Source organism: Streptomyces sp. NBC_01506, from assembly GCF_045040295.1.
Lineage (GTDB): Bacteria > Actinomycetota > Actinomycetes > Streptomycetales > Streptomycetaceae > Streptomyces.
The window spans coordinates 7,100,964-7,158,634 of the sequence record NZ_CP109422.1 but is presented as its reverse complement, the minus strand read 5'-3'; the positions used below and the strand labels follow the sequence as shown (position 1 = coordinate 7,158,634).

Below are 57,671 nucleotides of genomic sequence, written 5' to 3'. Positions count from 1 at the left end.
ATCGTGAACGCCTGGTTGAACTGCTCGTTCGACATGACCTGCGTACCGGGACGCGCCAGCTCGGCGCGCATGAAGAGCGCGAGCAGACCACCGATGCAGAAGAAGACGAACGACGTGACCAGGTAGAGCGTGCCGATCGTCTTGTGGTCGGTGGTGGTGAGCCACTTGATGACCACAGCGCCGGGCTGCTTGCGCCGTACCGGCAGCTCGTTCTCGTACGAGTCGTCTGCTGCTGCGGCGGCACCCTTGGGTTCGTTGAGGATGCTCACAGTTGTTTCTTCTCCGCATTCCTGGCCGGGTCCGTCAGCTCGATGCCCGACGGGATGTAGCCGTCCTGCCCCTTGTCGGCCAGCTCCTTCAAGTGCTGCTGGTAGCGCTCCGGGGAGACGACCTTGACGTTGAAGAGCATCCGGGAGTGATCCACACCGCACAGTTCGGCGCACTTGCCCATGAAGGTGCCCTCCTTGTTCGGAGTCACCTCGAAGGCGTTGGTGTGACCCGGGATGACGTCCTGCTTCATCAGGAACGGCACGACCCAGAAGGAGTGGATGACATCACGGGAGGTCAGGATGAACCGGACCTTCTCCCCCTTCGGCAGCCACAGGGTCGGACCCGGGTTGCCGTTCTGGGGATTGCGCGTGCCCGGGATTCCGGCGTCGTAGACGCCTTCGGAACCGGCCGGGAAGTCTTCCTTGAACTTGTTGGGGATGTCGGTGAGTTCCTTGGGAATCTCAGCGCCGGTGGACGAGTCGCCGTCCACGTTCTCCACGTAGTTGAAGCCCCAGCTCCACTGGTAGCCGACCACGTTCACGGTGTGGGTGGGCTTGTCCTCAAGGGACAGGAGCTTCGACTCGTCACGTGCGGTGAAGTAGAACAGCACCGAGACGATGATGAGCGGAACGACCGTGTACAGGGCCTCGATGGGCATGTTGTAACGGGTCTGTGGAGGTACCTCCACCTTGGTGCGGCTGCGCCGGTGGAAGATGACGCTCCACACGATCAGCCCCCACACCAGGATGCCCGTGATGAGCGCTGCCGCCCACGAGCCCTGCCAGAGGGAGAGGATTCTGGGCGCCTCTTCCGTCACCGGTGTGGGCATTCCGAGGCGGGGGAAATCCTTGTATGTGCAACCGGAGGCGGTCGCGAGGATCAGGCCCGCAGTCAGCACCTGCGGCAGCTTCCGCCGCATCGGGCGCCGCGACGAGCGGTCGGAGCCGTTGGGACTCACGTAGCGCCTTCCCGAGAGTCTCGCCCGCACAGCCGGCTGCGGCCGTCACGGTCGGTCGCCGGCCCGGCGCGGGCAGGGGTTTGGATGTTTATGCGGACCAAACCCTACTGGACGCAATTTGGGGTCGCGCATGGAGGGTGCCCAACGCGCCGTCCGGCACCCCGAAGGGGTGGAATGCCTGGATCCGGGGTGCTTCTGACGCCCCGGCGGACCGGGGCCCGATCCCGTTCGAGCGGGCACGGCTTAGCGTGGTGGCGTGGCCTACTTCGACTCCGCGTCCTCCGCCCCGCTGCACCCTGTCGCACACCAGGCCCTGCAAGCCGCCCTGGACGAGGGCTGGGCCGACCCGGCCAGGCTGTACCGGGAGGGGCGGCGGGCCAGGCTGCTGCTGGACGCCGCGCGGGAGGCCGCCGCGGAGGCCGTGGGCTGCCGGCCCGACGAACTGGTCTTCACTCCTTCGGGGACGTACGCGGTGCATTCCGCGGTGGCCGGATCACTCGCGGGCCGTCGGCGTGTCGGCGCCCATGTGGTCGTCTCGGCGGTCGAGCACTCGTCGGTGCTTCATGCCGCCCGCACTCGGGTCACCGACGGGGCCGACGCGGCCGTGACGGAGGTCGAGGTGGACCGTACGGGGGCGGTGGACCCGGCGACGTACGCGGCGGCCCTGCGCGCCGACACGGCGCTCGCCTGCCTCCAGTCGGCCAACCACGAGGTCGGCACCGTGCAGCCGGTCGCGGCCGTCGCCGAGGCGTGCCGGGCGGCCGGGGTGCCGCTACTGGTGGACGCCGCGCAGTCGTTGGGCTGGGGGCCGGTGGACGGGGCGTGGTCGCTGCTGACCGCGAGCGCGCACAAATGGGGCGGACCCGCCGGGGTGGGGCTGCTCGCCGTACGCAAGGGGGTGCGTTTCGCTCCTCAAGGGCCGCTGGACGAGCGGGAGTCGGGGCGCGTACCCGGCTACGAGAATCTGCCGGCGATCGTCGCCGCCGCCGCGTCACTGCGGGCGGTGCGGGCGCGGGCCGAGGAGGAGGCGGCCAGGCTGCGCGTGCTGGTGGACCGGATCCGGGCGCGGGTGCCCGAACTGGTGCCTGATGTCGAGGTGGTGGGCGATCCGGTGCGCAGGCTCCCGCATCTCGTCACCTTCTCCTGTCTCTATGTCGACGGGGAGACTCTGCTGCACGAGCTGGACCGGGCGGAGTTCTCCGTGTCGTCGGGTTCGTCGTGCACGAGCAGCACGCTGACCCCCAGCCATGTGCTGCGGGCGATGGGGGTGCTCTCGGAGGGCAACGTCCGCATCTCGCTGCCCTCCGGTACGGCCGAGGCGGAGGTGGAGCGGTTCCTTCAGGTGCTGCCGGGGGTGGTCGCGGGCGTACGGGAACGGCTCGGCGCGCCGGCGGGTGCCGGTGCGGGTGCCGGTGACGAGGCACCGCAGGAGGCGGCGGCGTCGCTCGTCGTGGACACGCTCGGCAAGCTGTGCCCGATCCCGGTGATCGAGCTGGCGAAGGTGATCGGGGACGTGCCGGTGGGCGGCACGGTGACCGTGCTGTCCGACGACGAGGCCGCCCGCCTGGACATCCCGGCCTGGTGCGAGATGCGCGGACAGGAGTACGGCGGCCGGCGCGGCGACGCGTTTTTGGTGCGCCGCCTCGCCTGACCGCCCGCCGTCTCCCGCGCGCGCCTGGCGTGCCTACTCCAGGTGCGTACGGACCTCGGTGGCCGCCTCGTGGCCGTACGCCTTGGTGAAGCGGTCCATGAAGTGGTTGCGGCGCAACGTGTACTCCTGGGTGCCCAGCGTCTCGATGACCAGGGTCGCGACCATGCAGCCGACCTGCGCGGCGCGCTCCAGGCTCACGCCCCACGACAGACCGGACAGGAAGCCGGCCCGGAAGGCGTCACCGACGCCGGTCGGGTCGACCTTGGCCGTCTCCTCCGCGCAGCCGACCTCGATCGGGTCGTCGCCGACGCGCTCGATCCGCACACCGCGCGAGCCGAGGGTGGTGACCCGGTGGCCGACGCGGGCCAGGATCTCGGCGTCGGTCCAGCCGGTCTTGGACTCGATGAGCCCCTTCTCGTATTCGTTGGAGAACAGATACGTGGCGCCGTCGAGCAGCAGTCTGATCTCGTCGCCCTCCATCCGGGCGATCTGCTGCGAGAAGTCGGCGGCGAACGGGATGGACCTGGTGCGGCACTCCTCGGTGTGACGGAGCATCGCCTCGGGGTCGTCGGCGCCGATGAGGACCAGGTCGAGACCGCCGACCCGGTCGGCCACCGCCTTCAGCTCGATCTGCCGCGCCTCGCTCATGGCGCCGGTGTAGAAGGAGCCGATCTGGTTGTGATCGGCGTCCGTCGTACAGACGAACCGCGCGGTGTGCAGGACCTCGGAGACCCGGACGGACGCGGTGTCGACGCCGTGGCGGTCCAGCCAGGCGCGGTACTCGTCGAAGTCGGGGCCGACGGCGCCGACCAGGATGGGCGCGGTGCCGAGCTGGCCCATGCCGAAGCAGATGTTGGCGCCGACACCGCCCCGGCGTACGTCGAGGTTGTCGACGAGGAAGGAAAGCGAGACCGTGTGCAGTTGGTCCCCGACCAACTGGTCGGCGAAGCGACCGGGGAAGGTCATGAGGTGGTCAGTGGCGATGGAGCCGGTGACTGCGATTCTCACGGCGTGACTGCTCCCGTTGAGGAGAACTTGTGGACAGTTCACGCTATCCGGTCGGCGCCGGGCCTCGAAACGGCAGAACTACCCGATAGTAGGGCTTTTCTCTCGGCTCCTTCGTGCTTACGGTGCGTGCATGAGGAACCACACCGTCCACCGCGAGCGCGCCGTACGTGACTCCGACACCAGCCTGGCCGAACTGCGCGGCGACTGCGCGCGGATGGCGCCGAACTGGCTGCGGCCCGCCGCCACGGCTCCGGCCCCCGTCCCTCCGTCGCTGATCTGTGGTGTCACGGTCCCGCCGGCCTCGGCGCGACTGATCGACGGCATGTCCGAATACGGTGACTAGCGGCTGGATCTGACGGCCTGGCGGCCCGGCGGGAACCGTGTGGTCCTGTCGGCCGTCCCACCGGTGTCGCGGCCCCGGCGGGGCGATCCGGTCGAAGGAGCAGACGGTGACCAGTACGGAACGACCTCAGAGCGGCGACGGCGAGCGCGCCGGGCGGCGGCGTTTCCCGTTCGCCGTCGTGTCGGTGGCCGCGGCCGTCCTGCTCGCCGGGGGCGGCGGCGCCTATTTCGCCACCGCCTCGTCGGACGGCGGCGGTGACGGCGGCGGTGACGGCAAGGCCGCCGCACGGGGCGCGAGCGATCTCGATCCACCGCCGCTGACGCTCGGCGCCGAGGCGGACGGGGCGGCGGGGGCGGATCCCGGCCTCGGTGTCGCACCCGGTGAGCCGAGCCCGTACGGGGTCGAGTACCGCGCCTCGGGCCCGCTGCCCGAGGGGCCCGATTCGGCCGCCGTGCACCGCCCCGAGGGAACCGTCGCGAAGGCCGACGTGGCGCGCCTCGCCGAGGCTCTGGGGGTGTCCGGCCCTCCGGAACTCTCCGGTACGGCCTGGAAGGTCGGCGGCGAGAAGGACGGCTCGGGCCCGCTGCTCAGCGTCGACCGACAGGCGCCCGGCAGTTGGACGTTCGCCCGGTTCGGGCCCGCGCCCGGCGGTGACAACTGTCTCAAGGGCAAGGAGTGTCCGAGCGGCGACGGCGGCGAGAGCAACCCCGTCGTGCCGCGGGACGGGGCGGGCCCGGTGAGCGAGCAGGCCGCGAAGAAGGCCGCCGCGCCCGTACTGAAGGCGCTCGGCCAGCAGGACGCCGCCCTCGACGCGGGCCAACTGATGGGCGCCGTACGGGTGGTGAACGCCGCCCCGGTGATCGGCGGGCTGCCTACGTACGGCTGGTCGACCGGTATCCAGATCGGCGCGGACGGCCAAGTGGTCGGCGGCAGCGGGAAGTTGAAGGCGCCCGCGAAGGGCGCGGAGTACCCGGTGGTGGGCGCCGCCGAGGCGTTGAAGCTGCTGAACGAGGCGACGGGCGATCCGGGCACGGGCGGGATCGGTGGCTGCGCGTCGGCGGTGCCGTACGAGGACGGGCGCGAGCCCGCCACCCCGTGCGAGGAGGGGAAGACGGAGCCCGCGCGGGTGGACGTGGGCAAGGCGGTTTTCGGGCTCGCGTCGCGTCAGGTGGAGGGGCGGGCCGCGCTCGTACCGTCGTGGTGGTTCGAGGTGGCGGGCGCCGGGGACGGACCGGCGTCGTTCGCCGTCCGGACGGCGGTGCTTCCCGAGTATCTGACGCGGGGCGCCGGGAGCGGCGACAGCGATGGCGGCGATGACGGCGCGGGCGATCCGCAGACCGGGGACAAGCAGGGGGCGCCGGTCGAGGCGTACAGCGCCGACGGGAGCACGTTGAGCGTGCGCTTCACGGGCGGCGTGTGCGGCGAGTACTCGGTACGGGCCCAGGAGAGCGGGACCGCGGTGACGGTGGAGGTGGTCGACTCCGCCCCGCCGGGCGGTGTGTGCATCGCGATGGCCAAGGCGTTCACCGAGAAGGTGACGCTGGACCGGCCGCTCGGGGACCGGAAGGTCGTGGACGCGGTCACGGGCGATGCCGTGCCGCCGCGGAAGTAGCCGCGCGCACGAAAGGCGGCGGCCCCTGGTGAGGGGCCGCCGCCTTTCACTGTCCCGTTCACGGGGCGGACGACTCGTACCGCCGAATCGCGGTCAACGATCGGCGATCAGTTGAAGGAGTCGCCGCAGGCGCAGGAACCGGAAGCGTTGGGGTTGTCGATCGTGAAGCCCTGCTTCTCGATCGTGTCGACGAAGTCGATGGAGGCGCCACCCAGATACGGGGCACTCATCCGGTCGGTGACGACCTTGACTCCGTCGAAGTCCTTCACGACGTCGCCGTCCAGCGAGCGCTCGTCGAAGAACAACTGGTAACGGAGACCGGAACAGCCGCCGGGCTGGACCGCGACGCGCAGCGCGAGGTCGTCCCTGCCTTCCTGGTCGAGCAGGGCCTTGACCTTGCCCGCGGCGGCGTCGGACAGGAGGATGCCGTCGCTCACGGTGGTGGTCTCGTCCGATACGGACATCTGCTTCTCTCCCGGGGTGGGGCCTCCCCGCCGAGGCAGGGGAAGTACGGACTCATTGCCGACAGCTAGAACCGTCACGGCCGCGGATTCATTCCGCAGCACTCTCTTCATGCTCGCACACCCGGCTCAGGAGCGGCACGGGCCCGCGTTCCTGGGAATGCGTCACATCGACGCTATCGACATCGTCAAAGTGACGTGAAGCGGTTATGATAGATAACGTCATTTAGACGAAAAGGCTACTCCGCAGAGAAGAAAGGGTGCGTGACGTGACCACGGCCCAAGCCCGTCAGGATCTCGCTGTCCAGCCGACGCCCCTCGCACTGCTCCTGCTCGGCCGCGAGGCCGACACCCGCAGCGAGCGCGGCGTGGAGTGCCCCGGTGACCTGCCGTCGCCGTCCGACCCGGATCTGGTCGAACGCGCCCGCGCGGCGAAGGAGAAGCTCGGGGAGAAGGTCTTCATCCTCGGCCACCACTACCAGCGCGACGAGGTCATCCAGTTCGCCGACGTGACCGGGGACTCGTTCAAGCTCGCCAAGGACGCCGCGGCGCGCCCCGAGGCCGAGTACATCGTCTTCTGCGGCGTGCACTTCATGGCCGAGTCGGCGGACATCCTGACGGCCGACGACCAGAAGGTCGTCCTGCCCGACCTGGCCGCGGGCTGTTCGATGGCGGACATGGCGACGGCCGAGCAGGTCGCCGAGTGCTGGGACGTGCTGACCGAGGCCGGTATAGCCGAGCGGGTCGTCCCCGTCTCGTACATGAACTCCTCCGCCGACATCAAGGCGTTCACCGGCAAGCACGGCGGCACCATCTGCACCTCGTCCAACGCCGAGCGGGCCCTCAACTGGGCCTTCGAGCAGGGCGACAAGGTCCTCTTCCTCCCCGACCAGCACCTCGGGCGCAATACGGCCGTACGGGACCTGGGGCTGTCGCTCGAGGACTGCGTCCTCTACAACCCGCACAAGCCGAACGGCGGTCTGACGGCCGAGGAGCTGCGGAACGCGAAGATGATCCTGTGGCGCGGGCACTGCTCGGTGCACGGCCGCTTCTCGCTGGACTCGGTGAACGACGTCCGCGAGCGGGTGCCCGGGGTGAACGTGCTGGTGCACCCGGAGTGCAAGCACGAGGTGGTCTCCGCGGCCGACTACGTGGGCTCGACGGAGTACATCATCAAGATGCTCGAGGAGGCGCCGGCCGGTTCGAAGTGGGCGATCGGCACCGAGCTGAATCTGGTGCAGCGGCTGGCGAATCGATTCGCCGCCGACGACAAGGAGATCGTCTTCCTCGACAAGACGGTCTGCTTCTGCTCGACCATGAACCGTATCGACCTGCCGCACCTGGTCTGGGCACTCGAATCGCTCGCCGAGGGCAAGGACATCAACGTCATCCAGGTCGAGAAGGAGACGGCCGACTTCGCCCAGCTCGCGCTGGAGCGGATGCTGGCGCTGCCGTAGACGTAGACGTAGACGTAGCCGTAGCCGTAGCCGTAGCCGTAGCCAAGTAAGGGGCGCCCGCAATGGCGGGCGCCCCTTACTCATTCACTGCTGCCGGACGCCGATCAGACGTTGACCGGCTGCGGTGCCGGCGCGTCGGAGCGCGGCGGCGTCCGGCCGTCGTCCCCGCCGTCCCCGCCGCCGGACTTCGCCGCCTTCTTCTTGGCACGGCGCTCCTTGCGGAGTTCGACCATCGTGTACAGCGTCGGCACCAGCAGCAGCGTCAGCAGCGTCGACGACAGCAGACCGCCGATCACCACCACGGCCAGCGGCTGTCCGATGAAGCCGCCCTCGCCGGTGATCCCCATCGCCATCGGAAGCAGCGCGAAGATCGTGGCCAGCGCGGTCATCAGGATCGGCCGCAGACGGTGCCTGCCGCCCTCGACGACCGCCTCGACGACGCCCATCCCCTGCGACCTGTACTGGTTGATCAGGTCGATCAGCACGATCGCGTTGGTCACCACGATGCCGATCAGCATCAGCATGCCGATCATCGCCGGCACACCCAGCGGGGTACCCGTGGCGAGCAGCAGACCGATCGCGCCGGTCGCCGCGAACGGGATGGAGACCAGCAGGATCAGCGGCTGGATCAGCGACTTGAACGTGCCGACCAGCAGCATGAAGACGATCGCGACGGCCGCCAGCATGGCGAGCCCCAACTGCATGAACGCCTCGTCCTGGTCCTCGGACACACCGCCGATGGAGGCGGTCGCCCCCTCCGGCAGGTCGAGCCCGCTGACCTTCGACTGGAGCGTGGTGCCGACCGCGCCGGTGTTGTCACCGACCGGCCTCGCCGTGATCGTGGCGGCCCTGGAGCCGTCGATCCGGGTCATCGACAGCGGACCCGGCGCCAGCTTCACGTCGGCGATGTCACCGAGCTTCACACCGCCGAGCGGCAGCGCCTTCAGCTCGGCGAGCGTCTTGGCCGGCTTCTTCGACGTGACGTACACATCGCGCTCGGTGTCCCCGAGGATCGCCTTGCCCGACGGTGTGCCGCGTACGGCCTGGCCGACGGCCACACCGAGCGTGGCGTCGTTGAACCCGGCCTCGGCGGCCTTCTCGTTGGCCCTGACCGAGATACGCGGGATGCTCTGCGCCAGGTCGCTCTGCACGTCGGTGACGTCGTCGATACCGGCGACCTCGTCCCGTACCTGCTCGGCGGCCTTCGCCAGGGTCTGCGCGTCGGACGCCTTGACGACGACGCTCAGGTCCTGGCTGCCGAAGCCGTCGCCGGCCGCGATGGTCGTGTCACCGATGCCGTCGAGCTTGCCCAGCGCCTCGTCGATGGCGTCGCTGGTCTTCTCGTACGTCCCCGAGTCCTTCAGGGTCACCTGGTAGGACGCCTGGTTGGCACCCGTACCGCCGCCGAACGCCGCCATGAAGCCGGAGGAGCCGACGGTGACCTGGTAGTCCTTGATCTCGTCGAAGCCGTCGAGGGTCTTCTCGACCTTCTTCGCCGCCGCGTCGGCCGCCTCCAGGCTGGTGCCCGGCGCCAACTCCTGCTTGACGGTGAGGACTTCCTGCTCGCCCTGGTCGAAGAAGTTGGTCTTGAGCAGCGGCGCCATGGCGAACGTGCCGAGCAGGATGACGAACGCCAGGACGACGCTGGTGACCCGGCGCCTGGTAGCGAAGCCCAGCACCCTGACATACAACCGCTGCATCCGGCTGTTGGACTCCTTCTCCTCCGCGATCCGGCGGGCCTCGGCGGGGTCGATCCCGCGTACGGCCTTCGGGGCGCGCAGGAACCAGTACGAGAGCACCGGCACCACGGTGAGCGAGACGAGCAGCGACGCCAGCAGGGCCGCCGTGATCGTCAGCGAGAACGAGCCGAACAGCTCGCCCACCATGCCGCCCACAAGGCCGATCGGCAGGAACACCGCGACGGTGGTGAGCGTGGATGCGGTGACCGCGCCCGCGACCTCCTTGACCGCGGAGGTGATCGCGTACTCCCGCTCCTCGCCGTAGCCGAGGTGCCGCTTGATGTTCTCCAGGACGACGATCGAGTCGTCCACGACGCGTCCGATCGCGATGGTGAGCGCGCCGAGCGTCAGCATGTTGAGCGACAGGTCGCGGGTCCACAGCACGATCAGCGCGAGGACGACCGACAGCGGGATGGCGACCGCTGTGACCAGGGTCGAGCGGATCGAGGCCAGGAAGACCAGGATCACGAGCACCGCGAAGACCAGACCGAGCGCACCCTCGGTCGTCAGGCCGGAGATCGACTTGGAGACTGCCGGGCCCTGGTCGCTGACCACGGTCAGTTCGGCGCCGTCTCCGAGGTCCTTACGGAGGTCCGGCAGCTTGTCCTTGACGGCGTCGGAGATGGTGACGGCGCTGCCGTCGTTGTCCATGGTGGCCATCACCGCGAGGCTGGGCTCGCCGTTCGTACGGGTCAGGGACGTCGCCTCGGACGGCTCCTGCTCGACGGTGGCGATGTCACCCAGGCGTACGGGCGCACCGCCCTGGTCGCCCGTGCCCGCCTGCGGGCCGCCGACCCGCAGGTCCTCGATCTGCTTCAGATCGGTGAAGCCGCCGCCCACCTGCACGGTGCGGCTCTTGCCGTCCTCGGAGAACGATCCCGCCGGGACGGTCGCGCCGCCGGCCTTCAGCGCCTCCGAGAGCGCCATGGTGTTGAGGCCCGCTTCCGCGAGCTTCTTCTCGTCGGGAGTGACGGAGATCTGGAGGTCCCGGACTCCGTCGATGGAGACCTGGCCGACGCCTTCGATGTCTTCGAGCGCCGGGACGACCGTACGCTCCAGCCGGTCGTTGAGCGCCTGCTGGTCCTCACCCGAGGAGGCGGCGAGGACGACGGTCGGGATGTCGTCCGTCGAGCCGGCGATGACTTGCGGGTCGACGTCCTCGGGGAGCTGCGCGCGGGCGCGGTTCACGGCCTGCTGGATGTCGGCGACGAGCTGCTTGGTGTCAGCACCGCCGAAGTCGAAACTGGCCATGATCACGGCGTTGCCCTCGCTCGCCGTGGAGGTGACGCCCGTGATGCCGTCGACGGCCTCGATGGAGGCCTCGATCGGCTCGACGACCTGCTTCTCGACCACGTCGGGCGAAGCGCCCTGATAGGGGGCGAGAACCGAGACCATCGGAAGTTCGATGGAGGGCAGCAGTTGCTGCTTGAGCTGGGGAATGGCGATCGCCCCGAAGACGATCGCGATGATCGATATCAGCCCTATCAGGGCCCGTTGCGCGAGGCTGAATCTGGACAGCCAGGACATGGGGTCTCTCTTCTGTGGTGTACGCGTGCAGAAGGGCGCAGGGGCCCTTCTATACGATCTGCTATCCATCGGGGCCGGTCGGCCAACCGCAGGTCGATTTCCTTACCCGCCGCATACCGCGCCTGGAGTACGCGACGGTGGGCCCCTAGTCCACCCTTGGCCGTACCAGGCCCGATTCGTAGGCGATTACCACCAATTGAGCCCGGTCCCGGGCGCCCAGCTTCGCCATGGCCCGGTTCACATGGGTCTTGACGGTGAGCGGACTGACCACCAGACGCTCCGCGATCTCGTCGTTGGAGTGGCCGCCGGCGACCAGGACCAGCACCTCGCGCTCGCGCACCGTCAGCGCGGCGAGCCGCTGGGAGTACGCCGCCGAGTCCGGCCGCTCCCCCGCGCTGCCGCCCTGCGCCAGGAAGGTGGCGATGAGCCCCTTCGTCGCGACCGGCGACAGCAGGGCCTCTCCGGCGGCGGCGATCCGGATGGCGTTGAGGAGTTCTTCGGGCTCGGCCCCCTTGCCGAGGAAGCCGGCGGCACCGGCCCGCAGCGACTGCACCACGTACTCGTCGACCTCGAAGGTCGTCAGCATGACCACCCTGACCCCGTCCAGCTCCGGATCGGCGCTGATCATGCGGGTGGCGGCGAGCCCGTCCGTACCGGGCATCCGGATGTCCATCAGGACGACGTCGGCCTTCTCGGAGCGGGCCAGTGCCACGGCCTCGGCCCCGTCGGCGGCCTCCGCCACGACCTGCATGTCCGGCTCCGAGTCGACCAGCACCCGGAACGCGCTGCGCAGCAGTGTCTGGTCGTCGGCGAGCAGCACTCTGATCGTCATGTGGTCTCCCGCGTGGGCCGCGTACGTGCCTTGACCGGCAGTATCGCCTGTGTACGGAAGCCGCCTCCGTAGCGGGGGCCCACGTTGAGGGTGCCGCCGAGGGCGCTCACGCGCTCGCGCATCCCCAGGAGGCCGTGGCCGCTGCCGTCGGAGGGCTCGCCGGTGCCCGTGCCGTCGTCCAGGACGGTGACCTCGATGGTCGGGCCGACCCGTACGACGCTCACCTCGGCCTTCGCGCCGGGGCCCGCGTGCTTGCGCACATTGGTCAGCGCCTCCTGGATGATGCGGTACGCCGCGAGGTCGACGGCGGCGGGCAGTCGCAGCTCCGCGTCGCCGTGGGCCACCGTGACGGGCAGGCCGGCGTGCCGGAAGGTGCCGACGAGTTCGTCGAGGAGCGCGAGGCCGGGGGCCGGTTCGGTGGGGGCCGCCGGGTCACCGGACTGGCGGAGCAGGCCGACCGTGGCGCGCAGTTCGTTCAGGGCGGAGCGGCTGGCCTCGCGTACGTGCGCCAGCGCCTCCTTGGCCTGGTCGGGGCGTCGGTCCATGACGTGCGAGGCGACGCCCGCCTGGACGTTGACCAGCGCGATGTGGTGCGCGACGACGTCGTGCAGATCGCGGGCGATCCGCAGCCGCTCCTCCGCGACCCGGCGGCGCGCTTCCTCCTCACGGGTGCGTTCCGCGCGCTCCGCGCGTTCCCGTATCGCGTCGATGAAGGCGCGGCGGCTGCGTACGGCGTCGCCGACGGCGCTCGCCATCCCGGTCCACGCGAAGATCCCCAGGTTCTCCTGCGAGTACCAGGGGGCGGGTCCGGAGAGCATCGCGGCGAGTGTCAGCGTGGCGGTGGTGAGCAGGCCGACCCGCCAGGTGGTGGGGCGGTCGGTGCGCGAGGCGACGGTGTACAGGGCGACGAAGCAGCTCAGCGTGATCGGCGACGACGCGTCGTCCGTCAGCAGTTCGGCGACGGCCGCCGCTCCGTTGACGACGAGTACCGGGAAGGGGTTACGGCGCCGGAAGACGAGCGCGCCGGCCGCCAGGACCATCAGAACCACACTGCCCAGCCCCGGCGCCTCCTGGCCGAACTCGGGCAGCGCGTCGTGGCGTGCGCGCGGGTCGGCGAACGAACTCGCCACCATGCAGACCAGCACGGCCGCGGCCAGCCCGGCGTCGAAGGCGAGCGGGTGGACCCGCAGCCACCTTCTTACGCGGTCGAAGCCGGTTCCGAGTGAGGTCACAACCGGCAATGTACGCCCGGTGGCCGGCCGGCCAGGAACAGCACGATGCCCCGTGCGCCAGGCACGGGGCATCGGGAGTGCGGGAGCGTGGTGCGGGAGCGTGGTGCTGGGGTGTCCGTCCGGAACGTCAGGGGGACGGGATCAGGCCGTCGTCGCTGAGCAGGGCGCGTACTTCCTCGAGCGTGGCACCCGGGGCGGGCAGGATCAGCCCGGACGGCTCCAAGGAGTCGTCGGGCACCGGCTCGCCCAGCTCGCGCACCTTGTCGAGGAGCGCGTGGAAGGTGCGGCGGAAGCCGTCCCCGTCGTCCGCGTTGATCTCGGCGAGAAGTTCGTCGTCGAGCTTGTCCAGTTCGGCCAGGTGGCTGTCCGCGAGCTCCACCTGGCCCTCCCCCATGATCCGTACGATCATGACGCGCCCTTAGCTCTTGTCGAATTTGTTCGGAGTCCCCGAGGACTGCGAACCGTCCTGCCGGTCGGCCGCACCGCCCTCGATGGCCTGCTGCGACGACGAACCGCCCGCCAGCTCGGCCTTCATCCGCTGAAGCTCCAGCTCTACATCCGTACCACCGGAGATCCGGTCCAGCTCGGCGGCGATGTCGTCCTTCGCCAGCCCCGAGTGGTCGTCCAGGGCACCGGAGGCCAGCAGCTCGTCGATCGCGCCGGCCCGCGCCTGCAACTGCGCGGTCTTGTCCTCGGCACGCTGGATGGCCATGCCGACGTCGCCCATCTCCTCGGAGATGCCCGAGAATGCCTCCCCGATCCGGGTCTGCGCCTGCGCCGCCGTGTAGGTGGCCTTGATGGTCTCCTTCTTCGTACGGAAGGCGTCGACCTTGGCCTGAAGACGCTGGGCCGCGAGAGTGAGCTTCTCCTCCTCGCCCTGCAACGTCGTGTGCTGCGTCTCCAGATCACTGACCTGCTGCTGGAGCGCGGCGCGACGGGACAGCGCCTCACGCGCCAGATCCTCGCGCCCGAGCGCCAGCGCCTTGCGGCCCTGGTCCTCCAGCTTGGTGGACTGGCCCTGGAGCTGATTGAGCTGCAGTTCCAGCCGCTTGCGCGACGTGGCCACATCGGCGACACCGCGCCGTACCTTCTGGAGCAGCTCAAGCTGCTTCTGGTACGAGTAGTCGAGGGTTTCGCGCGGATCCTCAGCCCTGTCAAGGGCCTTGTTGGCCTTCGCGCGGAAGATCATCCCCATACGTTTCATCACACCGCTCATGGGCTTCGCGCGCCCCCTTCTGACGGACTCCGGATCCAGCACTCCTACAGAACCCACAGTACGGGCCCTGCCTCTATTACCGCACTGTTCGGGCACGGATGGGCTCATCCCCAAGGACGACTGGCCCCCGCGTCGGTCCGGCGCAGGGAGTAGGTGATCTTCGGGGGCAGTGGGGGTTTCGTCCCCTCTGTACCAGTACAGACGTCCTCCGTTGCCGGATCGTTCCCCTCGGGGGTAGGGCGCCGAAGACGAACCCCGTACCCTTGGGCTTTGTGTTCCGTAGCCGCTCCAAGGACGAGAAGGCCCCCACCGACAAGGTGACGGCGGACCTCTCCACACAGACCCGTGACCCGCAGGCCCCGAAGGGCCGCCCGACCCCCAAGCGCAGTGAGGCCCAGACGCAGCGTCGGCGTGCCTCGACGACGCCGACCGACCGCAAATCGGCGATGAAGAAGCAGCGTGAGGCGCGCCGTGTCGATCTGGCGAAGCAGCGTCAGGCGCTGGCCAGCGGCGACGAGCGCTATCTGCCGGCCCGTGACAAGGGCCCGGTGCGCCGCTTCGTCCGCGACTACGTGGACGCGCGCTTCTGCATGGCCGAGTTCTTCCTGCCGCTCGCCGTGGTCATCCTCGTACTGAGCATGGTCCAGGTCGGTCAGCTCCAGACCATCGCGCTGCTGCTGTGGCTGGGCATCATCGTGCTGATCGTGATCGACTCCATCGGCATCTCGATCCGGCTGAAGAAGCAGATCGCCGAGCGCTTCCCGAACGAGCCCAGGCGCGGCGCCGTGGCCTACGCCCTGATGCGTACGCTCCAGATGCGCCGACTGCGGCTGCCCAAGCCGCAGGTCAAGCGCGGGGACCGGCCCTGAGCACTGGGGCATCCGGCTCCGCGGGTGGCTCGTCCGGCCGGCCGGCCGGGCTCGGAGGGCTGCGGAACGTCGTCCGTCAGGAGCTTGTGTCGCGGCAGCTCGACGAGCAGTTGACCTCGCGCTATCCGGTCGGACAGCGGCTGCGGGTCCTGGACGTCGGCATGGGCCGGGGCACCCAGACACTGCGGCTGGCGCGCGCCGGACACACCGTGACCGGGCTGGAGTCCGATCCCGCCATGATGGCCTCGGCCCGTGAGGCGCTCGAGGCCGAGCCCGCCGGGATCCGTGAGCGGGTCACGCTGGTCGAGGGCGACGGTCTCGAGACCGGGGTGCATTTCCTGCCCGGCGGATTCGACGTGGTGCTCTGCCACGGCGTGCTGATGTACGCCGAGGAGCCGGACGCCATGCTCGCGGGTCTGGCCAGGATGCTGGCGCCCGGCGGGCTGCTCTCCGTCCTCGTACGCAACGCCGACGCGCTGGCCATGCGGCCCGGTGTCGCCGGGGACTGGGCGGGGGCGCTCGACGCCTTCGACTCCCCCTCGTACACGAACAGCGACGGCCGGACGGTCCGCGCGGACAAGCTCTCCGCGCTGACGGCGACGCTCGCGGGGATCGCCGCGCCGCTGCACGCCTGGTACGGGGTGCGCGTCTTCTCGGACAACATATCCAACGACGTGGAGCCGCCCCCGGCGGCCGAACTGGAGCGGCTGCTGGCCGCGGAGGACCGGGCGGGCCGTACGGAGCCCTACCGAAGCGTCGCGACGCTGCTGCACCTGTGCGGTGTGCGCGGGTGACGGCGACAGCGGGCCGACAGCGGGCGGGGACGTGGACGGGGGCGGTCAGGTGAACGGGTCCGCGGCGCGTCCGTACTGAAGTGAGCACCACGGGGACAACCGAGAAGGTCCGCGACGCGGACGGCCAGGACAGCAGCGGGAACAACAGCGACGGCGCGAGCGGCGACAGGCCGGCGATCGACGGCGTGCGGAAGACTCCGAAGCTGTCCGCGGGGGAGACCTGGCGGGCCCTGTACGGGCATTTCAGGCCGCACCGGTGGATCGTCGCCCTCGGCGCGCTGTTCACCCTCGTCGGCGCCGCCACGGGGCTGGCGCAGCCGCTCGCGGCCAAGGCTCTGGTGGACCGGCTCGGCGAGGACAGTTCGATCACCGGGATCCTGCTGCTCCTCACCGCTCTGGTCGTGCTCGGCACGGCCGTCGAATCGGTCGGCGCCTACATCCTGGAGCGGACGGCCGAATCCGTCGTACTCGCCGCCCGGCGCAGCCTCATAGGAAGGCTGCTGCGGCTACGGCTGCCCGAGGTCGAGCGGACCCAGCCGGGCGATCTGATGTCCCGTGTCACCTCGGACACGACGCTGCTGCGTGCCGTGACCACCCAGTCGATCGTGTCGGCCGCGACCGGCGGCCTCTCCTTCGTCGCGACGATCGTGCTGATGGGCTTCATGGACCCGGTGCTGCTCGGGGTGACACTGGGCGTGATCGTGCTCATCGGCGGCGCCGTCGCGCTCGTCATGCCCAAGATCGCGCAGGCCACGCAGCGTTCGCAGGAGGCGGTCGGACGGATCTCCACCGTCCTGGAACGCGCCTTCGGCGCCTTCCGCACCGTGAAGGCATCGGGCGCCGAGGAGCGCGAGGCGGCGGTCGTGGAGGCCGCCGCGCAGGACGCCTGGCGGCACGGCATCCGATCCGCGAAGTGGCAGTCGCTGGCCTGGTCCTCGGTCGGCCTCGCCATCCAGGTGTCGTTCCTCGCCGTGCTCGGCATCGGCGGGGCGCGGGTCGCGTCGGGCGCGATCTCGATCTCGACGCTGATCGCGTTCCTGCTGTTCCTCTTCTATCTGATCGACCCGGTGTCGCGCCTGGTCGAGGCGGCGTCGCAGTACCAGGTCGGTACGGCGGCGATCGCGCGGATCATCGAGGCGGAGCGGCTGGAGACGGAGCAGATCGATCCTCCTGCCAATCCTCCTGCCGACCCTCCTGAGGAGGCGCCCGCCGAGGGGGTGTCGGCGGGCGGTCCGCCGGCCGCGGCCTCCGTCGTCTTCGACGACGTCACCTTCCGCTACCGCGACGGGCTCCCGCTCGTCCACCACGGCGTCTCCTTCGAGGTGCCGGGCGCCGGGATGACGGCCTTCGTCGGCCCCTCCGGCGCGGGCAAGACGACCGTGTTCGGTCTGATCGAGCGGTTCTACGACGCGACAGGCGGCCGGATCCTGATCGACGGCAGGGACGTACGCGACTGGCCGCTGCGCGAACTGCGCGCGGCCATCGGCTATGTCGAGCAGGACGCTCCCGTACTGGCGGGCACGCTGCGGGAGAATCTGGTCTTCGCCGCGCCCGGCGCCACCGACGAGCGGATCAGGGACGTCCTCGTACGGACGAAGCTGGAACGACTCGTGGAGCAGTTGCCCGACGGGCTGGAGACGGTGGTCGGCCACCGCGGGTCCAAGCTGTCCGGCGGTGAGCGGCAGCGGGTGGCGATCGCCCGCGCGCTGCTACGCGGGCCCCGGCTGCTGCTCCTGGACGAGGCGACGTCGCAGTTGGACGCGGTCAACGAGATGGCGCTGCGGGACGTGGTCGCCGAGGTGGCGAGAGACGTGACGGTGCTGGTGGTGGCCCACCGGCTGTCGACGGTCACACTGGCGGACCGGATCGTGGTGATGGACGCGGGGCGGGTGCGGGCGGTGGGCACCCACGAGGAGCTGGTCAGGGACGATCCGCTGTACGGGGAGCTGGCGGCGACGCAGTTCCTGGCGTCGGCCCGCTGAACCGGCCGCCTCGACGGGCCGGCCGGTTCGACGCGCCGGTCTGCGCGTCCGCGGGCGCCCGGCCGGTGCCCGCGGACGAGGACGGACCCCCTGTCAGGTCTCGTCGGGCTTGTTCTCCGGTTCGGCCTGAAGGCTCATCGGACCGTAGATCTTGGTGCCGTCGTCGAAGAGGATCACCTGGTCGGCGCCGCCCTCCAGCAGGTCCTTCCAGGCCTCACCGATCCAGGACTCGGCGTCCCCCTGCGTGGTGAACTCCTCCGGTTCCACGGCCGGTTGGACTTCCGTCCCGTCGGCCTTCTCGAACCGCCACGTCCACGCCATGTCCGCCTCCAGGGGTCCGCCGAAAATGATCTGTTTGCTGCCCGCAGCGTAGCCGGGCGCGCACCCGGCGCGGTGACACGGGAGGATCGACCGCGTGGAACTGACTCTGCTCGGCACCGGAGCCCCCGACGGACTCCCCCGCCCACACTGCCCCTGCGCCGCGTGCGCCACCGCCCGCGGCCCTCTCGCGCGGGCGGCGACCGCGCTGCTCGTGGACGGTGCGGTGCTGCTCGACCTCACTCCCGGTGCGGCGCTCGCCGCCGCGCGGGCCGGGCACTCGCTGAGCGGCGTACGACAGGTGCTGCTCACGCATCCCCACGACGGTCCGGCCGTGGAGCTGCCCGCCGGACTGCCGACGGCCGGACGGGTCGCGGACGGCCGCGTGCTGACGCTGATCAGCGGGCACCGGGTACGGGCCGTGCCGATGGACTCGCCCGGCACGGGGTACGAGGTGACGGCCCCCGGGGGCGAGCGGCTGCTGTATCTGCCGCCGGGCGGCGCCCCGGCGGGACTCCCGGAGGGCAACGGAAACGGTGACCGGGCCGACGGCGGGAACGGGAGCCGGACGGGCCGGGGCGGCACGCGCTCCGCGCGGGAGGCCGCGCCCGCGCCGTACGACATGCTCCTCGCCGATGTGATCGGCCGCCCCGACGCCCTGGCCAGGCTGCGCGCCGCCGGTTCGGTCGGCCCGACCACCGACATCATCGCCGTGCATATCGGCCACGACGTGCCACCGGGCGCCGAGTTGGACCGCAGGCTGGCGGCGGCGGGCGCGCGGGCGGTGCCGGACGGGACGACGCTGACGGTCGGCGAGTATCACGCCGTACCCGATCTGCCGCGCCGCACGCTGGTGACGGGCGGCGCGCGTTCCGGCAAGTCGTTCGAGGCCGAGCGGCGGCTGGCCGCGTTTCCCGGCGTGCTGTACGTGGCGACGGGCGGGGCCCGCGACGGCGACCCGGAGTGGCGGGCCAGGGTCGCGGCGCACCGTGACCGCCGGCCGGGGTCCTGGCGGACCGCCGAGACCTGCGACCTGGTGCCGGTGCTCACCGGTGCGGGCCCGCCGGTGCTCGTGGACTGTCTGTCCCTGTGGCTGACGGACGCGATGGACCGGGTCGGCGCCTGGGACGACGAGGCGTGGGAGGCGGGATCGCGACCGGCCAGAGCGGCGCTGCGGGAGCGTGCGGCCGAGCTGGTCGGCGCCGTGCGCGCGACGCGCCGCACGGTGGTCCTGGTGACCAACGAGGTCGGTTCGGGTGTGGTGCCCGCGACGGCCTCCGGCAGGCGTTTCAGGGACGAGTTGGGGCGGTTGAACGCGGCCGTGGCCGCCGAGTGCGAGCACGTCCTGCTGGTCGTCGCGGGGCAGGCGCTCACCCTGCGCGGCTGACGGCGGGCGGGGCGGTACCGGGGCCTGTCCGGCGGGCGGGCTGCCGGTACTGTTCGGCGAATGAGCTCGCTGAATCTCGACGACTTCTCCGATCTGATCGAGCGCCCCGACGGCGGTCTGCGGCGTGACGCCGAGGAACGCCGCGAGCGGCTGACCGTCCCGCCCGGCGCGCTGGGCCGGCTCGACGAACTGGCCGAGTGGCTGTCGGCCGCCCAGGCGGCCGTGCCCGTCAAGGCCGTCGAGCAGCCGCGCGTGGTGCTCTTCGCCGGTGACCACGGCATCGCCTCGCTGAATGTCTCGGCACGCCCGGCCGGCAGCGCGCATCTGCTGGTCCGCGCGGTGCTGGACGGCGCGAGCCCCGTGGCCGTGCTGGCGCGCCGCGCGGGGGTGCCGGTACGGATCGTGGACGCCGGTCTCGACTGCGATCCGGAGCTGCTTCCTACAGAGGTCGTACGGCACCGGGTGCGGCGCGGCAGCGGGCGTATCGACGTCGAGGACGCGCTGACGATCGAGGAGGCCGAGGCGGCGGTACGGCTCGGTATGGCGATCGCCGACGAGGAGGCCGACTCCGGTACGGATCTGGTCGTCCTCGGCGATCTGAGTGTCGGCGGTACGACTCCGGCCGCCACCTTGATCGCGGCGCTGTGCGGCACCGACGCCTCCGTGGTCACCGGGCGCGGCGGCGCGGGGATCGACGACCTGGCGTGGATGCGCAAGTGCGCGGCGATCAGGGACGCGCTGCGCCGGGCGCGGCCGGTCCTCGGTGACCAGTTGGAGCTGCTGGCGACGGTGGGCGGCGCGGATCTGGCGGCGACGACCGGCTTCCTGCTCCAGAGCGCGGTGCGGCGGATGCCGGTGATCCTGGACGGCGTCGTCTCCGCGGCGTGCGCGCTGGTCGGCCAGCGGGCGGCGTTCCGGGCGCCGGACTGGTGGCTCGCGGGCCAGGTCAGTGGGGAACCGGCGCAGGGCAAGGCGCTGGACCGGATGGCGATCGATCCGCTGCTCGACCACGGGGTGATCGTGGGCGAGGGGGCGGGAGCGCTGCTGGCGCTGCCGATGGTCCAGGCCGCGGCGGCGCTGGCGGCGGAACTGCCGGAGCGGCCGGAGCGCCCGGGGACGCCGGTGCCCGCCGAGGCGCGGAGCACCGGCATCGAGGACGTCACGTAGGACATGTCGGGGGACGTGTCCGGGGGCGTGTCCCTGAGGGCCTTCCCGGGAGCCCTGGGGGCCTGGCGCACGGGCAGGCGCGGCGGCGCGTGCGCCGACGACGGCGCGGCCCCCGGTGGCGACCGGGCCCGCCCTCGGAGCCGTACATCCTGAAAGTCCTTGACCGGTCCCCGTCCGCACCCGCTCCGCCCGTCCCGGCTAGCCTTCGCGCGATGAGCGCCCCTCGTTCCACACACGCGGCGGCCGACGGCATACGGTTCGCCTTCGGCACGCTCACCGCGCTCCCGGTCCGCGTCACCCGCTGGGACCGCGACGCCGCCCGCGCCGGGATGCTGGCGGCGCCGGCGGCCGGCCTGGTCGTCGGCCTGTGCGCGGGCGCCGTGGGCGGCCTGCTGCTGGCGGCGGGCGCGGGCGCGCCGCTCGCCGCCGTGGCCACCACCGCCGTCCCCGCCGTGCTCACGCGAGGGCTGCATCTCGACGGTCTGGCCGACACCGCGGACGGCCTCGGCAGCGCGAAACCGGCCGAAGACGCGCTGCGGATCATGAAGCGGTCCGACATCGGCCCGTTCGGTGTGATCACCCTGCTGCTGGTCCTGCTGGCGCAGGTGGCCGCGGTGGCGCATCTGTACGAGGAGGGCTGGGCGTACGGCGCCGTCGCCGCCGCCCTCGCGGCCGTCTCCGCGCGGCTCGCGCTCACGCTGGCCGCGCGTACGGGCGTGCCGCCCGCGCGGCCCGAGGGTCTGGGCGCCGCCGTCGCGGGCTCCGTGCCCGCGCGGACGGCGGTGCTCGCCGCGCTGCTGGTGACGGCGGCCGTCGCGGCGGTGTGCGGCGCCCTGTTCGGCTGGTACGGCGCCCTGCACCACGCCCTCGCCCTGGCGGCCGGTCTCGGCGCCGCGCAGGCGCTGCTCGCGCACTGTGTACGCCGCTTCGGCGGCGTCACCGGCGATGTCTTCGGCGGCCTCGCCGAGACGGCGGCCACCGCGTCCCTGGTCGTCCTGACCCTGGGCTGACGCCCTTTCGGCCGACGCCCTCAACTGAGGGCCCGCGTCCGGCCCCCCGCGTCGGTTCCGGCCGAGCACGACCGCCGCCGTGAGGGAGCGCGAGCACCGCGCGTAGGCTCGTTCCAGGTGCTCCGCAGGCCGAATTACGATGCGGTGGGCGCGGCCGGGCCTGCGAAAGACCGGCTTGAAGCCCAAGAACTTCTATGGAAGCGAGATTTCACCACCGTGACTGCTCTCACTCTCAGCACAGCCGGCGCGGCGACGTTGCGCGCCGACGCGATCGTCGTCGGCGTCGCCAAGGGAGCCAAGGGCCCGGCCGTCGCGCCGGGCGCCGAGGCCGTGGACAAGGCGTACGACGGCAAGCTCGCCTCCGTCCTGGAGTCCCTCGGCGCCACCGGTGCCGAGGGCGAGGCCACCAAGCTCCCCGCGCCGTCCGGCCTCAAGGTCCCGATCATCATCGCGGTCGGCCTCGGCACCGCCCCGGGGAAGGAAGAGGCGTACGGCGCCGAGACCCTTCGCCGCGCCGCCGGTGTCGCCGCCCGCACCCTCGCCGGTGCGAAGAAGGCCGCGTTCGCGCTGCCCGTGGAGGCGGCCGAGGACGTCGAGGCCGTCGCGGAGGGCGCGCTCCTCGGCGCGTACGCCTTCACCGCCTACCGCGGCACGGACAAGTCCGCCACGTCCGCCGGCGCGGGCGCCAGGAGCGGCAAGTCCGCCAAGGGCGACAGCGGGGTGAAGCAGCCGCTCGGCGAGGTCACGCTGCTCGGCGCGAAGCCGCGCGACAAGGCGCACAAGGCCGCCGTCGGGCGCGCGATCGCGCTGACCGAGGAGATCAACCGCGCCCGCGACCTGATCAACACCCCGCCGAACGACCTCTACCCGGAGACCTTCGCCGCCATCGCGACGGCCGCCGGCAAGGAGCACGGCGTCAAGGTCCAGATCACCGACGACAAGGCGCTCGCCAAGGGCGGCTACGGCGGTCTCGTCGGCGTCGGCAAGGGAGCGGAGCACGGCCCGCGCCTCGTACGCCTGGAGTACACGCACCCCAAGGCGGCGAAGACGATCGCCCTGGTCGGCAAGGGCATCACCTACGACTCGGGCGGCATCTCGCTCAAGCCGCCGGGCCACAACGAGACGATGAAGTGCGACATGAGCGGCGCCGCCGCCGTCCTCGCCGCCGTCGTGTCGGCCGCCCGGCTGGGCCTGAAGGTCAATGTGACCGGCTGGCTCGCGCTCGCCGAGAACATGCCGTCGGGCACCGCGACGCGCCCCGGCGACGTGCTGCGTATGTACAGCGGCAAGACCGTCGAGGTCCTGAACACCGACGCCGAGGGCCGGCTCGTCCTCGCCGACGCGATCACCCGCGCCGGCGAGGAGAAGCCCGACGCGATCGTGGACGTCGCCACGCTGACCGGCGCCATGGTCATGGCGCTGGGCAACCGGACCTTCGGCATCATGTCGAACGACGAGGCGTTCCGTACCTCCGTGCACGAGATCGCCGAGGAGGTCGGCGAGGCGTCCTGGCCGATGCCGCTCCCGACCGAGCTGCGCAAGGGCATGGACTCCCCCACCGCCGACATCGCGAACATGGGTGAGCGCATGGGCGGCGGTCTGGTCGCCGGACTGTTCCTCCAGGAGTTCGTGGCCGAGGGCATCACATGGGCGCACCTCGACATCGCCGGCCCGGCGTACCACGAAGGCGCGCCGTACGGCTACACGCCCAAGGGCGGCACGGGCTCGTCGGTCCGCACGCTGGTCAAGCTCGCCGAGCGCACCGCCGCGGGCGACCTGGGCTGATCGCGTACGTCGGCACGGCCGAAGGGCCCGCCGGGCGCCGGCCGTCGTCGGGAAACCGACCGAAGGCCGGTGCGAAGCCCATGCGAAGGCCGGTGCGCAGCCGGTCGGGAATGCGTGGCCCGCCCAGTGGGTTCCGGTGAAGTACCGGGGCCCGCGGGGCGGGCCGTTCCGCCTCCGGCGAAATCGGTCCACGCGCGTGGCGTGCGTACGAGGTGTGCGCGCGTACGACGTCTGTACGGCGCACGTGCGGGCATCCGCACGAGCACCCGTACGGCACCGTACGAGTCAATAACCCCTGATCGCGGCCGACCGGCCCGCTCAGACCCCGGCCCCGCGTCCCGCCGCCCTCCGACAAGTGCGAAGATGGGTTCTCGGCAGGACAGGGCCCCCACCACAGGGCCGACGAAACAGCGGCCGAACACCAGCCGCCGCCCGGTCATCGACCGCGCCCGGCGCACATGCATGGAGGACGTGACGTGGCGAACGACGCCAGCACCGTTTTCGACCTAGTGATCCTCGGCGGCGGTAGCGGCGGTTACGCCGCGGCGCTGCGCGGAGCGCAACTGGGCCTGGACGTCGCCCTGATCGAGAAGGACAAGGTCGGCGGCACCTGCCTGCACTACGGCTGCATCCCCACGAAGGCCCTGCTGCACGCCGGCGAGATCGCCGACCAGGCGCGCGAGTCCGAGCAGTTCGGGGTCAAGACCACCTTCGAGGGCATCGACATCGCGGGTGTCCACAAGTACAAGGACGAGGTCGTCTCCGGCCTCTACAAGGGCCTTCAGGGCCTGATCGCCTCCCGCAAGGTGACCTACATCGAGGGTGAGGGGCGGCTCTCCTCCCCGACCTCCGTCGATGTCGACGGCCGCCGCGTCCAGGGCCGCCATGTCCTGCTCGCCACCGGCTCCGTACCGAGGTCGCTGCCCGGCCTGGAGATCGACGGCCAGCGGATCATTTCCTCGGACCACGCGCTCAAGCTGGACCGCGTCCCGAAGACGGCGATCGTCCTGGGCGGCGGCGTCATCGGCGTCGAGTTCGCCTCGGCGTGGAAGTCCTTCGGCACGGACGTCACCGTCATCGAGGGTCTCAAGCACCTCGTACCGGTCGAGGACGAGAACAGCTCCAAGCTCCTGGAGCGGGCCTTCCGCAAGCGCGGTATCAAGTTCAACCTCGGCACCTTCTTCGACAAGGCCGAGTACACGCAGGACGGTGTGCGCGTCACGCTGGCCGACGGCAAGACCTTCGAGGCGGAGGTGCTGCTGGTCGCGATCGGCCGCGGCCCCGTCTCGCAGGGCCTCGGCTACGAGGAGCAGGGCGTCGCGATGGACCGCGGCTATGTGCTCGTGGACGAATACATGCGGACGAACGTGGAGACGATCTCGGCCGTCGGCGACCTCGTCCCGACGCTCCAGCTCGCGCACGTCGGCTTCGCCGAGGGCATCCTCGTGGCGGAGCGGCTGGCGGGCCTCAAGACCGTCCCCGTCGACTACGACGGCGTGCCCCGGGTGACGTACTGCCACCCCGAGGTCGCCTCCGTCGGTATCACCGAGGCCAGGGCCAAGGAGATCTACGGTGCGGACAAGGTCGTCGCTCTGAAGTACAACCTGGCGGGTAACGGCAGGAGCAAGATCCTCAAGACCGCGGGCGAGATCAAGCTCGTCCAGGTCAAGGACGGTGCCGTGGTCGGCGTCCACATGGTCGGTGACCGGATGGGCGAGCAGGTCGGCGAAGCTCAGTTGATCTACAACTGGGAGGCGCTGCCGGCCGAGGTCGCGCAGCTCATCCACGCGCACCCGACGCAGAACGAAGCCCTCGGTGAGGCCCACCTGGCCCTGGCCGGCAAGCCGCTCCACGCCCACGACTGATGTATCGGTCCGAGCGCGACGACCACTACCGCACTTCCCCTCGCTCGGCGCTGCGCGCAAGCTGGGGAAATCCCACCGTTAGGAGCAACTGAAACCATGGCGGTTTCCGTAACCCTGCCGGCGCTCGGTGAGAGCGTCACCGAGGGCACTGTCACCCGCTGGCTGAAGGCCGAGGGCGAGCGCGTCGAGGCCGACGAGCCGTTGCTCGAGGTCTCCACCGACAAGGTCGACACCGAGATCCCGGCGCCCGCCGCCGGGGTCCTGGCATCGATCAAGGTCGCCGAGGACGAGACGGTCGAGGTCGGCGCCGAGCTGGCCGTGATCGACGACGGTTCGGGCGGCGCTCCCGCCGCCGAGGCGCCGCAGCAGGCCGCGGCTCCGGCCGAGGCCGAGGCCGCGCCCGCGCCGGCTCCCGCCCCCGTTCAGGAGGCCCCGGCGGCCCCCGCCGCCGTGGTCACCGAGGCTCCGGCGCCCGCGCCGGCCGCCGAGGCGCCGGCCGGCGGCTCCGACCAGGGCACGGACGTCACACTCCCGGCGCTCGGCGAGAGCGTCACCGAGGGCACCGTCACGCGCTGGCTCAAGGAGGTCGGCGAGTCGGTTGAGGCCGACGAGCCGCTGCTGGAGGTCTCGACGGACAAGGTCGACACCGAGATTCCCGCCCCGGTCGCCGGTGTGCTGCTGGAGATCGTGGTCGCCGAGGACGAGACCGCCGAGGTCGGCGCGAAGCTGGCCGTGATCGGCGCCGCGGGTGCCGCTCCGGCGGCCCCGGCCGCACCGGCTCCCGCCGCGCCGCGGCAGGAGGCTCCCGCCTCGACCCCGGCCCCTGTCGCTCCGGCTCCCGCGCCGGCCCCGCAGGCAGCACCGCCCGCTCCCGCCCCGGCTCCGCAGCAGCAGGCCCCGGCGCCCGCTCCCGTGGCTGCCCCGGCCCCGGCCCCGTCGGCTCCGGTCGCTCCCGCCACCGCCGCCGCCGTCTCCGGTGACGAGGGCGCGTACGTGACTCCGCTCGTACGCAAGCTCGCCGCCGAGAACGGCGTCGACCTGGCCTCGGTCAGGGGCACCGGCGTCGGTGGCCGCATCCGTAAGCAGGATGTCGCCGCCGCCGCGGAGGCCGCCAAGGCCGCCGCACAGGCTCCGGCGTCCGCCGCCCCGGCTCCCGCCGCGTCGAAGGCCCCCAAGCTGGAGGTCTCCCCGCTGCGTGGCCAGACGATCAAGATGCCGCGCATGCGCAAGGTCATCGGCGAGAACCTGATGAAGGCGCTGCACGGCCAGGCTCAGCTCACGTCGGTCATCGAGGTCGACATCACGAAGCTGATGAAGCTGCGCGCGCAGGCCAAGGACGCCTTCGCCGCCCGTGAGGGCGTGAAGCTGTCCCCGATGCCGTTCTTCGTCAAGGCCGCGGCCCAGGCGCTGAAGGCGAACCCCGCCGTCAACGCCCGTATCAACGAGGGCGAAGGCACCATCACGTACTTCGACTCGGAGAACATCGGCATCGCCGTGGACTCCGAGAAGGGTCTGATGACGCCGGTCATCAAGGGCGCGGGCGACCTCAATCTGGCCGGCATCGCCAAGAAGACCGCCGAGCTGGCGGCCAAGGTCCGCGGCAGCAAGATCACACCGGACGAGCTGTCCGGCGCGACCTTCGCCATCAGCAACACCGGCTCACGCGGCGCCCTGTTCGACACGATCATCGTGCCCCCGAACCAGGTCGCCATCCTGGGCATCGGCGCGACGGTCCGCCGCCCGGTGGTCATCAACCACCCGGATCTCGGCGAGACGATCGCGGTGCGCGACATGGTCCACGTCGTGCTCTCCTACGACCACCGCCTGGTGGACGGCGCCGACGCCGCCCGCTACCTGGTGGCGGTCAAGGGAATCCTGGAAGCGGGCGAGTTCGAGGTCGAGCTGGGCCTCTAGCCTTCCGTATCCGTAACGATGACGGCGCCCCCGCCCGGAGAGATCCGGCCGGGGGCGCCGTCACGTACCGGCGGCGCGGTACCGGCAGCGCACCGTCCTCGAAGGAGGACTCGCGTAAAGGTCTCGTCCTGCCTCAGTCATGATCCCCCTGGCGCCCCGGCCGGGAGAGGTAACCTCGGCCACGCCCACCCGAAGGAGCCCCGTCATGATCCCGCCCGTCGTCCACTCGCTGCGCGAGCAGATCCGCGAGCACATCGTGGAGGGCATCGTCAGCGGGCGCTGGAAGCCGGGCGAGCGGATCGTCGAGCGGCGGATCGCGACCGAGCTGGCGGTCAGCCAGACGCCCGTACGCGAGGCGCTGCGCGAGCTGGAGTCGCTGCGGCTGATCGAGTCGGCGCCCAACAAGGGCGTACGCGTACGGAATCTGACCGCCGCCGATCTCGAGGAGAGTTACCCGGTGCGGGCCGGTCTGGAGCAGATCGCCGCCGAGCTGGCCGCCGAGAAGCTGGCCGCCGACACCTCCGCCCTGGAGCCGCACGTGACGGCGCTGTACGAGGCCGACCGGCGGGCGGACGGGACCGCGCAGGTGCGCCACACCGTCGACTTCCACCGCGAGCTGGTGCGCGCCGCCGGGAACGGCGTGCTGCTGCACACCTGGGAAGGTCTGGGCATCGAGGTGTTCACGGCGCTGTCGATCCGGTGGCTGGGCACCGTCCAGAAGTCGTACGCGGAGGAGCACCAGGAGCTGGTGGAGGCTTTCCGGCGGCGGGATCCGCGCATCGGCGCACTGGTGAAGGACCACGTGCTCGGATGTGCGCCGCGCGCCTGATCAGGCGCCCGATTCGTACCGTTTCATCGCGTCACCGCGTGCCCCGCCCACCGGCACTGAATGCCAATTTGTTCAGATCATGAAATTTTGCCGTCAACTCTTTGATCGATCATCGATCAGCGACTTACAGTCGACAGCGGGCTGTACCCCGGCCCATCGCCCTGTCCTGCCAGACAAGGCTCCTCTTCACCGACTCCACCGACTCCACCACCCCCTCCTGTGTGACCCGGAAGGCGGCGACCATGCCCGACCCCGTAGGCAAGCTTCCGAGCGAGCTCGACCAGCTCCCGGACCGCGACGCCGAGGAAACCGCCGAGTGGGCGGCCTCACTCGACGCCGTCACCGAGCACGCGGGCCCGCACCGTGCGGCGTATCTGATGCGGCGCACGCTCCAGCACGCCGAACGGGCCGGGATTCCCGTGCCCGCTCTGCTGGAGACGGACTATGTGAACACCATCCCGACCGCCGCCGAGCCCGCCTTCGGCGGCGACGAGGCGATGGAGACCCGTATCGCGGGCTGGAACCGCTGGAACGCCGCCGCGATGGTCACCCGTGGCTCACGCCTGGGCGTCGGCGGCCATATCGCCACCTTCGCCTCGGCCGCCTGGCTCTACGAGACGGGCTTCAACCACTTCTTCCGGGGGAAAGAGGGCGACGGTTCGGGCGACCAGCTCTACATACAGGGCCACGCCTCCCCCGGCATCTACGCCCGCGCGTTCCTCGACGGCCGGCTCACCGAGGCCCAGCTCGACAACTTCCGTCAGGAGGCCGGCGGCAACGGCCTCCCCTCCTACCCGCACCCGCGGCGGCTGCCCTGGCTGTGGGAGTTCCCCACCGTCTCGATGGGTCTGGGCCCGCTCTCCGCGATCTACCAGGCGCGTTTCAACCGCTACCTGACGAACCGCGGGATCAAGGACACCTCCGCCTCCCACGTATGGGCGTTCCTCGGCGACGGCGAGATGGACGAGCCCGAGTCGACGGCGGCACTGGCCCTCGCGGCCCGCGAAGGGCTCGACAACCTCACCTTCGTCATCAACTGCAACCTCCAGCGGCTCGACGGCCCCGTCCGGGCGAACTTCAAGATCGTGCAGGAGCTGGAGTCCCAGTTCCGCGGCGCGGGCTGGAACGTCGTCAAGTCGCTGTGGGGCTCCGCCTGGGACGAACTGTTCGCGCTCGACACCACGGGCGCCCTCGTACGGAGGCTGCGCGCGGTGCCGGACGCGCAGTTCCAGACGTACGCGACCCGCGACGTGGCCTACATCCGTGAGCACTTCTTCGGCGCCGAGCCCGCGCTCGCCGAGCTGGCGAAGCTGCTGACGGACGCGAAGATCGCCGAGTGCTTCCACACCTCGCGCGGTGGCCACGAGGCCCGCAAGGTGTACGCGGCCTACCGTGCCGCGCTCGCCCACCAAGGCGCACCGACCGTCGTGCTCGCCCAGACGGTGAAGGGCTACACGCTCGGCACCGGCTTCGAGTCGCGCAACGCCAACCACCAGATGAAGAAGCTCTCCGGCGAGCAGTTCCGCACGATGCGGGACCTGCTGGAACTTCCCATCCCCGACTCGGCGTTGAACGAAGACCTGGTGCCCTACGGGCACCCCGGCGCCGACTCCCCCGAAGTCCGCTATCTGCAAGAGCGGCGTGCGGAGCTCGGCGGGCCCGCCCCGGCCCGCCGAGTGCATGCCGTCGCCCCCCTGCCCGAGCCCTCCGAGAAGGCGTTCAGTGCCGTCTACAAGGGCTCGGGCAAGCAGTCGGTCGCCACGACGATGGCGTTCGTCCGGCTGGTCAAGGACCTGATGCGGGACAAGGAGACCGGCCGGCGCTGGGTCCCGATCGTCCCGGACGAGGCGCGTACGTTCGGCATGGAGGCCCTGTTCCCGTCGGCCGGCATCTACTCCCCGCTGGGCCAGACGTACGACCCGGTCGACCGCGACCAGATCATGTACTACCGGGAGGCCAAGGACGGCCAGATCCTCAACGAGGGGATCACCGAGGCCGGTTCGATGGCCGACTTCATCGCCGCCGCGACGTCGTACGCGACACACGGCGAGACGATGATCCCGTTCTACATCTTCTACTCGATGTTCGGCTGGCAGCGCACGGGCGACCAGATGTGGCAGCTCGCCGACCAGCTCGGCAGGGGCTTCGTCGTCGGCGCGACGGCCGGCCGTACGACCCTGACGGGCGAGGGCCTTCAGCACGCGGACGGCCACTCGCACCTGCTCGCCGCGACGAACCCGGCCTCCCTCAACTACGACCCGGCGTTCGCGTACGAGATCGCGGTCATCGTCAAGGACGGTCTGCGGCGGATGTACGGCCAGGCCGCCCCCGGCGAGGACTCGAACGTCTTCTACTACCTCACCGTCTACAACGAGCCGATGCCGCAGCCCGCCATGCCCGAGGGCGTGGAGGAGGGCATCGTCAAGGGGCTGTACCGCTTCAAGGAGGGCGTGCCCGCCAAGGCGGACTCGCCGAGGCTCCAGCTCCTCGCCTCCGGCACGGCCATCCACTGGGTCCTCGAGGCCCAGGAACTGCTCGCCGCCGAGTGGGGAGTGACGGCCGACGTCTGGTCCGCGACGTCCTGGGGCGAGCTGCGCAGGGACGCCCTGGAGGCCGACGAGGCGCTGCTGCGCGGCGAGCAGCGCACCCCGTACGTCACCCGCGCCCTGGAAGGGGCGCCGGGACCGGTGCTGGCCGTCAGCGACTGGATGCGCCAGGTGCCCGACCAGATCAGCCAGTGGGTCGAGCAGGACTACTCCTCGCTCGGTACGGACGGCTTCGGCCTCTCCGACACGCGTGAAGCGGCCCGTCGCCACTTCGGTGTCGACGCCCGCTCGATCACCGTCGCGGCGCTCGCGCAGCTCGCGCGGCGCGGCGAGGTGCCCGCGTCGGCGGTCAAGGAGGCGCGCGAGCGCTACGGGCTCTGAGCGCTACGGGCTCTGAACGACGCGTCCTCGGTAAGGAAGCGGCTTCCGCCGGACCCTCGTGGTCGTCGGTGGAGGCCGCTTCCTCATGAGGTTCCTCATGAGGTTCCTTATGAGGTCACGGCCGCGCCATGCTTGACCCTGACACCGTGTGAAGCCGTGCAGTAGGGGACGTCATGTTCACCATCGGAGATTTCGCCAGACACGGCCGCGTATCGGCCCGCATGCTGCGCCACTACGACGCGATCGGGCTGCTGCGGCCCGACCGTACCGACCCGTTCAGCGGCTACCGCTACTACACGGCGGCTCAGCTCTCCCAGCTCAACCGGGTCATCGCCCTGAAGGATCTCGGCTTCACTCTCCAGCAGGTGCGGGAGATCCTCGCGGACCGCGTGAGCCCGGACCAACTGCGCGGGATGCTCACACTGCGGCGGGCCGAGCTGGAAGCGGCGATGGCGGCGACGGCCGCCACGCTGGGCCAGGTCGAGGCGAGGCTCCGGTCGATCGAGAGCGAGGGGCGTATGCCCACCGAGGACGTCGTCGTCAAGAAGATCCCCGCGGTACGGCTCGCCGAGCTGACCGCCACCGCCGAGAGTTACGCCCCCGAGCACATCGGCCCCGTCATCGTCCCTCTGTACGAGGAGCTGTTCCGGCGCCTGGAGGCGGCGGGCGTGGCTCCCACGGGGCCCGGCGTCGCCCACTACGAGGACGACCCCGAGGGGAACGGCGCGATCACCGTCCACGCGGGGGTGACGGTCACCGTCGAACCCGCCCCCGGCCAGGACTTCGCGATCGTGGACCTGCCCGCCGTCGAGCGGGCCGCGACGATCGTGCACCGGGGCCCGATGGCGGCGATCGTGCCGACGGCCCAGATCCTGGCCCGCTGGATCGACGCGGGCGACCACCGCTCGGCGGGCTACGCGCGCGAGGTCAGCCTCGAATGCCCGGCGGACAAGGACAAATGGGTGACGGAACTCCAGGAGCCCCTGGCGTAGCAGGCCCCGTCCGGCCGGGGCGGCGTGCGTGGACAATGGCTGCATGCGCGCTGCCCGGCTGATCAAGATGGTGCTGCTCCTCCAGGCGCGGCCCGCCATGACCGGGGCCGAGCTGGCCCGGGAGCTGGAGGTGTCCGAGCGCACCGTCACACGCGACGCCCTGGCCCTCTCCGAGGCCGGAGTGCCGGTCTACGCGGACCGGGGGCGCTCGGGCGGCTACCGGCTCGTCGGCGGCTACCGCACCCGCCTCACGGGCCTGGCACGCGGCGAGGCGGAGGCCCTGTTCCTGTCCGGGCTGCCCGACGCGCTGCGTGAGATGGGCCTCGACGACGCCGCGTCCGCCGCCCGGCTGAAGGTGTCGGCGGCGCTGCTGCCCTCCCTGCGGGACGCGTCGGACTCGGCGGCGCAGCGGTTCCACCTGGACGCGCCCGGCTGGTACAAGGAGCCGCAGACGCCGAAGCTACTGCCGGCCGTCGCCGAGGCCGTGTGGGACGACCGCACCGTCGTCGCCCGCTACCGGCGCCAGGACGCCGAGGTGGAGCGGGAGTTGGCACCGTACGGACTCGTGCTCAAGGCGGGCGTCTGGTATCTCTGCGCCCACGTCGACGCGTCCTTCCGGGTCTACCGGATCGACCGCTTCACACAGGTCACGCTCTTGGACGAGCGCTTCGAACGGGACGGATCCTTCGACCTGCCCGCCTTCTGGGACGAGCGCGCGGCACAGTTCGCCCGGTCGATCCTCCGTACGGAGGTGGTGCTCCGGCTCTCCCCCGAGGGTCTGCGCCAACTGCCGTATCTGACCGACCGGGCCTCGGCCCAGGAAGCGGTGGACGCGGCCGGTGCGCCGGACGAGGACAACTGGACAACCCTCACGCTTCCGGTCGAGTCGGCCGACGTGGCGTTCTCCCAGCTCCTCGCCTTCGGCCCGGAGCTGGAGGTGCTGGAGCCGGCGGAGCTGCGCGCCCGCTTCGCCGACTCCGCCGAGCGCACCGCGCGTCTCTACCGGTAGCCGTCCATGGGGATCTGCGTGCCGGGCGCCGCCGCCTCGGCCGCCATGTACGCCCATACGTCCGGCCGGCTGCCGTCCGTGTCCGTGACGCCGTACTCCCGCGCCAACCGCCCGCTGGACAACGCCTGCCCGGCCCAGCGCTCCCGCTGCGGGTCGGCGACGAGCGCCGCGACGCCCCTGCCCAGGTACACCGGCGTCTCCGAGAGCGCGAAGTGCCGGTGGATCTTGATGCCGTCCCGCCAGTTCTCCTCGGTGATGCCGAAGCCGTCAAGCATCTCCTCGGACCGCAGGAAGCCGGGCGTGACGGCGACCGCCGTACCGCCCACCTTCTTCAGCTCCTCGGCCAGCAGATAGGCCATCCGGATAGGGGCGTTCTTGGCGAGGTCGTAGTAGAAGTTCTCGCGCGGCGTCCTGTTCGACTCGGCGGTGCCGTCGGTGACCTCGACGACCAGCCCACCCGGCCGCCGGACCAGCAGCGGCAGCGCGACGGCGCTGGTGATCAGATGGGTCTTCACCCCCAGATCGAGCATCCGCAGCCCGCGCTCGAGATCCAGCTCCCACACCGGGGTGTCGAAGTCGAGGAGCTTGTTCCCGCCCCACACATCGTTGACCAGCACATCCAGTTGGCCCCGCTCCCGGTCGATCCGCTCCACCAGCGCCCGTACCCGCTCGATCTGAAGATGGTCGGTCGGTACGGCGACGCCCTCGCCGCCCGCGCGGGTGACCAGCTCGGCGGTCTCCTCGATGGTCTCCGTGGGCCGCCCCACCTCGCTGACCTTCTCCCGCGTGGTGCGCCCCGTCACGTACACCGTCGCCCCGGCGGCGCCCAGCTCCACGGCGATCGCCCGGCCCGCGCCCCGGGTGGCCCCGGCCACCAGGGCGATCTTTCCCGTCAACGGCTTCAACGGCTTGTCGGTCATCAGCCGGCTCCCTCTCTCTCGGTCCTTCACGGCGACCGTTCCACGGAAAGGAGACATCTTCTGTCCGGCTTGGCGGGTGTCCCGCGGATCTCCCCCGCTTTCCGCGCTCCGCGTGCGCCGGCCCGCACCAAGCACGATGCTGTACCCGTGACCGACGAGACGGAGTTCTGGGAGATCATCGACGCCACGCGTGAGGCGGCCGGCGGTGACCCGGACGAGCACGCCGATCTCCTCGTGGAGCGGCTGCTCCAGTTGGACCCCGACTCGGTCCTGGACTTCGCCCGGCACTTCGAGACCCGCTACAACCGCGCGTACCACTGGGATCTGTGGGCCGCCGCCGCGATCCTGCTCGGCGGCGCGAGCGACGACGCGTTCGACTACTTCCGCTGCTGGCTCATCGGCCAGGGCCGGGAGATGTTCGAGGGCGCCGTGCACGACCCCGACAGCCTCGCCGAACTCATCGGCGAGTTCGACGAGGAGGTCGACGGCGACGGCGAGGAGCTGGGGTACGCGGCCGACGAGGCGTACGAACAGCTCACCGGCTCCGTCGCGCCCGACCTGGGGGTCGCCCCGCAGGCCCCGGAGCCCGAGGGCACCCCCGTCGACTTCGAGGACTCACAGGCGCTCGCCGACCGGCTGCCGCGCCTGTGGGAACGGTTCGGCGTCGACTGACCGCCCACGCGTCTTCAGACGTCCAGCGAACGCCCCATCAGCACGTCGTCCACGTACTGCCGGTCCAGGAAGAACTCCCCCGGCAGTACGCCCTCCACCACGAAGCCCGCCGACTCGTAGAGGGCGCGCGCCGGCTTGTTGTGCCCGAGCACACGCAGCGTCATACGCACCGCACCCTCGGCGCGCGCCCGCTCCATCGCCGCCCGCAGCAGCAGCCTCGCCACGCCCCGGCCGCGCGCCCACTCGTGCACGGCGAGCCCCTGGATCTGCCGGACGTGCGCGTTGCAGGCCAGCGGCGTGGGCGGCACCGTCCGGAGATAGCCCGCGATCCGGCCGTCGACCTCGGCGATCAGATAGTCGTCCGGCCGGTGCCGGGCGTCGAAGAACGGCTCGAACGGCGGCTCCTGCCTGGGTGCCACCGCGTGCAGAAAGGACCAGGTGTCGTGGTCGAGGCGGCTCAGGGCGCCGTCGTCCGAGGGGAGCGCGGCACGTATGTGTGGTTCGGGCATGACATCAACTGTCCCATGTGGGCGGGCAACGGCAGGATGGTCTTTATGAGGATCGCGATCACCGGCTCCAACGGGCTTATCGGCACGGCGCTCACGCGCTCCCTGCGAGCGGACGGGCACGAGGTGGTGCGCCTGGTCCGGCATCCCTCCCGGGCGGGCGACGAGGTCGAGTGGGACCCCTCCCGCCAGTACGTGGACGTGAGCGGGCTGTACGGCTGCGAGGCCGTCGTCCATCTGGCGGGCGCGGGGGTCGCGGACCACCGGTGGACCGACGCGTACAAGAAGGAGATCAGGGACAGCCGCGTCCTCGGTACGGCGGCGATCGCCGAGGCCGTGGCTTCCCTCGACACCCCGCCGAAGGTCCTGGTGTGCGGATCGGCCATCGGCTACTACGGCGACACGGGCGACCGCGCGGTGGACGAGTCGGCGCCGCCGGGCGAGGGGTTCCTGCCCTCCGTGTGCGTCGAATGGGAGGACGCGGCGGCCCCCGCGGCGGACGCGGGCGTACGGACGGTGTTCGCCCGCACGGGGCTCGTCGTGGCCCGCGAGGGCGGCGCGTGGGGGCGGCTGTTCCCCATCTTCCGGGCGGGGGTGGGCGGCCGGCTGGGCAACGGGGAGCAGTACTGGAGCTTCATCTCCCTGCACGACCACGTGGCGGCGCTACGGCATCTGATCGACACGGAGTCCCTGTCGGGCCCGGTGAACCTGACCGCCCCCGAACCGGTGACGAACCGTGAGGTCACGGCGGCGATGGGGCGCGTGCTGCACCGCCCGACGGTCTTCGCGGTGCCGTCCGTGGCACTGAAGGCGGCGCTGGGCGAGTTCTCGGCGGACGTACTGGGCAGCCAACGGGTGCGGCCGAGGCGGCTGCTGGAGTCGGGGTTCACGTTCGCGTTCCCGAAGATCGACGAATCGATTATGTCGGCGTTTCGTTGACCGTTCCGCCCGGTGGTCGGGTTGTCCTCAAGCGCCGGACGGGCTGGGTGGTTGCGGGTTTTGTTTGCCGCCTGCGGGCCGGTGGTCGTTGGCCTCAAGCGCCGGCCGGGCTTGGTGGTTGCGGTCTCGTTGCCACGGTCGGGGTGCGGGCCCTCCGGGTGGGTATGTCCGGACGGCGTGATTTACGCCGCGTGCAGGGCTCATTGGTCTCGACGGGGCCGGCATGTTCACGCGACACAAATCAGCCTGAGTGTCCGAACACCCCCACCCTCCGACCCCGCCCCCCTCCACGCCGCCCCGGCCCGCAGTTCAGGCAAACCCCACCCCCTGCGGGTTGAAGGGGGACGCGCAGGGGTCGTGTCCGGACACTAAAGCGTGATTTGTGGCGCAACCCGGACCAGCACCCTCACCAGGACCGCTGGGCGCCGTAAATCATGCCGTCCGGGCATGACCCCGGAGCGGCCCCCGGCCACCACCGCAACCACCAAGCCCGTCCGGCGCTTGAGGACGAAACGCGCCCGCAGGCGCGACCCGGCAGCACCACCGCCGGACGGCAACCCGTGCGCCCCACACGCACCCATGCCCCCGCCACTGCGCGACTGCGAACGGCCGGTTCCCTTCCTAGTCTCGAGCCGGACTCGGGTATTCCCTGAGTGGGGCCAGGGCACCAGCCCAGGACCGCACAGCCGCGCCGACCTCGGGGAGGGGCACGTGCTCAGCACTGAACATCACGCGGACGTCGTCATCATTGGCGCCGGAATCGCCGGTCTGTCGGCGGCTCACCAGCTAACCCGCGCGGGCGTAACAGTCACTGTCCTGGAGGCCGCCCCTTACATCGGCGGCAGAATGGCCACCGAGAGCCTGGACGGCTTCCGGCTCGACCGCATGGGCCAGTTGCTCAACACCTCGTACCCGGAACTGATCCGCACCCCGGCGCTCCGCGACGTCTCCTTACGGATGTTCTCGCCGGGCGTCCTCGTGCACAGCGAGGGCCGGCGCCACCGCGCGGGCGTCACCGTCACGGCGGGGAGCGCACGGGGCGCACTGACCGCCGCACGCGCCCTGGCAAGCGCCCCGCGCTCGCGGGCCGCACGGACCCGCGTCCCGAGGGCCAGGGCCGCCGGCCGGCCGGGCTCCCGCCCCCCGCTGGGCAACGCGCTCGACCAGGCCCGCCTCCACGCGGCTCTCGGCCGCCTCGCGACCACTCCGGTGAACCGTCTGCTGGCCCGCCCCGAACGCCCCGCCCTCGCCGCGCTGTCCGCGCGCGGGCTGCCCGCGCGGACGGTCGACGGCTTCGTACGCCCGTTGCTGTCCGCGCTGTTGTGCGATCCGGACCTCACCACGTCGAGCCGCTGCGCGGACCTGGCTCTGCGCAGCTTCGCCCGGGGCCGGCTGTGCGTCCCGGAGGGCGGCGCGACCGCGCTGCCGGAGCTGCTGGCGGCCACGCTGCCGCCCGGCACGGTGCGTACGGGCGTGTGCGTGACGGACGCGTCGATCAGCTCCGTCGGTACGAAGGAGCACGGCGAGATCTCCTGCCGCTCCCTGCTCGTGGCGACGGGCGCCCGCGCCGCCGCCGAGCTGCTGCCGGGCCTGCGGGTGCCCGGCTTCCACTCCGTGACGGTCCTTCACCACACGGCCCCCACACCGCCGCTGACCGATCCCGCGCTGCTGCTGGACGGGGACCGGCGCGGCGGCCCCGTCGCGCACACGGCGGTCATGAGCGCGGTGGACCCGTCGCGCGCCCCGGCCGGCCGGACGCTGATCTCCTCGACGGTGCTGGGGCTGCGTACGCCGCCTCCCGAGGCGGAGCTCGACGGCGCGGTCCGCGCGCATCTGGCCACGCTGTACGGCGTGCCGACCGCCGACTGGGAGCTGCTGGCCGTCCAGCACGACCCGGAGGCGGTCCCGGCCATGCCGCCGCCGCACGATCTGCGCCGTCAGGTGCGGCTCCTGTCGGGTCTGTACGTGTGCGGGGACCACCGCGACACCAGCACCGTCCAGGGCGCGCTCTCGTCGGGCCGCAGGGCCGCGTACGCGATCCTGGACGACCTGGGCGTACGACCGGACCACGGGACCGTCCAGCTCCCGACAGCGGCGTAGGAGGGCATACAGGGCCCCGGTCAGCCGAACGCCGCGATCCGGTCCCGGTAGTCGCGTACGGCCGGCGCGTCCCGGTACGGCTCCAGCCGCCGCTCGAAGTCCCGTACGTAGTCCACCGCACGCGCCGAGCGGATCTCCGTGGCCTGCTGCGCCGCCTCCGCTCCCAGCGCGCACGCCTGGTCCAGTTCGCCGAGTCCCAGTCGGGCGGAGGCGAGCACCACCCGGCAGAAGAGACGGCTGCGCGCGAACGCGGGTGACCGTAACTGAAGTGAGCGTTCCGCGTGTTCGACCGCCGCGCGGTACTGCTGGAGGTCGCGGTAGCAGTGCCCGAACTCGTCGGCGAGCTGTCCTTCGTCGAAGGTGCGTGCCCAGTGCGGCACGTCGTCGCCGGGCCGCGCCGACTCCAGGGCGCGCTCGGCCCGCAGGAGCGAGGCGGTGCAGGCCCGTGCCTCGCCGAGCACGCCGTGGCCGCGCGCCTCGACGGAGTGCAGCAGCGACTGCACCACGGGCGGCGCGGCGGAGCCGACGCCCTGTTGGGCGACGCGGGCGAGCTGGACCGCTTCGCGGCCGTGGCCGAGGTAGACGGCCTGGCGGCTCATGGTGATCAGGACGAAGGAGCCGTACGCCCGGTCGCCCGCCGCCTGGGACAGCCGCAGCGCCTGGACGAAGTAGCGCTGCGCGAGCCCGTGCGCCGCGATGTCGTACGAGGTCCAGCCGGCCAGCCTGGTCAGGTCGGCCGCGGCGGCGAACAGCCGCCGTCCGGTGGTCTCGCCGTACACGCCCCGCAGCATCGGCTCGCACTCGTGCTCCAGATACCGCACCAGCGCCTGCCGGGCGTGGCCGCCGCCGTACGCCTGGTCGAGGGTGCGGAACAGCTCGCTGACGGAGCGCAGGGCCGCGACGTCGCCACCGCCGACCCGCTGCCCGGCGACGCGGTCCGTCTGCCGGGCCGGCGGTACACCGGCGGGGACGGCGGCGGACTGCCGGGGCACGGTGGCGCGCCCCTGGGCGGGCACCCGTACGCCCGCGGTGTCCCCCGCGCGGACCGCACCGTCGCCGTCGCTGTCGGCGCCGCCGCCTCCGTAGGAGGGCGTGCCGTACGACGACGTCCCCGGCCCCGTGACGACGGGTCGGGGGCCGGCGGTCCGCGCCGTCGCCCGGCCGGGTCCCTGCCCCGGAAGCCGGGCCGCTCCGGCGGCCACGGACGCGGCCTGCCCGTCGTGCCCGACGCGTTCGTCGGCGCGGCCGATCAGCCAGTCGCGGCTCGGCACGACGAGCCCCGCCGGGGTGAAGGCGATCTTGCGCAGCTCCGCGTGGCTTCCCGAGTCCTTGCGCCAGAGCCCGCCGACGATGTCGACGGCTTCCTCGGGGGTCGCGGCGAATTCCAGCCCCGCGTAGACGGGCGCGCAGGCGTCCAGCCCCAGATCCTGCGCGGATAGCCGCCGGCCGAGCCGGCGTGTGAAGACCTCGGCGATCAGTGCGGGTGTGGTGCCGCGTGGCTGCTGGCCGCGCAGCCAGCGGGTTACGGATGTCTTGTCGTACCGCAGGTCGAGGCCGTGTTCGAGCCCGAGCTGGTCCACCCGGCGGGCGAGACCCGCGTTGGAGAAACCGGCTTCTGCGATGAGCGCGGCGAGCTGGCGGTTGGGGGTGCGCTGCGGAGGTCGTTCCGACATTTGCTGTACGGTCTCCTGCCTTCCGGGCCCCGGGAGCAGCCCTCATGGAACGGCGCGAATTTAGCGGTCGGAGCTGCCCGCACCGTCACGTTCGTCCCACATTCATCCGATCGTGTGAGGATTGCGATCTTCGCTGACGCGCCGCGCAGACGGCTCCGGTACGCCGCCGAGGGCCCTCCGGGCCTGCCGGGCGACCCCGCGGGACGCGGCCGTACAGTGGCTGAGGCGCGATACGTGCACCGTGCCCGGCTGTCGTGGGGACACCCTCCGATCCCGGGCGCAGAGTGAGGGAGGCAATGCCGTGAGTGAGCTGCGGTTCGTCCATCTGGGCTTCGGCGGCGACGCCGTCGAGTACCGGGAGGCGTGGCAGAGGCAGCGTGAGGTCCACGCGGCCCGCTTCGCGGACGAGGTCCCCGACACCTGCCTGCTGCTCGAACATCAGCCCGTCTACACGGCGGGGCGGCGTACGCAGGACAGCGAGCGCCCCCTGGACGGCACCCCTGTCGTGGACGTCGACCGGGGCGGCAAGATCACCTGGCACGGCCTGGGCCAGCTCGTCGGCTATCCCATCCTCAAGCTGCCGCGTCCCGTGGACGTGGTGGCGCACGTACGCCGTCTTGAGGAGGCGCTGATCCGCACGGCGACCGATTTCGGCGTGGCGACGACGCGGGTGGAGGGCCGCAGCGGCGTATGGGTGCTCGGCGATCCGGTGGAGGAGCGTCCCTCCCCGGGCGGTCTGTCGCTGGACTTCGCTCCCCGGACGGATCCCCGGGCGACCGACGGGGAGTTCGACCCCCGGCTGAACGGCCCCGAGTACGCCCCCTCCAACGCGGGCCAGCGCCGCGAGGACCGCAAGCTCGCCCAGATCGGCATCCGCGTCGCCAAGGGCGTGACGATGCACGGCTTCTCGCTGAACGTGAACCCGGACAACACCTGGTTCGACAAGATCGTGCCGTGCGGGATCCGGGACGCGGGCGTGACGTCGCTCGCGTACGAACTGGGTCACGACCTCACCGTCGCAGAGGTGCTTCCCGTGGTGGAGCACCATCTGCGCGAGGTGCTGGAGCACGCGGAGCCGAAACCCCGCGAGGCCGAGACCGGCACCTGGGCCGAGACCGGCACCTGGGCCGAAGCCGGGACCGGGGCTGTCGAGCCGGCGGTCACCTGACCGACCGGCCCGGTGACCGCCGGAGGGGGAATGCCCTTCACCGGCCACCGGTTGGCCCAATGCCATGCGATGCCATGGCCACGCAGTACCGAACAATCAACGGGCGTACTCTGGTGTTCGCCGAAGATTCGAATGCCGCGCCAGCAGAGAGAGGTGCCGGACGTGTCCGCTGTCGCACCCGACGGACGCAAGATGCTGCGCCTGGAGGTCCGGAACAGCCAGACCCCCATCGAGCGCAAGCCCGAGTGGATCAAGACCCGGGCGAAGATGGGGCCCGAGTACACCAAGATGCAGAAGCTCGTGAAAAGCGAGGGTCTGCACACCGTGTGCCAGGAGGCCGGCTGTCCCAACATCTACGAGTGCTGGGAGGACCGCGAGGCGACCTTCCTCATCGGCGGTGACCAGTGCACGAGGCGCTGTGACTTCTGCCAGATCGACACGGGCAAGCCCGAGGCGCTGGACCGCGACGAGCCGCGCCGCGTCGGCGAGTCCGTCGTCACGATGGACCTGAACTACGCCACGATCACCGGCGTCGCCCGCGACGACCTGGCGGACGGCGGCGCGTGGCTGTACGCGGAGACCGTGCGCCAGATCCACGCGCAGACCGCGCAGCGCGCGGCGGGCCGTACGAAGGTCGAACTCCTCATCCCCGACTTCAACGCCGAGCCCGCGGCGCTCGCCGAGGTCTTCTCCTCGCGCCCCGAGGTCCTGGCGCACAACGTCGAGACGGTGCCGAGGATCTTCAAGCGGATCCGTCCCGGCTTCCGTTACGAGCGCTCCCTCGACGTCATCACGCGGGCCCGCGAGGCCGGTCTGATCACGAAGTCCAACCTGATCCTCGGTATGGGCGAGACGCGTGAGGAGGTCAGCGACGCGCTGCGTGATCTGCACGACGCGGGCTGCGAGCTGATCACGATCACGCAGTATCTGCGGCCCTCCGCGCGCCACCACCCCGTCGAACGCTGGGTGAAGCCGCACGAGTTCGTGGAGCTGAAGGACGAGGCCGAGGCGATCGGCTACTCCGGTGTGATGTCGGGGCCGCTGGTCCGGTCCTCGTACCGCGCGGGACGGCTGTTCCAGCAGGCGTCCGAGCGCCGGGGCGCCCGGTCCGTGCGCCAGGCGGTGTGAATCCGGCGGCTCGCGCCCGTACGCTCCGCGCGCCCGCTGTGTGAATCCGAGCACAAGCGGCTACTTAACAGTAACGGCCGTGTCGCCGCGGCCCGTACGCTCCCCGCAGGTCGGGGGCCGCGTACGGGCCGCGGCGCTGTTCCGGGGCCCGGCTTCGGGCATTCACGGCCGTTTGACCGCTTGGTCACGCACTGGTAACACCGGTGGGTAACCCTCGTCAGTAGTCCCCGCGACAGACCCCGCCACCCGCACCAGTTCCTAGGGGGAACAGCCACCATGCAGGCCGCGCCGGTACGACCCCTCACCGAGGTGATGGCGGCAGCCACCCGCCCCACCGCCCTGCCCTCCGTCTCCCACGCCCTGCGCGCCGTGGAGTCGCTCCTCCTCAGCGGCGGCCAGCGCACGGCCCGCCGCAACGCCTGGACGGCCGTCCTGGAGGACCGCCGCCGGGCCAAGGACCGGGTCGAGGCGCAGCACGTACTGGAGGCCGTGTCGGGCCGTACCTCCTGAGCCACGTAAACTTCCGTTCATGGCGAGGAAGGAAAACGCAGACACTGCTGCGGAAACTGGGCGACTGAAGCAGATCGCTCTTACCTACAAGATGACCCGACGGGCCGACAAGAAGGTCGGTCTCGTCGTCGCGGGTGTGGGAATCGTCACCTTCGGTGTCTTCCTCGCGATCGGCTTTCTGGTCGGTCACCCCATTTATCTGGGCATTCTGGGCTTCATTCTGGCCTTCCTCGCGATGGCGATCGTCTTCGGACGCCGCGCCGAGCGTGCTGCCTTCGGGCAGATGGAGGGCCAGCCGGGAGCGGCGGCGGCGGTGCTGGAGAACGTGGGCCGTGGCTGGTCCACCACTCCGGCGATCGCGATGAACCGCAGCCAGGACGTGATTCACCGCGCGGTCGGCAAGGCCGGCATCGTGCTGGTGGCGGAGGGCAATCCGAACCGGCTGAAGAGTCTGCTGGCGGCCGAGAAGAAGAAGATGGCGCGCATCGTCATCGATGTGCCGGTGCACGACATCATCGTCGGCGACGGCGAGGGTCAGGTGCCGCTGAAGAAGGTCCGTACGACGATGCTCAAGCTGCCTCGGGTGCTCTCCGGCCCGCAGGTGACGGCGGCCAACGACCGGCTGCGGGCGATGGGCGACCTGATGAGCAACATGCCGTTGCCCAAGGGGCCGATGCCCAAGGGCATGCGGATGCCGCGCGGAGGCAAGATGCGCTGACCGGGCTTCTCCGGTCTTCGGACACATATGAGGGCGGCGTGGAACGCGAGTTCCCGGCCGCCCTCTCCTATGCCCTGTGCGTGTCAGATCCGCACCTGTACGGCGCGGGCGAGACGGTCGTGCAGCCCGCGCCCGTCGCGGTCCCAGACGAGGGCGGGTACGGCCAGGCACAGCAGCACGCTGCGGACCACGGCCCATCCGAAGCCGAGCCGGTCGTGGCGCTCGGAGATGACCCGCAGTCCGAAGAGACGCTTGCCGACGGTGGAGCCGACCGTCCCGACGGTGAGGATGTTCATGACGAGGAGTACCCCGAGCGCGTAGTTGCTCGCCGACTGCGGGTTGTCGGCGAGGAGTCCGAACGCGATCAGCATGCACAGCGCCCAGTCGACGAAGAGGGCGCCGAAGCGCCGCCCGAGAGGGGCGACGGAACCAGGGCCTTCCTTCGGCAGCCCGAGGCGCTGGCCCCGGTATCCGAAGTCCGCGCCCATCTCCTCGGCCGCCGCGCGCGGTCCGGAGAGCCACGATCCGATTGCTTCCCTGTTGTCCACCCGAACACGGTACTGCGCGTGCGCGTGCGCGCCAGGCCCCGGGGGTACGGAACGGGCCACCCGGCACGCGAGGGTCCCGCGCCGCCTCCTCGTCCCCTCGGCCCCCTTTGGCCCGACCCTCCCGGCCAATCGATTCCGGCCGCCGTGGCCTGTCTGTGGAACGGCACACACCCTGGCCGGTTAACTTCGGCGAAACAAACGGGTCATGCCTGAGAAATCCCGCGTCCCTATGGTCGGGTCCTGCGTGTGCCACCGCACTGGCCACACGACCAGTAGCGATAAACCCCCGCCCCTCCCCGGGACGGGAGGAGGAGGAGCTGGATGTTCCAGAACGCCGACGAGGCCAAGAAGTACATCGCGGACGAGGACGTGAAATTCGTAGACGTCCGATTCTGCGACCTGCCTGGCGTGATGCAGCACTTCACGATCCCGGCGAAGGCGTTCGACCCGGCGGACGAGCTGGCTTTCGACGGCTCGTCGATCCGCGGTTTCCAGGCCATCCACGAGTCGGACATGGCGCTTCGCGCGGACCTGTCGACCGCTCGGGTGGACCCCTTCCGCCGCGACAAGACAGTGAACATCAACTTCTTCATCCACGACCCGATCACGGGCGAGCAGTACAGCCGCGACCCGCGCAACATCGCCAAGAAGGCCGAGGCGTACCTCGCCTCCACCGGCATCGCGGACACCGCGTACTTCGGCCCGGAGGCCGAGTTCTACGTCTTCGACAGCGTCCGCTTCAACACGACGTCGAACGAGAGCTTCTACCACATCGACTCCGAGGCCGGCGCCTGGAACACGGGCTCGGCCGAGGACAACCGCGGCTACAAGGTCCGTTACAAGGGCGGCTACTTCCCCGCCCCGCCGGTCGACCACTTCGCCGACCTGCGCGCCGAGATCTCCCTGGAGCTGGACGCCGTCGGCCTCCAGGTCGAGCGCCAGCACCACGAGGTCGGCACCGCCGGCCAGGCCGAGATCAACTACAAGTTCAACACGCTGCTGGCCGCGGCCGACGACCTGATGCTCTTCAAGTACATCGTGAAGAACGTCGCCTGGCGCAACAACAAGACCGCGACCTTCATGCCCAAGCCGATCTTCGGCGACAACGGCTCGGGCATGCACGTCCACCAGTCCCTGTGGGCCGGTGGCGACCCGCTGTTCTACGACGAGCAGGGTTACGCGGGCCTGTCGGACACCGCCCGCTACTACATCGGCGGCATCCTGCGCCACGCGCCGTCGCTGCTGGCGTTCACGAACCCGACGGTGAACTCGTACCACCGCCTGGTCCCCGGCTTCGAGGCCCCGGTCAACCTGGTCTACTCGCAGCGCAACCGCTCGGCCGCGATGCGTATCCCGATCACGGGCTCCAACCCGAAGGCCAAGCGCGTCGAATTCCGCGCCCCGGACCCGTCGTCCAACCCGTACCTGGCCTTCTCGGCCCTGCTCCTCGCGGGCCTGGACGGCATCAAGAACAAGATCGAGCCGGCGGAGCCGATCGACAAGGACCTCTACGAACTGGCCCCGGAGGAGCACGCGGGCGTGGCCCAGGTCCCGACCTCACTCCCGGCGGTCCTGGAGGCCCTGGAGGCCGACAACGAGTACCTCCAGGCGGGCGGCGTGTTCACGTCGGACCTGATCGAGACGTGGATCGACTACAAGCGCACGAACGAGATCGCCCCGATCCAACTCCGCCCGCACCCGCACGAGTTCGAGCTGTACTTCGACATCTAGACCGCGAGGTCCGGCCACTTGGGCGGAAGGCTCACAGACAGGCGCTGACCTGCGAGGACACTTCTCACCAGTTCTCACGGCGACTGCTTGCTTTCCACCGTCTTGTGCACCGAGTGCGCACCGCCGGAGCGATTCCCTGACGTGACGTCAGAGACACTACGAGGGCCGCTGCCCCCTGCCGGGGCAGTGGCCCTCGTTGGCTCTTCATTCAGCAATGTAAGGAAGCCCCACCCCCTCGTCTCGCAGCGTCCTTTCGTAGAAGGACTTGAGCGAAGAAATCGTCGCCTGAATCTCCGCGAAAGAGAATTTGGCCTCAGCGAGATCTCCTGACCGAAGGTACCCGGAGAGCTCCTCCACAGCTTCGTGGAGAACCTTCAACGAATCGCCCTGAACTGCAACTGCCGGGTACCGTCGCCCCTCCAGGTGAACCACCGAGAAGTTCCCGGATTCAGCCAGCACCGCCGCTTGACCTTTCGACTCGTTCACTTGGTTCCTCTGGGGTAGAAGGTGATATGCGGCAGGTCATCAGCTAGCGGCCCGGTGAAGATGTCCTGTTGTCTCCCAATGCCTACAGTTATATCGGCCTTGGGTAGCGAGCTTGAAGAGGAGATCCCCTTCGTCCGCCAGAGCTGAACCTCTCGCTTGTCACAGGAGGCGGCATGGGTCTCACGCACAACGAATTCCGCGGACAGGATGGACTTGCCGGCGAACGACGAGGTCGGTAGCTGGTAGAACAGCCGTTTCGTGTCGTACGGCTTGCAGTACACCCAGCCGCTGAGGGTCGATGAAAACCGGATACACCGTGTCGGAGCCGTTCAGGAGGGACGGGTCCGGGGTCAGTACCAGTTCGCGACCGTCCTGGGCCACATCGACCTCCACCGGGGCCAACCGCCCCGACTCGCCCGCACCCGGCTCCTCCTCCCCGGGCTCGGCGGCGAGCTTCAGGCGCAGCTCTGTCAGTTCGGGATTCGTGGCCGCTTCCTGCGTCTTGACCACAAGGAGCTGGGTGAATCCGTCCGGCATCGCGCCGAGCCGGAGATCCACGGCCGGAAGGATGTCTCGGTAGGTGGCTGTGTCTCCAGCCAGTTCCGGTGCGGGAACGCCGCGGGGCCACGCCAGTTCGAGTGACCTTCCGGCGCGTTCCATGGTCACCAGCGGACCGTCGCCGCCACCGGAGAACGTGATCTCCACCGAGGCGGCCTTCGGAGCGACGGCGCCGTCCTCCGTCCTCCGTCCTGACGAGAGTGGTGTCGGTCGGCTGCCACGCACCATCGATACGAGTCCGAACCGGACGCAGGTACTCCCTCGCCTCCAACGCGCCTTCAGGTGTCGCGAACACCTCGCTGCTCTCGTCGCGCAAGGACGTGACTTCCACCTTGCCGTCGGTGCTCTTGGCCTCGGCGAGTGCGGCAAACTCCGACGCGTGTGCCGAACTCCGCGGATCGGCCACCCCTCCCCGGCTGGACGCGGTACGCCGCGGTTCTCTGCGGCCCTGAGCCACGACTGAAGCCGTACCCGGTGGGTCCCCCGGCCCGTCAGTGAGGCCGGGTACGCGATCAGTCCCCGTCGGCCGCCTCGTCCAGGGGCTGCTCCGCCCAGATCGTCTTGCCGGTCGAGGATCGGCGGGTGCCCCACTTGTGGGTGATCTGCGAGACGATGAACAGTCCGCGGCCGCCTTCGTCCGTCACTCTGGGGTGCCGGAGGTCGGGGGTCACCGAGCTGGAGTCGGCCACCTCTACCGTCAGGGACTGGTCGAGGATGAGGCGCAGGGTGATGGGTGGTGTGCCGTAGCGCACCGCGTTGGTGACCAGTTCGCTCACCAGCAGGCCGGCGGAGTCGACGCTGTCGTCGGAGGGTGGGTGGGAGAGCCCGGTCAGCCAGCGGCGCGTCCGTCGGCGGGCCTCCGAAGCGGCCCGGTCCTCCGAGGGCAGTTCCCACACCGCGGTGTGCTCGTCCGACAGACGGCGGGTGCGGGCCACCAGCGCGGTGCCGGTGTGGCGGGGACTGGTCGCCAGCCGGTTGAACAGACCGTCCGCGAGGTCCTGCGCCGACTCGCACGTGGGCAGGAGCCGGCTGATGATCTCCGCGTCGAGCGCTTCGTCCAGTTCGTCACCGGCCAGGATGAGGGTGCTCCCGCTGTCCAGGGTCCGGCCCGCCATCGCGAACGGCAAAGTCTCGGGAGCGCCCAGACGGGGACCGACCGGGGCGTCGATCCGCTCCGTACGGCCGTCCGGGCCGATCACGCGCGGCCCGCGCTGGCCCGCGCAGGCGACCAGGCAGAGCTTCCCCACCGGGTCGTAGAGGGCGAAGGTGCAGCTCGCCGTCAGAGTGGTGGTGGGGTCCTTGGTGGCCCGCCCCTCGGACAGCCTGGTCACGGTGTCACCGAGCCGGGCGAGCAGTTCGTCCGGCTGGAGTTCCAGATCGGCCAGGACGCGCAGCGCGGTGCGCAGGTGTCCCATGGCGGCCATCGCGTGGGGTCCGGCGCCGTCGATGTCGCCCACGGCCAGCGCGCACCGGGCCCCGGACAGCGGGATGACATCGAACCAGGTACGGCTCTGCGCACTCGGCGACAGCGCGACGTACGCGGTGTCGATGCCCAGTTGCGGGCTGGGCCGCTCGGGCAGGAACTTGCGGTGCACCGTGGAGGCCAGGGCGCGGTCGTGCGCGGCGCGCTGGGCGTTGTCCAGGCACAGGGCCGCGTGCGTGACGGCGTCCTCCACGGCCGCCCGGTCGAGTCTGGTGAAGTAGTCGGAGTCGCCGCACCGCATCAGCCGCAGAAGCCCCAGCACCCGGCCCCGTACGGTCAGCGGGGCCACGATCATGCTGTGGGCGCGGGCCCGTCGCAGCGCGGCGTTCCGCGACGGGAGGTCGGCGAGTCCGCCGCCGTCCTCGGCGGCGTGTACGAGCACGGCTCGTTGCCCGCGCAGGGCCTCGTTGTACGAGGTCTCGTCGCCGGCGGCGCTCACCTCGCCGGTTCCGTCGTCGGGGTCGGCCGGCCCGCCGGTGGCGAAGGCCGCACGCCGTAGCAGCAGCTTCTCGGTGTCGACGGGGTACAAGGGGGGAGGGTCACCGCCGGCGACCTGTTCGGTGAGGGCGACGAGGGCGATGTCCGCGAAACCGGGGGCCAGCGCGTCGGCCAGGTCCTGGCAGTTGTCCATCACCACCAGGGAGCGGCCCACCCGTTCGCGGACGCGGGAGACGGCGGCGGCCCGCCGGCGGTTGCGTTCCCGGCGGGTCACGTCCCGCAGGGTCATGGCCAGGGCGACCGTCTCCCGGTACGGCGGGGACAGCCGGAAGGCGGAGACGTCGAAGTACTGACGCCGACGCGGAGGCGTCGTGGTGAAGATCGTGACCAGCCGCGAGAACACCGGTGTCCCGGTCTCCAGCACCTCGCGGGCGGCCTCGATCTCGCGCTCGGGGTACTCCAGGTCGTACGCCTCGTCGACGCGCCTGCCGAGGAGTCCGTCCGGCGAGCGGCCGTCCATCGCCGTGGCCGCCGCGCTGACCCGCACCAGCCGCAGGTCATGGTCGACGACGACAAGGCCCATGCGCGATTCGACGAACAGAGCCTCTACCAGCGCGCCCTCCAGCCCGAAAAGCGCGCCGTCGGCGGGGGCGCTGGCCGGGTGGATGTCCCAGCCACCGGCGTCCGCGCGGGGAACGGCACGCAGCGGGACGGGGGATCCGGCGACTGCCTCCACCGCGGCACGGTTCAGCACACGTTCCGCCGGGTGGCCGAACAGACGTACGGCGGCGTCGCTCCACCAGGTGACCCGCCCGGCCACGTCCACGGTGAACAGCGGCTCCCGCTTCAATTCCATCGATGCCTGCCGATCTCACGTCCGACGTCGTTGTCGGGGGATCTACCGCGCCCTTCCATCATCGCCGCGAACCGGCCGTCCGTCCTGTTCGGCGTCCGGTCGCCGCCGCTTTCACCGCGTCGGGTCGGGGTGCTCACGGTCTGTCGTCAGCGCGGCGACCGGGAAGGGGGTGAAGCGGATGGCCTCGTACGGGGTGGTCGTCCCCGTCTCGTACAGGATCCCGATGTGCTCGGCGTCGATCCGTACGAGGTCGCAGTAGCCGGCCTTGGCGTCGGAGAGCCGGTAGCCGGTCGACCATGTCGCGCCGCCGTCCGCGCTCGCGCGTACGGTCATCCACGCCCGGTCGCGAGGGGCGGCGGGGGCGGCCATCAGGAGCGGGGCGTCGGCCGTCCCCTTGTCCGCCCCGGCGACCTGGAGGAGGCTGCCCTGCACGGGCGGCGCGGTGATGTCGGTCGCCGCCTCGAAAGGGGCGTCGAGCGTCGCGCCACCGTCGCGGCTCCAGGCGTGCACCCGGTTGCCGGGCGCGCTGCCCTTCTGGTCGCGGGCGTTGAAGTAGACCGTGCCGTCGGGGAGTTGGGCGACGGCCGTCTCGTTCACATGGTGGGTGCCGTCGCCGGCCGCGTCCACGTACCCGATCCGCCAGGTCTGTCCGCCGTCGTCGCTGAGCAGCGAGTGCCCGGCGTAGTGGCGGGGCTCCGCGCCCGTGTCCGTACCGTCGTCCGCCGGGGCCACGGAGTGGTTCGCGCCGACGACCAGGCGCCCCGCGTCGGGTCCGGTGGTCAGCTCGACGCCGTGGCCGGGGCCGGTGGCGTACCAGCGCCAGTCGGCCCGCTTGACCTGCCCGGTGATCTCGCGCGGCGCGGACCAGGTGGCCCCCGCGTCCGCGCTGGACTGGGCGAACACCCGCCGCCCGTCCTCCGGGGCCGCCTGCCCCGTCATGATCGCGGACTCCGTGGCGTCACCACCGTTGCGCGTGGTCAGCAGCACCACCCGGCCACCGTCCCCCACGGCCACCGGCGCGGGGTTGCCCAGCGTGTCCTGGCCGGAGTCGGCGACCGGCCGCAGCTCGGACCAGGTGCACCCGCCGTCGTACGAAAGGCGCCGCACCACATCCACGTCCCCGTGGTCCGCCTTCCCCAGCCGCCGCCCCTCCGCGAACGCGACCAGCACCTGCCGCCCGGCACCCGGCTCCCGCACCGCCACGACGGCCGGAATCCGGAAGGTGTCGTAGCCGTCCTGCCCGGAGACGAACACATCCACCGCCCCGCACTCCCCGGCCGCCGCATCGGCATCACTCGACCCCGAACCCATCTGGCACCCCACCATCAACACTCCGAGCCCGATGACGCCCAAGCGCCCCGCCCCATTCATGCCAAGCCTTCTCATCCCTCCCAGCCCATCCCGCCGCACCCACACCACCGGGAACTCCCGGCTGCCGGGGCGTGAACAGCACATGCACGGAGTACGGCGCACGCCACACGGCGCACGACACACGGCGTACGGCACGCGGCCCGTAAGATCGCCGGATGCCCGAACAGCCGTCAACACCCACCCGTCAGGTGCTGCGTTGGGCGCGCATCGTGGTCGCCGTGTTCGTCAGCGGGTGTGCGCTGATCGGGGCGGTACGGCTCTCGGCGCCCGCCACCGGGGGCGTGGACGGTGAGCCTCCCGGAGTGCGCGGTCAACTCGCCTTCATACGCACGGCGTTGGACGACGGTGCCGGAGACGAGGCCCAACAGCAGTTCCCCGAGGGGTACTTCTTCCTGCACGCGCTGTACGGGCTGAGCTGGGTCGAGTTGGGGATGCGGGAGCCTGCCGGTGAGTCGCGGGCCGAGGCGCTGCGCGAGGCGCGGTGGGCGCTGGGGCGGTTGGACTCGGCGGCCGGGCGGGCCGCGTTCAGCGCGGAACTGACCCCGTCCTACGGGGTGTTCTACCGCGGCTGGACCAACTGGCTGCGCGGCGGCGTCCTGTCGTTGCAGTCGGCCGGCTCGCGCGACGCGGCGCAGGTGCGGCGGTTCGCGGCGGATTCGGCGGCCATCGGCGCGGCGTTCGACGGCTCCAAGTCGCCCTATCTGATGGCCTATCCGGGGCAGGCGTGGCCCGTCGACTCGACCGTCGCCGTGGCCTCGCTCCGGCTGCACGACACGCTGCTGCCCGCCCGCTTCACCGGCACCGTGGAGCGGTGGCTCGACGGTGTACGGCAGCGTCTCGACCCCCGTACGAGACTGCTGCCGCACCGCGTCGCCCCCGACACCGGCGACCCCCTTGAGGTGGCCAGGGGCACCTCGCAGAGCATCATCCAGCGGTTCCTGGTCGACATAGACCCGGATTTCGCCCGTGAGCAGTACGTGCGTTTCCGCGATCGGTACGTCGTGACTCCGCTCGGTCTCGGGCCGACCACGCGGGAGTATCCCCGGGGCATGGACGGCCCGGCCGACGTCGACTCCGGACCGCTCCCCCTCGGCGTGAGCCTGTCCGCGACGGTCGTCACGCTCGGCGCCGCGCAGGTCCAGGGCGATGCCTCACTGGCCGAAGGCATCGCCAACTACGGGGAGTTGATCGGCGCACCGGTCAGCACCCCATGGACGAAGCGTTACGCGTTCGGGCTGGTCCCGATCGGCGACGCGTTCGTGGCGTGGTCGAAGACGGCCCGGCCGTGGGTCGCGGAGAGCCAGGCCCCGGCCCTGCCCCCGCCCCCGGCGCATCTGTCGTCCTGGTGGCGGGTGCCCCTGCTGTCGATCCTGCTCGTCGTCGGCACCTTGCCGTGGCTGCCCGCACTGCTGCGATGGCGCAGACGCCGGCGGGCACGGCCGAGGGCCCCGGCCCCGGCCCCGGACCCGTCGCGCACGCGCGCGCTCACGCGAGGTCCAGGGCACGGCACGCGCTTGCGTCAGCGCTTGGCGAAGATCGGTTCCCAGCGGCCCGCCGAGTAGTCCTTCGGCGTACGGGCTCCGCTGAGCGAGACCACCTTGTCGCTGCCGATGGTGATCAGCACCAGACGGTTGTCGAACTCACCGCCGCCGGGGGCGATGTCCCAGGCGATCAGGCGCTTGTCGTCGGCCCAGGCGAGGAGTTCCTGGCCCTTCAGCTTGGCCACGCGCTTGCCGGTCTCCGGGTCAAGGACCTGGGTCGCCGTCGTACGCGCTCCGCCGGCGAAGGGGCCCGCGACGAGTTCACCGTTCGGGGAGAGACCCGCCGGAGCCATGATGAGGTCGACGTGCCTCTCCTTGGGCGGCGCGGGCACCTCCTTGCCGCTCAGGTCGCGGAAGATCCGGCTGGGGGCCATGTTGATGAACTCGTACACGAGCGTGCCGTCGTCGTTGAACCGCAAGTACTCGCCGGAGCCGAAGGCCCTGTCGTACTCCGGTTCCGTGAACGCGGGCAGCTCGTGCCAGTTGGACTCGCCCGTCTCGACGTCGACGATCGCGAAGCCGGTGCGGCAGGGCACGGGTTGGGGCTCGTCGGTGTTGTTCACCGGGATCCTTTTCGACCAGTAGGTGCGGTCCGGGTTCTTGTCGTACGTCGTGGCGATCAGCTTCTTGCCGTCCGGCGAGAACTCGACCGCGCCGACACCACCCTCCACTCCCTCGAGCGGGATCCAGCGCGTCACCTTCTTGGTGAGCAGATCCAGAATTCCGATGCGCTTGGCGGGCAGTTGGCGTTCCAGGACCGCCGCCGTGCGCATGCCGGGCGCAACCGCCAGATAGGCCCAGCGCGCGTCCACCTCGTACTTTCCGGTCTTCTGGTCCAGCAGCGAGTAGGTGCGGGTCATGATCTCGTCGCGGTTGGGCTGCTTGTCCATGCGGGACGTGAAGTACGCGGCGAGTGCCTGGTCGCCGACCGCGATCAGGTCACGCGGCGGCGACTGCTCGACATTCGTGAGGGTCTTGCCTCGGGACGCCTCGCTCGCCAGCCGCGTGGCCCCGCTGTCCGAGTCGAACGCGGCGGGTACGGCCACGGCGGCGGCGATCACCAGGGCGGTCGTGGCGGCGGCACCGGCGAGGGCGCGTACTTTACGGCGGCGGCGTCCGGCGAGGACCCGGCCTGCCAGGTCGGCGGGTGCGGACGCGGTGTCGGCGGCCTGCTCACGCAGAGAGGCCCGGACAAGTTCCTCGACGTTCACGGTCGTACCTCCACGGGGGCGAAGTCACGGGACGGCGGCTGCCGCCGTTCGCTGTTCGACGGGTCAGAAGCGTCAGAAGCGTCGAGCAGCGCGAGTTCGGGCGCGAGGGCGCGCAGCCGGGCGAGCGAGCGGTGGGTGGTGGAGCGGACCGTGCCGACCGAACAGCCGAGCAGGCGCGCGACATCGGCCTCGGGCAGATCCTCGAAGTAGCGCAGCACGAGTACGGCGCGCTGTCGCGCGGTGAGCCGCGCCAGCGCGTCACGCATGACGAGGCGCAGTTCCGCGTCACCGGTGGCGTCGGTGGTGGACGCGGTCCTGGTGTCGGCGCCGAGGTCGGGCGGCTCGGCGACGGTGAGTTCCTTGCGGCGGCCCTTGAGCCGCCACCGGCTGATCTGCTGCCGGTAGAGGATCTGCCGTACGTACGCCTCCGGTTCGTCGATACGGTGCCAGCGGCCGGCGGCCTTGGCGAGCGCGTTCTGCAGCAGGTCCTCGCCCGCGTGGCGGTCGCCGCCACTGAGCAGTACGGCGGTTCTGAGCAGGGCGGTCGACCTGTTCCGCACGAATTCCAGGAAGCTCTCCTGGCTTGTGGCGTCCATCGTCACCTTCTTCTCCTGGCGGGCCGGGCGGCCCTGCCTACCCGTGCTGACGCGCGCGAGGGGCCTTCACTATGCCGGGCGGTGCGAAGGTCTCTCCACGATCCGGCCCGCGTCCCGCCCGAATCCGAATCACCCGTAAGCGATCATGATGCGCTACGCAAGAAGTCGACTCCTGACCGCAGTTGAGTCGCAGCCGTACGAAATCTGCTCGCAGGCATCTTGTGGAGCGAGGCACGGCGGTCCTAATGTCCACCTCACCCCCACGGCGTCCGCTCCGCCGAGCGTCAGCCCCACAGACGTTCGTCCTCCCCAAGAGAATCGAGCTTTAGATGTCGTGGACCTCGTTGACCGCCGCCGCAGTCGGGCTCGGTCTGACTGTCGGCCTGCTGAGCGGCGGCGGCACCGCCCTCGCCTCGCCGGACACCGCCCCGTACGCCGCGCCCGCCGCGCCCGTCGTCACCCGTGCCGCCCTCGACCCCACGCTCGTCTCCGGCCGGGGCGCCCGCGTCGGCTTCGCCGAGCAGGAGGCGGAGAACGCCGCGACGAACGGCGCGGTCATCGGGCCGGACCGGACCGCGTACACGCTGCCGTCCGAAGCCTCCGGCCGTACGGCGGTGAAGCTGACGCCCAAGCAGTACGTGGAGTTCACCCTGCCCAGCGCCGCCAACGCGATCACCGTGCGCTACAGCATCCCGGACGCGCCCGGGGGCGGCGGCATCACCGCGCCCCTCGATGTCACGGTCAACGGCAAGGGCCGTAAGACCATGACGCTCACCTCGCAGTACGCCTGGCTCTACAACCAGTACCCCTTCTCCAACGACCCCGGCGCCGACCTGCTGCACCCCGACTGGTGGATCACCGAGTGCGGGTGCGTGCCCGCCGCGACGACACCCGCACCCGTCATCACGAAGCCGTTCCGCCCGAGCCACTTCTACGACGAGCAGCGCCTCAAGCTCGACCGGACCTACCGCGCCGGTGACACGGTACGGCTGACGGTCCCGGCCGGCAGCGCGGCCAACTGGACGGTCGTGGACCTGCTCGACTCGGAGCTGGTCGGCGCGCCCCAGGTGCGGCCCGGCGCCGCGAACGTGCTGCGCTTCGGCGCCGATCCGCTCGGCCGCCGCGACTCCGCCGACGCCTTCGACCGGGCGATCGCCTACGCGAAGCGCAAGCACCTCACGGTCTACATCCCGCCGGGCACCTATCAGGTGAACCGTCACATCCTGGTGGACGACGTCACGATCGAGGGCGCGGGCAACTGGCACACCGTCGTCAAGGGCCGCCAGGTCACCCTCGACCGGCCCGCGCCGGACGGCTCGGTCCACACCGGCGTCGGCTTCTACGGCAAGGACGCGGCGGACGGCGGCAGCCGTAACGTCCATCTGTCCGGTTTCGCCATCGAGGGCGACGTACGGGAGCGGATCGACACCGACCAGGTCAACGGCGTCGGCGGGGCGATGAGCGATTCGACGATCAAGGGTCTGTACATCCGGCACACCAAGGTCGGCCTGTGGTTCGACGGACCGATGTCGAACGTCCGCGTCACCGGCAACATCATCGTGGACCAGATCGCGGACGCCCTGAACTTCCATACGGGTGTGACGAATTCGGTCGTGTCCGACAACTTCGTCCGCAACACCGGCGACGACGGACTCGCGATGTGGTCGGAGAAGACCGCCAACGCGCGGAACACGTTCACGCGCAACACCGTGCAGTCACCGGTCCTGGCCAACGGCATCGCGGTCTACGGCGGCACGGACAACACCGTCTCGGGCAATCTCGTCGCCGACCCGGTCCGGGAGGGCAGCGCCCTGCACGCCGGGTCGCGCTTCGGCGCCGAGCCGTTCGCCGGGCGGCTCGACTTCACCGACAACACGACGGTGCGCGCCGGGACTTACGAGCTGAACTGGAAGATCGGGCTGGGAGCCATCTGGCTCTACGCGCTCGACAAGGACATCGACGCGGACGTCCGGGTGACCGGCGACCACTATCTCGACAGCACGTACAACGCGATCATGCTGGTCAGCGATTACGGGGTGAAGGACCTGTACGCGATCGACGGCGTCCGCTTCAAGGACATCAGGATCGACGGGACGGGTACGTCGGCGGTCAGCGCGCGGGTTAAGGGGTCCGCGTCCTTCGAGAACGTGGACGCGCGCAATGTCGGCGCGGTGGGCGTCAACAACTGCGGCTCCTTCAACTTCCCCGCCACCGGTTCCGAGTTCGCCCTCACCGACCTCGGTGGCAACGACGGCGGCCGGGGTACGCAGTCGTGGCTGGCGCCCTGGCTGCTGCCGAACACCATCACGTGCGACGACCGCCCGCCGGTGGTCGCACCGCCCGCACCGACGACCTGGTAGCGGTCCGGCGGTCCGGCGGTCCGGGTCCCCACCGTGCGTGGCCCCGAACGGAGTTGTTCTCCGTTCGGGGCCACGCTCGTGCCGGCGTCCCGTCCGGCACGCTCGGGTCGGCGGGCTACGGGGTGATACGCAGCGCGTCCACCATCCCCACCGACGTACTGCGGTTCACGATCCTGATCGTGTGCGAACCGCGCGTGAGCCCCTGTTTCTGCCACACGACTTGTTGGACCTGTCTCGCGCCGTCGGCCCGCAGATTGACCGTCGCCTGGAAGACGTTGTCCAGATAGACATCGACCGTCCCCATGTCGCCGTTGCGCTCGGACAGATACTCGATCCCGGTGCCGGTGAACGTGTACGACGCCACCGCGTCCACCGTGTTGCTGTGGTGCGTGTCGTCGTTGTAGTCGCCGTAACCGCGGCTGTTGGTGAGATGCCAGTTGCTGTCGTACGTCAGCGCGGGGTTGTTCACCATCGGGTCGGCGGTCGCGTTCGACCCCAGCGTGGAGCTGGTGCCGGCCAGGGACTTCATGCCCTGGTTCGCGGTCCCGGTGAGCTGCGTCGAGGTGTAGGAGCTGAGCGGCTTGGCGGTCCGCTCGACGACGTAGACCTCGTTCGAACCGGTGTTGAAGGTGATCTCGGCGCTGCTGGAGGTCGTCACGACGGCGTTGTCGGAGGTTCTGCGGACCCGGACCTCCTGCGTACCCCAGGGATTGACGACGCGGGCGGCGTTGCCGAACTGGCTCTTGATTCCCACGTACTTGATCTCTCCGGCCTCCCGCTCCGAACTGACCATGAATCCGCCCTTGGCCAGCAGACTGAATTTGCCGACGAAGGTGGAGTCGGTGGGAACGGCGGGAAAGACCCGGATCTTGTCGTTGTACGACTGGAGCAGCGATTCGTTCGTCGCCGCCAGATGCACACCGAGATATTCGAAGACGCCGTTGGTGTTGCTGGTCATGCCGTTCGGATAGTTCTGGTACTTCTGGAGCATCGTCTTCATGCCC

The 57,671-nt window shown here is 70.9% G+C and carries 48 protein-coding genes (2 of these 48 cut by a window edge); 27 read left to right on the top strand and 21 right to left on the bottom strand.

Annotation, left to right across the window (positions count from 1 at the left end; genetic code table 11):
• Positions 1 to 269: the beginning of a cytochrome c oxidase subunit I gene (ctaD, locus tag OG329_RS32135; RefSeq protein ID WP_405799888.1), read on the bottom strand. The gene continues 1,471 nt to the left of window position 1, outside the view; the window shows 269 of its 1,740 coding nt (coding positions 1-269); its start codon is at positions 267 to 269; its stop codon lies beyond the left edge, outside the window.
• Complete coding sequence (gene coxB, locus OG329_RS32130) at positions 266 to 1,228, bottom strand: cytochrome c oxidase subunit II (RefSeq protein WP_405799887.1); 963 nt, start codon at positions 1,226 to 1,228, stop codon at positions 266 to 268. Before coxB ends, ctaD begins: the two co-directional genes overlap by 4 nt.
• A gap of 256 nt (positions 1,229 to 1,484) precedes the next feature.
• Between coxB and OG329_RS32125 the strand changes: the two genes are divergently transcribed.
• Entirely contained in the window at positions 1,485 to 2,879 is a 1,395-nt protein-coding gene (locus OG329_RS32125; RefSeq protein WP_405799886.1) for a cysteine desulfurase/sulfurtransferase TusA family protein, read from the top strand.
• A gap of 33 nt (positions 2,880 to 2,912) precedes the next feature.
• Here the strand turns inward: OG329_RS32125 and OG329_RS32120 are convergent, their stop codons facing one another.
• Positions 2,913 to 3,887, bottom strand: a complete 975-nt coding sequence (locus OG329_RS32120; protein ID WP_405799885.1) for a carbohydrate kinase family protein — start codon at positions 3,885 to 3,887, stop codon at positions 2,913 to 2,915.
• A gap of 130 nt (positions 3,888 to 4,017) precedes the next feature.
• Here OG329_RS32120 and OG329_RS32115 point away from each other — a divergent pair, with 130 nt between their 5' ends.
• Together OG329_RS32115 and OG329_RS32110 are read left to right on the top strand one after the other, a co-directional pair.
• A complete protein-coding gene (locus OG329_RS32115) occupies positions 4,018 to 4,230 on the top strand; it encodes a hypothetical protein (protein ID WP_405799884.1) in 213 nt (70 codons plus the stop codon).
• 106 nt (positions 4,231 to 4,336) lie between these two features.
• On the top strand, positions 4,337 to 5,842 hold the full coding sequence (locus OG329_RS32110) for a hypothetical protein (RefSeq protein ID WP_405799883.1): 1,506 nt from the start codon (positions 4,337 to 4,339) through the stop codon (positions 5,840 to 5,842).
• Positions 5,843 to 5,949: 107 nt separating this feature from the next.
• Here the strand turns inward: OG329_RS32110 and OG329_RS32105 are convergent, their stop codons facing one another.
• Positions 5,950 to 6,306, bottom strand: coding sequence for an iron-sulfur cluster assembly accessory protein (locus OG329_RS32105; RefSeq protein ID WP_078077727.1), 357 nt, complete (start codon positions 6,304 to 6,306; stop codon positions 5,950 to 5,952).
• Positions 6,307 to 6,572: 266 nt separating this feature from the next.
• On the opposite strand from OG329_RS32105, the gene nadA reads away from it, so the two are divergent.
• Complete coding sequence (gene nadA, locus OG329_RS32100; protein WP_405799882.1) at positions 6,573 to 7,760, top strand: quinolinate synthase NadA; 1,188 nt, start codon at positions 6,573 to 6,575, stop codon at positions 7,758 to 7,760.
• A 104-nt stretch (positions 7,761 to 7,864) separates the two neighbouring features.
• Here nadA and OG329_RS32095 read toward each other — a convergent pair whose 3' ends face one another.
• From OG329_RS32095 to OG329_RS32075, 5 genes are all read right to left on the bottom strand, one after another.
• Positions 7,865 to 11,026, bottom strand: coding sequence for an efflux RND transporter permease subunit (locus OG329_RS32095; protein WP_405799881.1), 3,162 nt, complete (start codon positions 11,024 to 11,026; stop codon positions 7,865 to 7,867).
• Between the two features lie 145 nt (positions 11,027 to 11,171).
• The gene (locus OG329_RS32090; protein ID WP_405799880.1) at positions 11,172 to 11,858 is read right to left on the bottom strand and encodes a response regulator; all 687 of its coding nucleotides are present in this window, start codon (positions 11,856 to 11,858) and stop codon (positions 11,172 to 11,174) included.
• The gene (locus OG329_RS32085; protein ID WP_405799879.1) at positions 11,855 to 13,090 is read right to left on the bottom strand and encodes a sensor histidine kinase; all 1,236 of its coding nucleotides are present in this window, start codon (positions 13,088 to 13,090) and stop codon (positions 11,855 to 11,857) included. The genes OG329_RS32090 and OG329_RS32085 overlap by 4 nt, the downstream gene beginning before the upstream one ends.
• Before the next feature lie 127 nt (positions 13,091 to 13,217).
• Entirely contained in the window at positions 13,218 to 13,499 is a 282-nt protein-coding gene (locus OG329_RS32080; RefSeq protein ID WP_405799878.1) for a hypothetical protein, read from the bottom strand.
• A gap of 9 nt (positions 13,500 to 13,508) precedes the next feature.
• Entirely contained in the window at positions 13,509 to 14,306 is a 798-nt protein-coding gene (locus OG329_RS32075) for a PspA/IM30 family protein (protein WP_405799877.1), read from the bottom strand.
• Positions 14,307 to 14,578: 272 nt separating this feature from the next.
• Here OG329_RS32075 and OG329_RS32070 point away from each other — a divergent pair, with 272 nt between their 5' ends.
• The 3 genes from OG329_RS32070 to OG329_RS32060 all read left to right on the top strand — a co-directional run bounded on the left by OG329_RS32070 (position 14,579) and on the right by OG329_RS32060 (position 17,951).
• Positions 14,579 to 15,175 carry a DUF3043 domain-containing protein gene (locus OG329_RS32070; protein WP_405799876.1) on the top strand — a complete coding sequence of 199 codons (597 nt, stop codon included), beginning with the start codon at positions 14,579 to 14,581 and terminating at the stop codon, positions 15,173 to 15,175.
• 59 nt (positions 15,176 to 15,234) lie between these two features.
• Positions 15,235 to 15,969, top strand: a complete 735-nt coding sequence (locus OG329_RS32065; RefSeq protein WP_405802135.1) for a class I SAM-dependent methyltransferase — start codon at positions 15,235 to 15,237, stop codon at positions 15,967 to 15,969.
• A 185-nt stretch (positions 15,970 to 16,154) separates the two neighbouring features.
• Entirely contained in the window at positions 16,155 to 17,951 is a 1,797-nt protein-coding gene (locus OG329_RS32060) for an ABC transporter ATP-binding protein (protein WP_405802134.1), read from the top strand.
• A 93-nt stretch (positions 17,952 to 18,044) separates the two neighbouring features.
• Here OG329_RS32060 and OG329_RS32055 read toward each other — a convergent pair whose 3' ends face one another.
• Complete coding sequence (locus OG329_RS32055; RefSeq protein ID WP_405799875.1) at positions 18,045 to 18,272, bottom strand: hypothetical protein; 228 nt, start codon at positions 18,270 to 18,272, stop codon at positions 18,045 to 18,047.
• A 94-nt stretch (positions 18,273 to 18,366) separates the two neighbouring features.
• Here OG329_RS32055 and OG329_RS32050 point away from each other — a divergent pair, with 94 nt between their 5' ends.
• The 10 genes from OG329_RS32050 (at position 18,367) to OG329_RS32005 (ending at position 33,154) form a co-directional block, all read left to right on the top strand.
• Complete coding sequence (locus OG329_RS32050; protein WP_405799874.1) at positions 18,367 to 19,656, top strand: bifunctional adenosylcobinamide kinase/adenosylcobinamide-phosphate guanylyltransferase; 1,290 nt, start codon at positions 18,367 to 18,369, stop codon at positions 19,654 to 19,656.
• Between the two features lie 69 nt (positions 19,657 to 19,725).
• A complete protein-coding gene (gene cobT, locus OG329_RS32045; protein ID WP_405802133.1) occupies positions 19,726 to 20,823 on the top strand; it encodes a nicotinate-nucleotide--dimethylbenzimidazole phosphoribosyltransferase in 1,098 nt (365 codons plus the stop codon).
• A gap of 212 nt (positions 20,824 to 21,035) precedes the next feature.
• Complete coding sequence (locus OG329_RS32040) at positions 21,036 to 21,833, top strand: adenosylcobinamide-GDP ribazoletransferase (protein ID WP_405799873.1); 798 nt, start codon at positions 21,036 to 21,038, stop codon at positions 21,831 to 21,833.
• Positions 21,834 to 22,049: 216 nt separating this feature from the next.
• On the top strand, positions 22,050 to 23,618 hold the full coding sequence (locus OG329_RS32035; protein ID WP_405799872.1) for a leucyl aminopeptidase: 1,569 nt from the start codon (positions 22,050 to 22,052) through the stop codon (positions 23,616 to 23,618).
• Positions 23,619 to 24,094: 476 nt separating this feature from the next.
• On the top strand, positions 24,095 to 25,483 hold the full coding sequence (lpdA, locus tag OG329_RS32030) for a dihydrolipoyl dehydrogenase (RefSeq protein ID WP_405799871.1): 1,389 nt from the start codon (positions 24,095 to 24,097) through the stop codon (positions 25,481 to 25,483).
• Positions 25,484 to 25,579: 96 nt separating this feature from the next.
• Entirely contained in the window at positions 25,580 to 27,397 is a 1,818-nt protein-coding gene (gene sucB / locus OG329_RS32025; protein WP_405799870.1) for a 2-oxoglutarate dehydrogenase, E2 component, dihydrolipoamide succinyltransferase, read from the top strand.
• Between the two features lie 205 nt (positions 27,398 to 27,602).
• The gene (locus OG329_RS32020; protein ID WP_405799869.1) at positions 27,603 to 28,226 is read left to right on the top strand and encodes a GntR family transcriptional regulator; all 624 of its coding nucleotides are present in this window, start codon (positions 27,603 to 27,605) and stop codon (positions 28,224 to 28,226) included.
• 242 nt (positions 28,227 to 28,468) lie between these two features.
• Complete coding sequence (aceE, locus tag OG329_RS32015) at positions 28,469 to 31,153, top strand: pyruvate dehydrogenase (acetyl-transferring), homodimeric type (RefSeq protein ID WP_405799868.1); 2,685 nt, start codon at positions 28,469 to 28,471, stop codon at positions 31,151 to 31,153.
• Between the two features lie 173 nt (positions 31,154 to 31,326).
• Entirely contained in the window at positions 31,327 to 32,145 is an 819-nt protein-coding gene (locus tag OG329_RS32010; protein WP_405799867.1) for a MerR family transcriptional regulator, read from the top strand.
• Positions 32,146 to 32,188: 43 nt separating this feature from the next.
• Complete coding sequence (locus OG329_RS32005; protein WP_405799866.1) at positions 32,189 to 33,154, top strand: helix-turn-helix transcriptional regulator; 966 nt, start codon at positions 32,189 to 32,191, stop codon at positions 33,152 to 33,154.
• On the opposite strand, the gene OG329_RS32000 is transcribed toward OG329_RS32005, so the two are convergent.
• Positions 33,145 to 34,074, bottom strand: coding sequence for an SDR family oxidoreductase (locus tag OG329_RS32000; protein ID WP_405799865.1), 930 nt, complete (start codon positions 34,072 to 34,074; stop codon positions 33,145 to 33,147). The two genes, OG329_RS32005 and OG329_RS32000, sit on opposite strands and share 10 nt — an antisense overlap.
• A gap of 147 nt (positions 34,075 to 34,221) precedes the next feature.
• Here OG329_RS32000 and OG329_RS31995 point away from each other — a divergent pair, with 147 nt between their 5' ends.
• Positions 34,222 to 34,746, top strand: a complete 525-nt coding sequence (locus tag OG329_RS31995; protein ID WP_405799864.1) for a DUF4240 domain-containing protein — start codon at positions 34,222 to 34,224, stop codon at positions 34,744 to 34,746.
• A gap of 14 nt (positions 34,747 to 34,760) precedes the next feature.
• Here the strand turns inward: OG329_RS31995 and OG329_RS31990 are convergent, their stop codons facing one another.
• The gene (locus OG329_RS31990) at positions 34,761 to 35,255 is read right to left on the bottom strand and encodes a GNAT family N-acetyltransferase (protein WP_405799863.1); all 495 of its coding nucleotides are present in this window, start codon (positions 35,253 to 35,255) and stop codon (positions 34,761 to 34,763) included.
• 36 nt (positions 35,256 to 35,291) lie between these two features.
• Between OG329_RS31990 and OG329_RS31985 the strand changes: the two genes are divergently transcribed.
• The gene (locus OG329_RS31985; RefSeq protein WP_405802131.1) at positions 35,292 to 36,191 is read left to right on the top strand and encodes a TIGR01777 family oxidoreductase; all 900 of its coding nucleotides are present in this window, start codon (positions 35,292 to 35,294) and stop codon (positions 36,189 to 36,191) included.
• Positions 36,192 to 36,770: 579 nt separating this feature from the next.
• Complete coding sequence (locus OG329_RS31980) at positions 36,771 to 38,291, top strand: FAD-dependent oxidoreductase (protein ID WP_405799862.1); 1,521 nt, start codon at positions 36,771 to 36,773, stop codon at positions 38,289 to 38,291.
• Positions 38,292 to 38,311: 20 nt separating this feature from the next.
• Here OG329_RS31980 and OG329_RS31975 read toward each other — a convergent pair whose 3' ends face one another.
• Positions 38,312 to 39,964: a regulator gene (locus OG329_RS31975; RefSeq protein WP_405799861.1), complete on the bottom strand. Its 1,653-nt coding sequence runs from the start codon at positions 39,962 to 39,964 to the stop codon at positions 38,312 to 38,314.
• Between the two features lie 301 nt (positions 39,965 to 40,265).
• Between OG329_RS31975 and lipB the strand changes: the two genes are divergently transcribed.
• From lipB to OG329_RS31955, 4 genes are all read left to right on the top strand, one after another.
• Positions 40,266 to 41,132, top strand: coding sequence for a lipoyl(octanoyl) transferase LipB (gene lipB / locus OG329_RS31970; RefSeq protein WP_405799860.1), 867 nt, complete (start codon positions 40,266 to 40,268; stop codon positions 41,130 to 41,132).
• Between the two features lie 162 nt (positions 41,133 to 41,294).
• A complete protein-coding gene (lipA, locus tag OG329_RS31965) occupies positions 41,295 to 42,260 on the top strand; it encodes a lipoyl synthase (protein WP_405799859.1) in 966 nt (321 codons plus the stop codon).
• A gap of 309 nt (positions 42,261 to 42,569) precedes the next feature.
• Positions 42,570 to 42,770 (top strand): hypothetical protein, encoded by a 201-nt coding sequence (locus OG329_RS31960; RefSeq protein WP_405802130.1) that lies wholly within the window; start codon positions 42,570 to 42,572, stop codon positions 42,768 to 42,770.
• Positions 42,771 to 42,789: 19 nt separating this feature from the next.
• Entirely contained in the window at positions 42,790 to 43,488 is a 699-nt protein-coding gene (locus OG329_RS31955; RefSeq protein WP_405799858.1) for a DUF4191 domain-containing protein, read from the top strand.
• A gap of 83 nt (positions 43,489 to 43,571) precedes the next feature.
• Here OG329_RS31955 and OG329_RS31950 read toward each other — a convergent pair whose 3' ends face one another.
• Positions 43,572 to 44,036, bottom strand: coding sequence for an RDD family protein (locus tag OG329_RS31950; RefSeq protein WP_405799857.1), 465 nt, complete (start codon positions 44,034 to 44,036; stop codon positions 43,572 to 43,574).
• A 321-nt stretch (positions 44,037 to 44,357) separates the two neighbouring features.
• Between OG329_RS31950 and glnA the strand changes: the two genes are divergently transcribed.
• On the top strand, positions 44,358 to 45,767 hold the full coding sequence (glnA, locus tag OG329_RS31945) for a type I glutamate--ammonia ligase (RefSeq protein WP_405799856.1): 1,410 nt from the start codon (positions 44,358 to 44,360) through the stop codon (positions 45,765 to 45,767).
• Between the two features lie 204 nt (positions 45,768 to 45,971).
• Here glnA and OG329_RS31940 read toward each other — a convergent pair whose 3' ends face one another.
• The 4 genes from OG329_RS31940 to OG329_RS31925 form a co-directional block, all read right to left on the bottom strand.
• Positions 45,972 to 46,253, bottom strand: coding sequence for a DUF6959 family protein (locus OG329_RS31940; RefSeq protein ID WP_405799855.1), 282 nt, complete (start codon positions 46,251 to 46,253; stop codon positions 45,972 to 45,974).
• A gap of 180 nt (positions 46,254 to 46,433) precedes the next feature.
• Positions 46,434 to 46,958 carry a hypothetical protein gene (locus OG329_RS31935; RefSeq protein ID WP_405799854.1) on the bottom strand — a complete coding sequence of 175 codons (525 nt, stop codon included), beginning with the start codon at positions 46,956 to 46,958 and terminating at the stop codon, positions 46,434 to 46,436.
• A gap of 365 nt (positions 46,959 to 47,323) precedes the next feature.
• Positions 47,324 to 49,588 (bottom strand): SpoIIE family protein phosphatase, encoded by a 2,265-nt coding sequence (locus tag OG329_RS31930; protein ID WP_405799853.1) that lies wholly within the window; start codon positions 49,586 to 49,588, stop codon positions 47,324 to 47,326.
• A 111-nt stretch (positions 49,589 to 49,699) separates the two neighbouring features.
• The gene (locus OG329_RS31925) at positions 49,700 to 50,848 is read right to left on the bottom strand and encodes an exo-alpha-sialidase (RefSeq protein ID WP_405799852.1); all 1,149 of its coding nucleotides are present in this window, start codon (positions 50,846 to 50,848) and stop codon (positions 49,700 to 49,702) included.
• Positions 50,849 to 51,114: 266 nt separating this feature from the next.
• Between OG329_RS31925 and OG329_RS31920 the strand changes: the two genes are divergently transcribed.
• Positions 51,115 to 52,521 carry a hypothetical protein gene (locus OG329_RS31920; RefSeq protein WP_405799851.1) on the top strand — a complete coding sequence of 469 codons (1,407 nt, stop codon included), beginning with the start codon at positions 51,115 to 51,117 and terminating at the stop codon, positions 52,519 to 52,521.
• Here the strand turns inward: OG329_RS31920 and OG329_RS31915 are convergent.
• On the bottom strand, positions 52,479 to 53,711 hold the full coding sequence (locus OG329_RS31915) for a hypothetical protein (RefSeq protein ID WP_405799850.1): 1,233 nt from the start codon (positions 53,709 to 53,711) through the stop codon (positions 52,479 to 52,481). The genes OG329_RS31920 and OG329_RS31915 overlap by 43 nt on opposite strands.
• The gene (locus OG329_RS31910) at positions 53,708 to 54,307 is read right to left on the bottom strand and encodes a SigE family RNA polymerase sigma factor (protein WP_405799849.1); all 600 of its coding nucleotides are present in this window, start codon (positions 54,305 to 54,307) and stop codon (positions 53,708 to 53,710) included. Before OG329_RS31910 ends, OG329_RS31915 begins: the two co-directional genes overlap by 4 nt.
• Positions 54,308 to 54,636: 329 nt before the next feature.
• Between OG329_RS31910 and OG329_RS31905 the strand changes: the two genes are divergently transcribed.
• Positions 54,637 to 56,667 carry a glycosyl hydrolase family 28-related protein gene (locus OG329_RS31905; RefSeq protein ID WP_405799848.1) on the top strand — a complete coding sequence of 677 codons (2,031 nt, stop codon included), beginning with the start codon at positions 54,637 to 54,639 and terminating at the stop codon, positions 56,665 to 56,667.
• Positions 56,668 to 56,782: 115 nt separating this feature from the next.
• On the opposite strand, the gene OG329_RS31900 is transcribed toward OG329_RS31905, so the two are convergent.
• On the bottom strand, positions 56,783 to 57,671 hold the 3' portion of the coding sequence (locus OG329_RS31900; RefSeq protein WP_405799847.1) for a glycosyl hydrolase family 95 catalytic domain-containing protein. Its footprint extends 1,901 nt past the window's final position; 889 of the gene's 2,790 nt are visible here — the last part of the coding sequence; its start codon lies beyond the right edge, outside the window; the stop codon is at positions 56,783 to 56,785.

What these genes read in the sequence shown, in the direction of transcription:
- OG329_RS32115 (WP_405799884.1), top strand. Translation starts at nt 4,018, where the DNA reads ATGAGGAACCACACCGTCCACCGCGAGCGCGCCGTACGTGACTCCGAC.
- OG329_RS32105 (WP_078077727.1), bottom strand. Translation starts at nt 6,306, where the DNA reads ATGTCCGTATCGGACGAGACCACCACCGTGAGCGACGGCATCCTCCTG.
- OG329_RS32095 (WP_405799881.1), bottom strand. Translation starts at nt 11,026, where the DNA reads ATGTCCTGGCTGTCCAGATTCAGCCTCGCGCAACGGGCCCTGATAGGG.
- OG329_RS32090 (WP_405799880.1), bottom strand. Translation starts at nt 11,858, where the DNA reads ATGACGATCAGAGTGCTGCTCGCCGACGACCAGACACTGCTGCGCAGC.
- OG329_RS32080 (WP_405799878.1), bottom strand. Translation starts at nt 13,499, where the DNA reads ATGATCGTACGGATCATGGGGGAGGGCCAGGTGGAGCTCGCGGACAGC.
- OG329_RS32075 (WP_405799877.1), bottom strand. Translation starts at nt 14,306, where the DNA reads ATGAGCGGTGTGATGAAACGTATGGGGATGATCTTCCGCGCGAAGGCC.
- OG329_RS32055 (WP_405799875.1), bottom strand. Translation starts at nt 18,272, where the DNA reads ATGGCGTGGACGTGGCGGTTCGAGAAGGCCGACGGGACGGAAGTCCAA.
- OG329_RS32040 (WP_405799873.1), top strand. Translation starts at nt 21,036, where the DNA reads ATGAGCGCCCCTCGTTCCACACACGCGGCGGCCGACGGCATACGGTTC.
- sucB (WP_405799870.1), top strand. Translation starts at nt 25,580, where the DNA reads ATGGCGGTTTCCGTAACCCTGCCGGCGCTCGGTGAGAGCGTCACCGAG.
- OG329_RS32020 (WP_405799869.1), top strand. Translation starts at nt 27,603, where the DNA reads ATGATCCCGCCCGTCGTCCACTCGCTGCGCGAGCAGATCCGCGAGCAC.
- aceE (WP_405799868.1), top strand. Translation starts at nt 28,469, where the DNA reads ATGCCCGACCCCGTAGGCAAGCTTCCGAGCGAGCTCGACCAGCTCCCG.
- OG329_RS32010 (WP_405799867.1), top strand. Translation starts at nt 31,327, where the DNA reads ATGTTCACCATCGGAGATTTCGCCAGACACGGCCGCGTATCGGCCCGC.
- OG329_RS32005 (WP_405799866.1), top strand. Translation starts at nt 32,189, where the DNA reads ATGCGCGCTGCCCGGCTGATCAAGATGGTGCTGCTCCTCCAGGCGCGG.
- OG329_RS32000 (WP_405799865.1), bottom strand. Translation starts at nt 34,074, where the DNA reads ATGACCGACAAGCCGTTGAAGCCGTTGACGGGAAAGATCGCCCTGGTG.
- OG329_RS31990 (WP_405799863.1), bottom strand. Translation starts at nt 35,255, where the DNA reads ATGCCCGAACCACACATACGTGCCGCGCTCCCCTCGGACGACGGCGCC.
- OG329_RS31985 (WP_405802131.1), top strand. Translation starts at nt 35,292, where the DNA reads ATGGTCTTTATGAGGATCGCGATCACCGGCTCCAACGGGCTTATCGGC.
- OG329_RS31980 (WP_405799862.1), top strand. Translation starts at nt 36,771, where the DNA reads ATGCCCCCGCCACTGCGCGACTGCGAACGGCCGGTTCCCTTCCTAGTC.
- OG329_RS31975 (WP_405799861.1), bottom strand. Translation starts at nt 39,964, where the DNA reads ATGTCGGAACGACCTCCGCAGCGCACCCCCAACCGCCAGCTCGCCGCG.
- OG329_RS31955 (WP_405799858.1), top strand. Translation starts at nt 42,790, where the DNA reads ATGGCGAGGAAGGAAAACGCAGACACTGCTGCGGAAACTGGGCGACTG.
- glnA (WP_405799856.1), top strand. Translation starts at nt 44,358, where the DNA reads ATGTTCCAGAACGCCGACGAGGCCAAGAAGTACATCGCGGACGAGGAC.
- OG329_RS31930 (WP_405799853.1), bottom strand. Translation starts at nt 49,588, where the DNA reads ATGGAATTGAAGCGGGAGCCGCTGTTCACCGTGGACGTGGCCGGGCGG.
- OG329_RS31920 (WP_405799851.1), top strand. Translation starts at nt 51,115, where the DNA reads ATGCCCGAACAGCCGTCAACACCCACCCGTCAGGTGCTGCGTTGGGCG.
- OG329_RS31910 (WP_405799849.1), bottom strand. Translation starts at nt 54,307, where the DNA reads ATGGACGCCACAAGCCAGGAGAGCTTCCTGGAATTCGTGCGGAACAGG.
- OG329_RS31905 (WP_405799848.1), top strand. Translation starts at nt 54,637, where the DNA reads ATGTCGTGGACCTCGTTGACCGCCGCCGCAGTCGGGCTCGGTCTGACT.